Annotated in this window: 52 protein-coding genes, 1 other RNA gene and 1 pseudogene (1 of these 54 running past the window's edge); 23 read left to right on the top strand and 31 right to left on the bottom strand. The window is 60.4% G+C overall.

The window, feature by feature from the left end:
• Positions 1-523 carry the 3' portion of a TetR/AcrR family transcriptional regulator gene (locus AACY50_RS22225; RefSeq protein ID WP_339539180.1) on the top strand. 110 nt of this gene lie to the left of the window's left edge, so only the last 523 of its 633 coding nucleotides appear in the window; its start codon lies beyond the left edge, outside the window; its stop codon occupies positions 521-523.
• A gap of 51 nt (positions 524-574) precedes the next feature.
• Here AACY50_RS22225 and AACY50_RS22220 read toward each other — a convergent pair whose 3' ends face one another.
• From AACY50_RS22220 to argE, 11 genes are all read right to left on the bottom strand, one after another.
• Complete coding sequence (locus tag AACY50_RS22220) at positions 575-790, bottom strand: TOBE domain-containing protein (protein WP_003229256.1); 216 nt, start codon at positions 788-790, stop codon at positions 575-577.
• A 27-nt stretch (positions 791-817) separates the two neighbouring features.
• The gene (ssuB, locus tag AACY50_RS22215; protein ID WP_339430413.1) at positions 818-1,624 is read right to left on the bottom strand and encodes an aliphatic sulfonates ABC transporter ATP-binding protein; all 807 of its coding nucleotides are present in this window, start codon (positions 1,622-1,624) and stop codon (positions 818-820) included.
• Complete coding sequence (gene ssuC, locus AACY50_RS22210) at positions 1,621-2,403, bottom strand: aliphatic sulfonate ABC transporter permease SsuC (protein ID WP_339430414.1); 783 nt, start codon at positions 2,401-2,403, stop codon at positions 1,621-1,623. Before ssuC ends, ssuB begins: the two co-directional genes overlap by 4 nt.
• The gene (ssuD, locus tag AACY50_RS22205) at positions 2,400-3,560 is read right to left on the bottom strand and encodes an FMNH2-dependent alkanesulfonate monooxygenase (RefSeq protein ID WP_339430415.1); all 1,161 of its coding nucleotides are present in this window, start codon (positions 3,558-3,560) and stop codon (positions 2,400-2,402) included. The genes ssuC and ssuD overlap by 4 nt, the downstream gene beginning before the upstream one ends.
• A 25-nt stretch (positions 3,561-3,585) precedes the next feature.
• Positions 3,586-4,566: a sulfonate ABC transporter substrate-binding protein gene (locus tag AACY50_RS22200; protein WP_339464665.1), complete on the bottom strand. Its 981-nt coding sequence runs from the start codon at positions 4,564-4,566 to the stop codon at positions 3,586-3,588.
• Positions 4,567-4,667: 101 nt separating this feature from the next.
• Positions 4,668-5,261: an NADPH-dependent FMN reductase gene (ssuE, locus tag AACY50_RS22195; RefSeq protein ID WP_339430417.1), complete on the bottom strand. Its 594-nt coding sequence runs from the start codon at positions 5,259-5,261 to the stop codon at positions 4,668-4,670.
• 335 nt (positions 5,262-5,596) lie between these two features.
• Positions 5,597-6,235: a peroxiredoxin gene (locus AACY50_RS22190; protein WP_339430418.1), complete on the bottom strand. Its 639-nt coding sequence runs from the start codon at positions 6,233-6,235 to the stop codon at positions 5,597-5,599.
• A 297-nt stretch (positions 6,236-6,532) separates the two neighbouring features.
• Positions 6,533-7,879, bottom strand: coding sequence for an OprD family porin (locus AACY50_RS22185; protein WP_339464664.1), 1,347 nt, complete (start codon positions 7,877-7,879; stop codon positions 6,533-6,535).
• 411 nt (positions 7,880-8,290) lie between these two features.
• Positions 8,291-9,616 carry an OprD family porin gene (locus AACY50_RS22180; RefSeq protein WP_339430420.1) on the bottom strand — a complete coding sequence of 442 codons (1,326 nt, stop codon included), beginning with the start codon at positions 9,614-9,616 and terminating at the stop codon, positions 8,291-8,293.
• 562 nt (positions 9,617-10,178) lie between these two features.
• On the bottom strand, positions 10,179-11,480 hold the full coding sequence (gene argA, locus AACY50_RS22175; protein ID WP_339430421.1) for an amino-acid N-acetyltransferase: 1,302 nt from the start codon (positions 11,478-11,480) through the stop codon (positions 10,179-10,181).
• A 184-nt stretch (positions 11,481-11,664) separates the two neighbouring features.
• Positions 11,665-12,819, bottom strand: coding sequence for an acetylornithine deacetylase (gene argE, locus AACY50_RS22170; RefSeq protein ID WP_339539179.1), 1,155 nt, complete (start codon positions 12,817-12,819; stop codon positions 11,665-11,667).
• 156 nt (positions 12,820-12,975) lie between these two features.
• Here argE and AACY50_RS22165 point away from each other — a divergent pair, with 156 nt between their 5' ends.
• Positions 12,976-14,346 (top strand): CYTH domain-containing protein, encoded by a 1,371-nt coding sequence (locus tag AACY50_RS22165; RefSeq protein WP_339539178.1) that lies wholly within the window; start codon positions 12,976-12,978, stop codon positions 14,344-14,346.
• Positions 14,347-14,439: 93 nt separating this feature from the next.
• On the opposite strand, the gene AACY50_RS22160 is transcribed toward AACY50_RS22165, so the two are convergent.
• The gene (locus AACY50_RS22160) at positions 14,440-14,904 is read right to left on the bottom strand and encodes an Lrp/AsnC family transcriptional regulator (RefSeq protein ID WP_221734057.1); all 465 of its coding nucleotides are present in this window, start codon (positions 14,902-14,904) and stop codon (positions 14,440-14,442) included.
• 126 nt (positions 14,905-15,030) lie between these two features.
• Between AACY50_RS22160 and AACY50_RS22155 the strand changes: the two genes are divergently transcribed.
• The 5 genes from AACY50_RS22155 (at position 15,031) to AACY50_RS22135 (ending at position 19,092) form a co-directional block, all read left to right on the top strand.
• Positions 15,031-15,369: a hypothetical protein gene (locus AACY50_RS22155; protein ID WP_339430423.1), complete on the top strand. Its 339-nt coding sequence runs from the start codon at positions 15,031-15,033 to the stop codon at positions 15,367-15,369.
• Positions 15,370-15,461: 92 nt separating this feature from the next.
• The gene (locus AACY50_RS22150; protein ID WP_339430424.1) at positions 15,462-17,246 is read left to right on the top strand and encodes a GspE/PulE family protein; all 1,785 of its coding nucleotides are present in this window, start codon (positions 15,462-15,464) and stop codon (positions 17,244-17,246) included.
• A 91-nt stretch (positions 17,247-17,337) separates the two neighbouring features.
• The gene (locus tag AACY50_RS22145; RefSeq protein ID WP_339430425.1) at positions 17,338-18,258 is read left to right on the top strand and encodes an SPFH domain-containing protein; all 921 of its coding nucleotides are present in this window, start codon (positions 17,338-17,340) and stop codon (positions 18,256-18,258) included.
• Between the two features lie 3 nt (positions 18,259-18,261).
• Complete coding sequence (locus AACY50_RS22140; protein ID WP_339430426.1) at positions 18,262-18,705, top strand: NfeD family protein; 444 nt, start codon at positions 18,262-18,264, stop codon at positions 18,703-18,705.
• 66 nt (positions 18,706-18,771) lie between these two features.
• A complete protein-coding gene (locus AACY50_RS22135; protein ID WP_339539187.1) occupies positions 18,772-19,092 on the top strand; it encodes a DUF2388 domain-containing protein in 321 nt (106 codons plus the stop codon).
• 182 nt (positions 19,093-19,274) lie between these two features.
• On the opposite strand, the gene gcvP is transcribed toward AACY50_RS22135, so the two are convergent.
• Entirely contained in the window at positions 19,275-22,148 is a 2,874-nt protein-coding gene (gcvP, locus tag AACY50_RS22130) for an aminomethyl-transferring glycine dehydrogenase (protein WP_339539177.1), read from the bottom strand.
• A 158-nt stretch (positions 22,149-22,306) separates the two neighbouring features.
• Between gcvP and AACY50_RS22125 the strand changes: the two genes are divergently transcribed.
• Entirely contained in the window at positions 22,307-23,449 is a 1,143-nt protein-coding gene (locus AACY50_RS22125) for a DegT/DnrJ/EryC1/StrS family aminotransferase (protein ID WP_339539176.1), read from the top strand.
• A 54-nt stretch (positions 23,450-23,503) separates the two neighbouring features.
• On the opposite strand, the gene gcvH is transcribed toward AACY50_RS22125, so the two are convergent.
• From gcvH to AACY50_RS22085, 8 genes are all read right to left on the bottom strand, one after another.
• Positions 23,504-23,887, bottom strand: a complete 384-nt coding sequence (gene gcvH, locus AACY50_RS22120) for a glycine cleavage system protein GcvH (protein WP_339430429.1) — start codon at positions 23,885-23,887, stop codon at positions 23,504-23,506.
• Between the two features lie 48 nt (positions 23,888-23,935).
• Complete coding sequence (gene gcvT / locus AACY50_RS22115; RefSeq protein ID WP_339464659.1) at positions 23,936-25,018, bottom strand: glycine cleavage system aminomethyltransferase GcvT; 1,083 nt, start codon at positions 25,016-25,018, stop codon at positions 23,936-23,938.
• Between the two features lie 156 nt (positions 25,019-25,174).
• A complete protein-coding gene (locus AACY50_RS22110) occupies positions 25,175-26,791 on the bottom strand; it encodes an ABC transporter permease (protein WP_339430431.1) in 1,617 nt (538 codons plus the stop codon).
• Between the two features lie 157 nt (positions 26,792-26,948).
• A complete protein-coding gene (locus AACY50_RS22105; RefSeq protein WP_339464658.1) occupies positions 26,949-27,953 on the bottom strand; it encodes an extracellular solute-binding protein in 1,005 nt (334 codons plus the stop codon).
• 176 nt (positions 27,954-28,129) lie between these two features.
• Positions 28,130-29,347, bottom strand: a complete 1,218-nt coding sequence (locus AACY50_RS22100; protein WP_339430501.1) for a 2-octaprenyl-3-methyl-6-methoxy-1,4-benzoquinol hydroxylase — start codon at positions 29,345-29,347, stop codon at positions 28,130-28,132.
• A 109-nt stretch (positions 29,348-29,456) separates the two neighbouring features.
• Complete coding sequence (gene ubiH / locus AACY50_RS22095) at positions 29,457-30,644, bottom strand: 2-octaprenyl-6-methoxyphenyl hydroxylase (protein ID WP_339430433.1); 1,188 nt, start codon at positions 30,642-30,644, stop codon at positions 29,457-29,459.
• A complete protein-coding gene (gene pepP / locus AACY50_RS22090; protein ID WP_339430434.1) occupies positions 30,641-31,975 on the bottom strand; it encodes a Xaa-Pro aminopeptidase in 1,335 nt (444 codons plus the stop codon). Before pepP ends, ubiH begins: the two co-directional genes overlap by 4 nt.
• A gap of 27 nt (positions 31,976-32,002) precedes the next feature.
• Positions 32,003-32,563: a YecA/YgfB family protein gene (locus AACY50_RS22085; protein ID WP_221730787.1), complete on the bottom strand. Its 561-nt coding sequence runs from the start codon at positions 32,561-32,563 to the stop codon at positions 32,003-32,005.
• A gap of 129 nt (positions 32,564-32,692) precedes the next feature.
• Here AACY50_RS22085 and AACY50_RS22080 point away from each other — a divergent pair, with 129 nt between their 5' ends.
• The 4 genes from AACY50_RS22080 to AACY50_RS22065 all read left to right on the top strand — a co-directional run bounded on the left by AACY50_RS22080 (position 32,693) and on the right by AACY50_RS22065 (position 34,110).
• Positions 32,693-32,902 carry a TIGR02449 family protein gene (locus tag AACY50_RS22080; protein WP_221730788.1) on the top strand — a complete coding sequence of 70 codons (210 nt, stop codon included), beginning with the start codon at positions 32,693-32,695 and terminating at the stop codon, positions 32,900-32,902.
• Positions 32,899-33,216, top strand: coding sequence for a cell division protein ZapA (locus AACY50_RS22075; RefSeq protein WP_339430435.1), 318 nt, complete (start codon positions 32,899-32,901; stop codon positions 33,214-33,216). The genes AACY50_RS22080 and AACY50_RS22075 overlap by 4 nt, the downstream gene beginning before the upstream one ends.
• Positions 33,217-33,246: 30 nt before the next feature.
• A non-coding RNA gene (gene ssrS / locus AACY50_RS22070) (6S RNA) lies at positions 33,247-33,425 on the top strand.
• Between the two features lie 79 nt (positions 33,426-33,504).
• On the top strand, positions 33,505-34,110 hold the full coding sequence (locus AACY50_RS22065; protein WP_339430436.1) for a 5-formyltetrahydrofolate cyclo-ligase: 606 nt from the start codon (positions 33,505-33,507) through the stop codon (positions 34,108-34,110).
• A gap of 34 nt (positions 34,111-34,144) precedes the next feature.
• Here AACY50_RS22065 and AACY50_RS22060 read toward each other — a convergent pair whose 3' ends face one another.
• Positions 34,145-34,300, bottom strand: a complete 156-nt coding sequence (locus tag AACY50_RS22060) for a hypothetical protein (protein ID WP_339430437.1) — start codon at positions 34,298-34,300, stop codon at positions 34,145-34,147.
• Between the two features lie 197 nt (positions 34,301-34,497).
• Between AACY50_RS22060 and AACY50_RS22055 the strand changes: the two genes are divergently transcribed.
• From AACY50_RS22055 to AACY50_RS22040, 4 genes are all read left to right on the top strand, one after another.
• Entirely contained in the window at positions 34,498-34,947 is a 450-nt protein-coding gene (locus tag AACY50_RS22055) for an EVE domain-containing protein (RefSeq protein ID WP_339464657.1), read from the top strand.
• Positions 34,948-35,069: 122 nt separating this feature from the next.
• Complete coding sequence (locus AACY50_RS22050) at positions 35,070-36,035, top strand: HlyD family secretion protein (protein ID WP_339539175.1); 966 nt, start codon at positions 35,070-35,072, stop codon at positions 36,033-36,035.
• On the top strand, positions 36,032-38,755 hold the full coding sequence (gene rbbA, locus AACY50_RS22045) for a ribosome-associated ATPase/putative transporter RbbA (RefSeq protein WP_339430440.1): 2,724 nt from the start codon (positions 36,032-36,034) through the stop codon (positions 38,753-38,755). The genes AACY50_RS22050 and rbbA overlap by 4 nt, the downstream gene beginning before the upstream one ends.
• Positions 38,755-39,873 (top strand): ABC transporter permease, encoded by a 1,119-nt coding sequence (locus AACY50_RS22040; protein ID WP_339430441.1) that lies wholly within the window; start codon positions 38,755-38,757, stop codon positions 39,871-39,873. The genes rbbA and AACY50_RS22040 overlap by 1 nt, the downstream gene beginning before the upstream one ends.
• Before the next feature lie 19 nt (positions 39,874-39,892).
• Here the strand turns inward: AACY50_RS22040 and AACY50_RS22035 are convergent, their stop codons facing one another.
• Positions 39,893-40,300: a flagellar basal body-associated protein FliL gene (locus AACY50_RS22035; RefSeq protein ID WP_221730796.1), complete on the bottom strand. Its 408-nt coding sequence runs from the start codon at positions 40,298-40,300 to the stop codon at positions 39,893-39,895.
• Positions 40,301-40,450: 150 nt separating this feature from the next.
• Here AACY50_RS22035 and AACY50_RS22030 point away from each other — a divergent pair, with 150 nt between their 5' ends.
• Positions 40,451-41,428 (top strand): NADPH:quinone oxidoreductase family protein, encoded by a 978-nt coding sequence (locus tag AACY50_RS22030; protein ID WP_221730797.1) that lies wholly within the window; start codon positions 40,451-40,453, stop codon positions 41,426-41,428.
• 17 nt (positions 41,429-41,445) lie between these two features.
• Here AACY50_RS22030 and AACY50_RS22025 read toward each other — a convergent pair.
• A pseudogene (locus AACY50_RS22025) lies at positions 41,446-41,977 on the bottom strand (flagellar basal body-associated protein FliL).
• 226 nt (positions 41,978-42,203) lie between these two features.
• On the opposite strand from AACY50_RS22025, the gene glpT reads away from it, so the two are divergent.
• Positions 42,204-43,553 carry a glycerol-3-phosphate transporter gene (glpT, locus tag AACY50_RS22020; protein WP_339539174.1) on the top strand — a complete coding sequence of 450 codons (1,350 nt, stop codon included), beginning with the start codon at positions 42,204-42,206 and terminating at the stop codon, positions 43,551-43,553.
• On the opposite strand, the gene AACY50_RS22015 is transcribed toward glpT, so the two are convergent.
• The 7 genes from AACY50_RS22015 to AACY50_RS21985 all read right to left on the bottom strand — a co-directional run bounded on the left by AACY50_RS22015 (position 43,529) and on the right by AACY50_RS21985 (position 51,669).
• Positions 43,529-44,197, bottom strand: coding sequence for a gamma-glutamylcyclotransferase (locus AACY50_RS22015; RefSeq protein ID WP_339430443.1), 669 nt, complete (start codon positions 44,195-44,197; stop codon positions 43,529-43,531). The genes glpT and AACY50_RS22015 overlap by 25 nt on opposite strands.
• A 196-nt stretch (positions 44,198-44,393) precedes the next feature.
• Positions 44,394-45,362: a CDP-6-deoxy-delta-3,4-glucoseen reductase gene (locus tag AACY50_RS22010; protein ID WP_339539173.1), complete on the bottom strand. Its 969-nt coding sequence runs from the start codon at positions 45,360-45,362 to the stop codon at positions 44,394-44,396.
• Entirely contained in the window at positions 45,362-46,828 is a 1,467-nt protein-coding gene (gene ubiD, locus AACY50_RS22005; RefSeq protein WP_339430445.1) for a 4-hydroxy-3-polyprenylbenzoate decarboxylase, read from the bottom strand. Before ubiD ends, AACY50_RS22010 begins: the two co-directional genes overlap by 1 nt.
• A gap of 80 nt (positions 46,829-46,908) precedes the next feature.
• Positions 46,909-48,864, bottom strand: a complete 1,956-nt coding sequence (locus AACY50_RS22000) for an acyltransferase family protein (protein WP_339539172.1) — start codon at positions 48,862-48,864, stop codon at positions 46,909-46,911.
• Between the two features lie 140 nt (positions 48,865-49,004).
• Complete coding sequence (gene rho, locus AACY50_RS21995; RefSeq protein WP_042561678.1) at positions 49,005-50,264, bottom strand: transcription termination factor Rho; 1,260 nt, start codon at positions 50,262-50,264, stop codon at positions 49,005-49,007.
• Between the two features lie 247 nt (positions 50,265-50,511).
• Positions 50,512-50,841, bottom strand: coding sequence for a thioredoxin TrxA (gene trxA, locus AACY50_RS21990; RefSeq protein ID WP_003206727.1), 330 nt, complete (start codon positions 50,839-50,841; stop codon positions 50,512-50,514).
• A gap of 120 nt (positions 50,842-50,961) precedes the next feature.
• Positions 50,962-51,669 (bottom strand): FadR/GntR family transcriptional regulator, encoded by a 708-nt coding sequence (locus AACY50_RS21985; protein WP_339430447.1) that lies wholly within the window; start codon positions 51,667-51,669, stop codon positions 50,962-50,964.
• Positions 51,670-51,925: 256 nt separating this feature from the next.
• Here AACY50_RS21985 and AACY50_RS21980 point away from each other — a divergent pair, with 256 nt between their 5' ends.
• The 5 genes from AACY50_RS21980 (at position 51,926) to ppx (ending at position 56,483) form a co-directional block, all read left to right on the top strand.
• Positions 51,926-52,711 carry a transporter substrate-binding domain-containing protein gene (locus AACY50_RS21980; protein WP_339464653.1) on the top strand — a complete coding sequence of 262 codons (786 nt, stop codon included), beginning with the start codon at positions 51,926-51,928 and terminating at the stop codon, positions 52,709-52,711.
• A 21-nt stretch (positions 52,712-52,732) separates the two neighbouring features.
• Positions 52,733-53,401 (top strand): amino acid ABC transporter permease, encoded by a 669-nt coding sequence (locus AACY50_RS21975; protein WP_339539171.1) that lies wholly within the window; start codon positions 52,733-52,735, stop codon positions 53,399-53,401.
• The gene (locus tag AACY50_RS21970) at positions 53,398-54,048 is read left to right on the top strand and encodes an amino acid ABC transporter permease (protein WP_221730806.1); all 651 of its coding nucleotides are present in this window, start codon (positions 53,398-53,400) and stop codon (positions 54,046-54,048) included. Before AACY50_RS21975 ends, AACY50_RS21970 begins: the two co-directional genes overlap by 4 nt.
• Positions 54,035-54,772, top strand: a complete 738-nt coding sequence (locus AACY50_RS21965; protein WP_095186877.1) for an amino acid ABC transporter ATP-binding protein — start codon at positions 54,035-54,037, stop codon at positions 54,770-54,772. The genes AACY50_RS21970 and AACY50_RS21965 overlap by 14 nt, the downstream gene beginning before the upstream one ends.
• 208 nt (positions 54,773-54,980) lie before the next feature.
• The gene (ppx, locus tag AACY50_RS21960; protein ID WP_339430450.1) at positions 54,981-56,483 is read left to right on the top strand and encodes an exopolyphosphatase; all 1,503 of its coding nucleotides are present in this window, start codon (positions 54,981-54,983) and stop codon (positions 56,481-56,483) included.
• The last annotated feature ends 138 nt before the right edge of the window (positions 56,484-56,621 follow it).

Genomic DNA, 56,621 nt, shown 5'->3' with positions numbered 1-56,621 from the left:
GTCGATCTACAGCGTGGCCGAGCGCGCACAGATTCCGCCCTCCTCCGTTTACCACTTTTTCGCCAGCGTCCCGGCGCTGCTCGAAGCACTGACAGCCGATGTTCACGCAGCCTTTCGCGCCTGCCTGCAAGCGCCAATCGACCATGAAACCCTGCGCGACTGGCGCGACCTGTCACGACTGGTCGAACAACGGATGCTGGAGATCTACGACGAGGACGCCGCGGCGCGCCAACTGATCCTCGCCCAGCACGGTCTTACCGAAGTCACCCAGGCCGACCGGCAACACGACCTCGAACTGGGCGACCTGATGCACAAGCTGTTCGAGCATCATTTCGAACTGCCGAGACTGCCGGAGGATGTCGACGTGTTTGCCCTGGCGATGGAACTGGGTGACCGCGTCTATGCACGCTCGGTGCAGCAACACGGACAAATCACACCGCGCATGGCTGAAGAAGGGATGCGGGTGTTCGATGCCTATATCGGGCTGTATCTCCCCCCCTATCTGCCCAAGAGAATTCGCTAGCGCCCTCTTCGCGAGCACGCCGCAGACTTCAAGCCAGGTACAAACAGCGGCTTACAACTTGGCGATCGACACCTCGGTGGATTTCACAAAGGCAATCACCTCGCTGCCGACCACCAGTTCCAGCTCCTTGACCGAGCGGGTGGTGATCACCGAAGTGACGATGCCCGAGGCGGTCTGCACGTCGATTTCCGACAGCACGTCGCCAAGGACAATTTCCTTGATCGAGCCTTTGAACTGGTTACGCACGTTGATGGCTTTGATAGTCATGGCAATGATTCCTGTCGTTTGCTTGAGTTATTGCGCCCAACGCAGTTGCGCAGGCAGTGGTGAAACAGGTTCCGGCGCCGGCGGTTCGCCAGGCAGGGAAAGAACGCGGTTGAGCACTTCGGTTTCCAGTGCGGCCAGCCTGTGCGAACCGCGCACGCGAGGGCGTGGCAGTTCCACAGGCAGATCGAGACCGACTTCGCCGTCCTCGATCAGAATCACACGGTCGGCAATCGCCACCGCTTCGCTGGCATCGTGGGTCACCAGCAACACGGTGAAGCCGTGTTGCTGCCAGAGGCGTTCGATCAGTTGCTGCATCTCGATCCGGGTCAGCGCATCCAGCGCGCCGAGTGGCTCGTCGAGCAATAACAGTCGCGGTTGGTGGATCAGCGCCCGGGCCAGAGCAACACGCTGCTTTTGCCCTCCGGACAAAGCTGCCGGCCATTCGTTGGCACGATCCGCCAGCCCGACCGCGTCGAGTGCTTCGAGCGCCTTGGGACGCCAGTTGCCCGCGAGACCGAGGCCAACGTTGTCGATGATCTTTTTCCACGGCAGCAACCGTGCTTCCTGGAACATCAGCCGGGTGTCTTCCCGCACATCGCCGAGCGGCGCGCAGCCCGCAAGCAGGTCGCCGCCAGTCGGTTGATCGAGCCCGGCGAGCAGGCGCAGCAAGGTACTTTTGCCGCAACCACTGCGCCCGACCACCGCGACAAACTGCCCCGCCGGAATGTGCAGATCGATGTCACGCAAAACCTGGCGTGAACCGAAGGTCTTTTGCAGGTTGCGCACCGCCAGCGGTATACCGCGCAGCAGGCGTGGAGGTTGTTGAGCCGTCATGCCGCACCTCCCCTGGCAACCTGATAGGCCGGATGCCAACGCAGCCACACACGTTCAAGTCCACGGGCGGCGAGGTCGGCGAGTTTGCCGAGCACCGCGTAAAGCAGGATTGCCAGCACCACCACGTCGGTTTGCAAGAACTCCCGGGCGTTCATCGCCAGATAGCCGATGCCGGAACTGGCCGAAATGGTTTCAGCGACGATCAGCGTCAACCACATAAAGCCCAGCGCGAAGCGCACCCCGACCAGAATCGAAGGCAACGCGCCCGGCAGAATCACCTGCCGGAACAGGCTGAAACCGGACAAGCCATAACTGCGCGCCATCTCCACCAGCGCCGGGTCGACATTGCGAATGCCGTGGTAGGTGTTGAGGTAGATCGGAAACAGCGTGCCCAGCGCCACCAGAAAAATCTTCGCCGACTCATCGATGCCGAACCACAGGATCACCAGCGGAATCAGCGCCAGATGCGGCACGTTGCGGATCATCTGCACCGAGCTGTCGAGCAGGCGCTCGCCCCATGTCGACAGCCCGGTGATGAACCCCAGCACCAGACCGATGCTGCCCCCGAGGGTGAAACCGAGTGCCGCGCGCCAACCACTGATCGCCAGGTGCGTCCAGATTTCACCGCTGCGCACCAGGCGCACGCCGGCCTCGATCACCGCCACCGGTGCCGGCAGAATCCGTGTCGACAACCCACCGGCCGACACCGACAACTGCCACACCGCCAGCAACAACACCGGCAACGCCCAGGGCGCGAGGCTGTGGATAATTTTCTTCATGGCGCGCCCACGCTTTGCGACGCGGTTTTGGGAAGAATGTCGTTGGCAACCATCTCGCCGAACGGGCTGACATACCCGGTGCTTTTCGGCCGTTCCGGGCGCTCGATGTCCAGGTGCGGGAACAGCAGTTCCGCCACGCGATACGACTCTTCGAGGTGTGGATAACCGGAGAAGATAAAGGTGTCGATGCCCAGATCCGCGTATTCCTTCACCCGCGCCGCCACGGTCGGGCCATCGCCGACCAGCGCCGTCCCGGCACCGCCACGCACCAGACCGACACCGGCCCACAGGTTCGGGCTGACTTCGAGGTTGTCGCGACTGCCGCCATGCAATGCCGCCATGCGTTGCTGACCGACCGAATCGAAACGCGCCAGCGAAGCTTGAGCACGGGCGATGGTGTCGTCGTCCAGATGCGAGATCAAGCGATCCGCCGCTTGCCACGCTTCGGCGTTGCTTTCACGGACGATCACATGCAGACGAATGCCGAAGCGCACGGTACGTCCGAGCTTGGCCGCTTTGGCGCGCACTTGTTCAATCTTCTCGGCCACTGCCGCTGGCGGCTCGCCCCAGGTCAGCACCATTTCAACCTGCTCGGCAGCCAGGTCCTGCGCTGCTTCCGACGAGCCGCCGAAGTAAAGCGGCGGACGCGGTTGCTGGATCGGCGGATAGAGCAACTTGGCGCCCTTCACACTGATGTGCTGTCCGTCGTAGTCCACGGTTTCGCCTTCCAGCACACGGCGCCAGATGCGGGTGAATTCCACCGAGGCCTGATAGCGCTCTTCGTGACTGAGGAACAAACCGTCACCGGCCAATTCTTCCGGGTCACCGCCGGTCACCAGGTTAAACAACGCGCGGCCGCCAGAGAGGCGATCCAGCGTCGCGGCCTGGCGCGCCGCCACCGTAGGGGAAACGATCCCGGGGCGCAGGGCGACGAGGAACTTCAGACGCTGGGTCACCGGGATCAGCGACGCCGCCACCAGCCAGGAGTCTTCGCAGGAACGCCCGGTGGGAATCAGCACACCGCCAAAACCCAGGCGATCCGCCGCTTGCGCGACCTGTTGCAGATAACCGTGGTCGACGGCGCGGGCGCCTTCGGCGGTGCCCAGGTAATGGCCGTCGCCGTGGGTAGGCAAGAACCAGAAGATATTGAGGCTCATGGAGTGGTCTCCTTGGGAATTGGAATTACTGGGCTTGGCTGACTGAGCGTTGGGCCACGGCGGGCGCAGGGGTCCAGATCACGTCCTTGACGCTTAACGGCTTGGGAATCAGCTTGAGCTGGAAGAACGTGTCGGCGATTTTCTGTTGTGCGGCGACCACGTCCGGGGTCAGGAACAGCGCCCCAAAACCCTGGCGCTTCATCGACGTCAGGGTGATATCCGCCGGCAGCCCGAGCAGCGGCGCAACCTGTTGGGTCACCGCTTCAGGGTTGGCCTTGGACCATTGACCCACGGCACGCACTTCCTCGATGAGGGCTTTGATCACCTCGGGATGTTTGTGCGCGTAAGGCTTGGTCGCGAGATAGAACTGGTGGTTGTCGACAATGCCTTGGCCGTCACGCAGGGTGTGCGCCTGCAGTTGTTTTTCGGCGGCGGCCTGGTACGGATCCCAGATGACCCAAGCGTCGACACTGCCACGCTCGAACGCCGCACGCGCATCGGCTGGCGGCAGGAATACGGTCTGGATGTCGGTGTATTTGAGGCCGGCGTCTTCCAGAGCGCGCACCAGCAGGTAGTGAACGTTGGAGCCTTTGTTCAGGACGACTTTCTTGCCCTTGAGATCGGCCACCGAGGTGATCGGCGAGTCTTTCGGCACCAGGATCGCCTCGCTGTTCGGCGCCGGCGGTTCATAGGCGACATAGAGCAGATCGGCGCCGGCGGCTTGAGCGAAGACCGGTGGGGTTTCGCCCGTGACGCCAAAGTCGATCGAGCCGACGTTCAGGCCTTCCAGCAGTTGTGGGCCACCGGGGAATTCAGTCCATTGCACGTCCACGCCTTGGCCGGCGAGGCGTTTTTCCAGGGTTCCTTTGGCTTTGAGCAGCACCAGCGTGCCGTACTTCTGATAACCGATCCGCAACGTCTCGGCTTGAGCTTGAGTGATAGCGCCGAAGGTGACAGCCGCAGCAAACAGAGCGACCAGACCACGACGCAAAAATACAGTGCGCATAGCGCTCTCCTTTTTGCTGTTGGGTTTTGGCTGCACCTGCTTGCCCGTTGGCGGGCGAGTAAGGCGAGTACTTCATGTTTCGATGTATCTGGACAATCGGCTCAAATGCTCCAGCGAGCACTCAACAAACGTTCATTCAACAGGCCCGGCTCCAGCGGCTTCGGTCGGCGGGCGATGGCGCTGACAAACTGCTCCAGCGCCTCATGCAGACGCTGCTCCAGCGCCGGCGCCAGTTGCGCCACGGCACTGCCTTGGCCGTAAGCGATCTGGCTGTCCTCGGCAAAAATCCCTTGCAGCATTTCCTGGGCTTTCAATGCCGACAGCACAGGCTTGAGCGCGTAATCGACCACCAGCATGTGGGCGATGCTACCGCCCGTGGCCATCGGCAAAACAACCTTGTGGTGCAAGGCGCGCTCGGGCAGCAGGTCCAGCACGGTCTTCAGGGCACCGGAAAACGAAGCCTTGTAAACGGGCGTGGCGATCAGCAGGCCATCGGCGTTTTCAATCTGCGCCAGCAGGTCGAGTACCTTCGGGCTGTCGAAACGGGCGTGAAGCAAATCTTCGGCGGGAAAGTCCCGCACCTGATAACTCACCACTTCCACCCCTTGCGCCTGCAACCAGCGTTGCGAGCGCTCCAGCAGCACCCCGGAGCGGGAGCGCAGGCTGGGACTGCCACCGAGAGAGACGACCAGCATTGAGACCATTCCTTAAGCGTTACAGGCGATTCGCAGGATGCGATCTCGCGTCGATGTGAGTGACCTTACCAGTTGATTTATATATCCATAAATCATATTTATTTATTTGGTTATGCACTTTAGAGCTATGCGATTGACGTTCCCCCAGGCAAAAAAACAGGCCGTCAAACGGCCTGAAATCCCCTGCTGTTGGGTGCTGAAAATGCTGAACCCTGTGCTGATTGAACTGACGCCTTCGCGAGCAAGCCCGCTCCCACAGGGGGGGGAACGCATTTCAAAATGTGTGTGGGCTTGCTCGCGAAAGCGGTGGTGGCTACACCGCAAACTTCATTGATTCACTTGTTCGGCTGCGGCGTCAGGCGCAGGTAGGGTTTCACTGTGCGGTAGCCCTTCGGAAAGCGCCGCTTGATCTCGTCTTCATCCTTGAGCGACGGCACGATCACCACCTCATCACCGTCCTGCCAGTTGGCCGGTGTGGCCACTTTGTAGTTGTCGGTGAGTTGCAGCGAATCGATCACCCGCAAAATCTCGTGGAAGTTGCGCCCGGTGCTCGCCGGGTAGGTGATGGTCAGACGAATCTTCTTGTTCGGATCGATCACGAACAGCGAACGCACGGTCAAGGTGTCGCTGGCGTTCGGGTGGATCAGGTCGTACAAATCCGACACCTTGCGATCGGCATCGGCCAGGATCGGGAAGTTGACGAGAGTGTTCTGGGTTTCGTTGATGTCTTCGATCCATTTTTGGTGCGAATCCACCGGGTCGACCGACAGTGCGATGGCTTTGACGCCACGTTTGCTGAACTCGTCCTTGAGCTTGGCGGTAAAGCCCAGCTCCGTGGTGCACACCGGGGTGAAGTCCGCCGGGTGAGAGAACAGCACGCCCCAGCTATCGCCGAGCCATTCGTGGAAACGAATCTTGCCGGCGCTGGAGTCTTGTTCGAAATCGGGGGCGATGTCGCCGAGTCTGAGGCTCATGATGCTGCTCCTGATCAATGTTTGGAGACCTAAACTGTAGCTCGGCTTTCGTCCTTTAATAAAAGAATAAATAAGAAGACATCAATACCAAAAAAGAATATTAAACATCGTTCACTGGACGCTCGAGGGCATCGCGCCGAACATCGCTCGCAAGGTTCGAGAAGGCCTTGAGTAGCTGCAAAAGAGTGGAACTTCGGGGAGGGCTTACGGGGGTGAGTCTGACTCGAAAACGCAAAAGCCCCGTCCGGCGCGATGCCGGACGGGGCTTTTTTTACTTCAGCGAATCGAGACGCGCGATTACAGCAGCGGGATCGAGTAGCTGACGATCAGGCGGTTTTCATCCTGGTCACGCTGACCTGGGATGTCGTTGCGCCACATAGCGTTTTTCCACATCACGCCAACGTTCTTCAGCGGGCCTTCTGGTACGACGTAACCGATGGTCAGGTCGCGTTCCCACTCGGAGTTGCCATGGCCGTTTTCACGGCCATTTTTACCCACGGTGTCGATATTATCGCCACGCAGGTAAACCACACCCGCGGTCAGGCCAGGCACGCCAACCTTGGCGAAGTCATAGGAGTAGCGAGCCTGCCACGTACGTTCGCCAGCACGGGCAAACTTGGCGATCTGCATGTCGGTGGTGATGTAAGCCGAGGACCCATCACCCTGGTTCAGCCAAGGGAAGTCACTGCTGCCGTTGCTGACCTGGTAGCCGCCGCCGAAGGTATGACCTTCAACGCTATACAGGAACAAGCCGCTGTAAAGGTTGTTGTCGACTTTGCCCTTACCCGCATTGAAACCGGTGTAGTTACCGTTACTGAAATAAGCCGAGTCGTGGCCGTTCAAGCCGTCATCGGAGCTGTTGAAATAACGCAAGTCCGATTTCAACACGCCAGGGCCGATTGCCCAGTTGTGAACCAGGCCCAGGAAGTGCTGTTTGTAGAAGTCTTCCAGATTGCCGTAGTAGTACTGGGCAGTCAGGTCTTTGGTGATTTTGTAATCACCACCGGCGTAGATGAACTTGTTGCTGTTAGCCGTACGAGCACTTGCACCGCCAATGGCCAGGTTCTCGTTATTGCTGGAGTTACGCCCCTTCACAGCTTCGATCTGACCGCCAATCAGCGTCAGGTCTTTGATCTCGTTGGACGTGATCTGGCCACCTTGAAAGGTTTGCGGCAGCAGACGGCCATCGTTGGTCACGATGACTGGCAGCTTTGGCTGCAGGGTGCCGAGCTTGAGTTCAGTCTGGGAGATCTTGGCTTTGGCAGTCAGGCCCAGGCTGGAGAAGTTGTTAACCGCTTTGCCATTGGACTCACTTGGGAAAACCGTGCCGCCGTACGACGTGCTGCTGGTTGCCCCATTGGTGCCGCCACCCGAATCCAGACGCACGCCCAACAGGCCGATGGCATCGATACCGAAACCGACGGTGCCTTGGGTGTAACCGGAGATGAAGCGCAGATCGAAGCCTTGGCCCCATTCTTCAGCTTTGCTCTGGGTGGAGTGAGCACCCGAGTCACGGTTATCGTTATTGATGTAGAAGTTACGCAGCCCCAAGGTAGCTTTGCTGTCTTCGATGAAACCGGCGGCGCCTGCCTGCTGCGCCAAAACCCCTACGGCCACAGCCAGGGCCAAGGTGGACTTGTTCATGTATCGCTCCTATCGTTTCTAGTTCTTTTGTTGGCGGTTGCGGATCGATTGCCCGCAATCCTCAACGTGTCATTCGCGGCTGGCCGTTTACCCCCCAGCCAAAGCCGCGGAAGAATACCCCGGCATAATCCCAAAAAGAATTATCCAGCTCTTTTTCATAGCGTTAGGGTATATACAAACGCACCACCGATCCGAGGTATCGGCTGAAGCGCCGATTCCTGAATGCCAGGATTGTCGAGGGACAAAATGGCCAAAACACCGGGCAGATCACCGGCTCCGGACGGGCTCACTTTAGCCCCCCGCATAAAAAGCAAAAAAGAATAAAAAACAATTAGAAGCTCTAATTAAGGAATATCAAAAAAAACGCAAAAAAAACCTCGCCAAAGGGCGAGGTTCTTTTTCGAGAACTTTTTACATGAAGCTATAGGTGTAGTTGAAGATCAGACGCGTTTGATCCTGGCTGGCGATGCCGGTACCGCTGCCACGGTAAGTACCATGACGCACCGTCGTGCCAAACCCTTTCAGAGCACCTTGCTGAATGGTGTAGTCCACACGCAGGTCACGTTCCCACTCGGACTGATCGGCGCCACCGTTCTTGGCTTTGATGTCATCACCGTACAAGTAGGCAACCGAGGCTTTCAGGCCAGGCACGCCCAGCGCAGCGAAGTCATAGCTGTATTGACCGAACGTGGTGTTTTCACCAGCACGAATGAAGCTGTTGACCATCGCATCAGTGAACAGGTAGAAGCTCGCGCCCCCCGCACCTTCGTTACGACCATTGCCATCGACCACGTTGCCTTGGTTCAGGAAGACGAAACCACCGTCATCGTTGACGCGCTGATGACCCACCAGGAAGGCACTGCCACCCAAGGTGTAGGTGAACATCGCACTCCAGGTTTTGTTGTCAACTTCACCGGCGTTCTTGGCATAGCCGTTGTTGTTGTTGAACTGATAGCCGGCTTCGCCGTTCTTGCCGTCGGAGCTGCTGTCGAAATAACGGATATCGGTCTTGAACGACTGGTTGGTGCTGATCGGAAGAACGTGCACCAGACCGAAGAAATTCTGCTTGTAATAGTCTTTCAGGTTCGAGTGGTAGTACTGCAGGGTCAGGTCTTTGGTGACCTTCCAGTCAGCACCGGCATAACGGAACTGATTGCTGTCCTGCGTACCACCGGCCACGGCCAGGCCGGTACTGTTTGACGAGGCGCGACCCACCGCGTGCTCGAGCTGACCGGCGTTGAAGGTGACGTTGTCGATTTCCTTGGAGGTGATCGTGCCACCCTCGAAGGTTTGAGGCAGCAGACGGCTATCGTTCGCAACCAGAATCGGCAAGCTAGGTTGCAGCGCGCCACCCAAGTGAGCTTCGGTCTTGGACAGACGTGCCTTGACGTTACCTGCGATGCGGCTCCACGACTGCGTGGCCGAGCCGTCGGAATCACTTGGATTGAACGAATTATTGTTTGGGTGATGACCACGGCCACCGTCCAGGTGAATACCGCTGAGCGCCTGGACATCAAGACCAAAACCGACCGTGCCTTGAGTGAAACCGGACAGGTAATCGAACTTGAAGCCCTGCGCGGCTTCTTTCTGATCCGATCCGCCGTCACGATTGTCGGCATTGAAGTACATGGTGCGAGAACTGATGGACGCCTTGCTGTCTTCGATGAAACCCGCGGCGCCTGCCTGCTGCGCCAAAACCCCTACGGCCACAGCCACGGCCAAAGTGGACTTATTCATTGTTAAGCTCCTCTCGTTTCTAATTCTTGTTTTCCTGGCCCGGATCGATGCCCGAGTCCGAAGGTTCGCGATTAGCGCCAGAGCGTGACCCACAAGTCAATCGTAACTTTGTGTGTCTACGACCATGGTCTAATCTCCGGTTTTTTGGTCCATGCAGGTTCATGAATTCGTCATGAACCTGAAAAGAATGGATACCTTCTTTTCTAATACCCTTTAGGAATTTGAACCCCGCATTTGCGCGCTATGGTGCTCCCCACGACAACGCGCCAGTCAATTCCTGAAGGGTATTAAGAGCATCCTGTTTAGTCCGTTTTGCACTGAAGCAATCCAGACACAATTCCGTCACCCCAACAGCCAACCCAGCGCACTATCCGGGTCAATTGTTACAGTTTGTGTATCGGAAGATTTTTTCCGCTCACAGCGCAGCCGCCGTCCTTGCCGGCATGACCCGGCTCGATTCAGACGTCGTTTTCAGTGGTGGGAAATCAGGAGGAGAGTGTCAGAAGAAACACGATGGGATGGGGAGCTTGCAGCCTGTACCGGCTCCCCACCCCCTGATGAATCAAAGCGTCTTTTCGAAGATCTTCGAATTGCGCTGAAAGTTGTACAACGAGGCCCGCGCTGCCGGCAGACGCTCAACGCTGCTTGGCTCAAACCCACGCTCACGGAACCAGTGCGCAGTACGCGTGGTGAGGACGAACAATGTCTTCAAGCCTTGGGCCCGGGCACGAGTCTCGATGCGCTCCAGCAGTTCATCACCGCGACCGCCGTGGCGGTACTCCGGGTTTACTGCCAGGCAGGCCAGTTCGCCGGCATCCGATTCGGCAATCTGATACAGCGCCGCACAGGCGATGATCATGCCTTCACGCTCAACCACGCTGAACTGCTCGATTTCGCGCTCCAGCACTTCGCGCGAACGACGCACCAGAATGCCTTGCTCTTCCAGCGGGCTGATCAGGTCGAGCAAGCCGCCGACGTCTTCAATCGCCGCCTCGCGTACCAGCTCGAATTGCTCCTGGGCCACCAACGTACCGCCACCGTCACGGGTGAACAGTTCGGTCAGCAGCGCGCCGTTCTCGACGTAACTGACGATATGGCTTCGCGCCACGCCGCCACGGCAGGCTTCAGCGGCGGCATCGAGCAACTCCGCCTGATAATTGCTGCTGCCCAGACGCTGCAAATGCGCCGGTACTTGCTGCGGGCGCAGCTCACGCACCAGTTTGCCGTTCTCGTCGATCAGGCCAAGGTCAGCGCCGAACAGCAGTAACTTGTCGGCGCCCAGGTCAATGGCGGCGCGAGTAGCGACGTCTTCGCAAGCCAGGTTGAAAATCTCGCCGGTCGGCGAATACCCCAGCGGCGACAGCAACACAATCGAACGCTCGTCCAGCAAACGGTTGATGCCCTTGCGGTCGACCCGGCGCACTTCGCCGGTGTGGTGATAGTCGACCCCTTCCAGCACACCGATCGGCCGCGCGGTAACAAGATTGCCGCTGGCCACGCGCAGACGCGAGCCCTGCATGGGCGAGGAAGCCATGTCCATCGACAGGCGCGCTTCGATGGCGATCCGCAGTTGGCCAACGGCGTCGATCACACATTCCAGCGTCGCCGCATCGGTGATGCGCATGCCGTGGTGGTAATGCGGAGTCAGGCCGCGAGCGGCGAGGCGGGTTTCAATCTGCGGACGCGAACCGTGCACCAGCACCAAACGCACGCCGAGGCTGTGCAGCAGCACGATGTCGTGGACGATGTTGCCGAAATTCGGATGCTCAACGCCGTCGCCGGGCAGCATGACGACGAAGGTGCAATCGCGGTGGGCATTGATATAAGGGGACGCGTGACGAAGCCAATTAACGTATTCGGGCATGAACCTGGGCCTGTAATAAATAGCAGCCGGAAAAAAGGGCGAAACGGAAAACGCACAGCGGGCTGGTGGTTATCGTCGGAACAGGCTTGGCGACACGCGCGCTCTCCTCATGAATACGGGTTGGGATGTTGGCAATTTACAGCGTTTGATCGGACAAAACACAGCCCGCTCCCGCAAGGAGACATCAGGGTTTGTCCGGGCTCAGGCAGTAATGTTCAATCAACTGTCGCAATAGATGCACGGTAGGCTGCAAACGTGACATTTCAAGGTACTCGCCGGGCTGATGCGCACAAGCGATGTCGCCAGGGCCGAGCACGATGGTTTCGCAGCCCAGGCGCTGAAGATAAGGCGCTTCGGTGCCAAACGCTACTGCTTCGGCACGGTGACCGGTGAGCTTTTCGGCAATACGCACCAATTCGACATCTTCAGCCTGCTCGAACGGCGGCACCTCCGGGAACAACGGTTTGTAGTCGATCTTCACCTGATGCCGTTCGGCGACCGGGTTGAGCTTGCGCAGAATCTCGGCGCGCAGCACGTTCGGGTCCATGCCCGGCAACGGGCGCAGGTCGAATTCCAGGGAACACTGGCCGCAGATACGGTTGGGGTTGTCGCCGCCATGGATGCAACCGAAGTTCATCGTCGGTTGCGGCACGCTGAACTGTGGGTTGTTGAATTCACGCTGCCACAGCAGGCGCAGGCCACGCAGTTCGCCGATGGCATCGTGCATCGCTTCGAGGGCGCTGTGGCCCAGGCGCGGATCCGACGAATGGCCGCTCTGCCCGAGAATGTCGATGCGCTCCATCATGATGCCTTTGTGCATGCGGATCGGCTTGAGCCCGGTCGGCTCGCCGATCACGGCAGCACGGCCCAGCGGCCGCCCAGCCTCGGCCAGCGCACGGGCGCCGGACATCGAGCTCTCTTCATCGCAAGTGGCGAGGATCAGCAGCGGTTGCTTGAACGGTTGGTCGAGCAGCGGGCGCACGGCTTCGATGATCAGGGCGAAGAAGCCCTTCATGTCACAACTGCCCAGACCGACCCAGCGGCCATCGACTTCGGTGAGAGTCAGCGGATCGGTCTGCCACAACGCATCGTCGTACGGCACCGTGTCGCTGTGCCCGGCCAGCACCAGCCCGCCGGGGCCGCTGCCGAAACTGGCGAGCAGGTTGAATTTGCCGGGAGTGACCTGCTGGATATCACAGCTGAAACCCAGATCACCCAGCCAGCCGGCAAGCAGATCGATGACCGCCCGGTTGGACTGATCCAGGCTCGGTTGGGTGCAGCTGACCGACGGCGCGGCAATCAGCGCAGCGAACTGGTCTTTCATGGACGGCAAAGGCATCGCTGACTCCAACTCCCGAATTGAAGTCCATCATAGAACCATCCGGCGCCAGGAATAAACCGCCGCAGGGCGTAGGACGAATCAGTCCTGTACACTGCACGGCCTTGGCAGCCACACATTCCCCCGGCTGCGCTCCCGATCCTGGATTTTCCGGCCATGCAGAAAGAAACCGAAATCAAACTCCGCGTCAGCCGCGAAACCCTCGCTGCCCTGCGCGAGCACCCGCTACTGAAAAAACGTAACAAAAATGGCTGGGAACGCCGTGAGTTGATGAACCAGTACTTCGACACCCCCGAGCGCGACCTGGCCCAGGCCAAAGTTGCCCTGCGCCTGCGCAAGGATGGCGATGAGGTGATTCAGACCCTCAAGACCCGTGGCCAGAGCGTCGCTGGTCTGTCCGAGCGCAATGAATACGACTGGAACCTGCCGAAAGCCAAGCTCGACGTGAAGAAACTCGACGGCGAATGCTGGCCCGAGGAACTGGCCGAACTGGACAAGAAAACCCTGAAGCCGATCTTCACCACCGATTTCGTTCGCGAGCGCGCCGAAATCGCCTGGGGCCGTGGCAAGAGCAAAGTGGTCATCGAAGCCGCGCTGGATCTGGGCCACGTCGTGGTCGGCAAACAGAAAGAAGAAATCTGCGAGCTGGAGCTGGAACTGCGCGAAGGCGAGCCTGCCGCGCTGCTGGAACTGGCCGCCGAACTGGCCGAAACCCTGGCTCTGATGCCGTGCGACATCAGCAAGGCCGAGCGTGGCTACCGTCTATATGACGCCAACAGCTACTCGCTGAGCCTGCCGGCGCCGCAACTGACAACCGAAACGCCACTGGACGACGCCTTCGCCGCGCTGTGCTGGCACTTGCTCGGCAGCAGCCAGCGTCTGGCTGAACAGTACCGTTTCAACGGTCACTGGCGCCTGTTGCTGGACTGGGTCGAAAACCTGGCGGAAATACGCGCCCTGCTCAGCAGCCTCGGTCAGGCTGCGCCGCGTCCATCGACCCACGACCTGCGCGTCGCGCTGGATGCATTGCTGGAAGACTGGCGTCCGCTGGTTCAGGCCGGTATCGAAGACGAAGACGTGCGCAAAGCCGCGCCGGAGCAGTTCCTCGAAGAACTCCAAGACCCACGCTGGGGCCTGTTCTCGCTGAACACCTCGCGCTGGTTGCTGGCCCGCACCTGGACCGCCGAGCGCAACACGCGTGGCAATCGTCAGGGTGGCGCGCAGTTGCACAGTTGGTTGCCGCGCCTGTTGGGCGAAGAAGCCACGTCCCTGCAATTGCAGCGCTATCAGCAACAGCCGGAAGATCTGGCCGAGCAACTGCCGCGTATCGAGCGCATTCAGGTCTGGCTGCACCACGCGCGCAACGTGCTGGAGATCCCGGAAATGGATCGCCTGTACGGCGAGCTGAACAAACTGGCGCAACTGGCCAACGAGCCGACCATCACTGACGAATTGCTCGATGCGCGCAAGCAGCAGGCGATTGCGGTTTATCAGAATCGCGCGTGGAAAATGCTGCTGCGCATGTAACACCGCTTTCGCGAGCAGGGTCGCACACAGGGAAACTCATTCCAAATGTGTGCGAGCCCGCTCGCGAAGAGGCCATTACAGACGCCTGAAAACTCAAACCGGCAGGCTCGTTGTGGACTTGATCTCTGACAACGCCACAATCGAGTTCACTTCCTGAATCCCCGGCACCAGCGACAGCTTCTCGAAGAAGAACCGCTCATAGGCCTCGATGTCCGCCGCAACAATGCGCAGCAGAAAGTCGACCGCGCCCATCAGCACATAACACTCCAGCACTTGCGGAAAACCACGAATCGCTTCGGTGAATTCGGTGAAGTTCGAACGCCCGTGCGCATTGAGTTTGATCTCGGCAAAGATCTGCGTGTTCAGGCCGATTTTCTTGCGATCCAGCAACGTCACCTGTCCGCGAATGATCCCTTCCTCCTTCATCCGCTGAATCCGCCGCCAGCACGGTGATTGCGACAGCCCCACCTGTTCGGCGATCTGCGCACTGGACAGCGAAGCGTCCTCTTGCAGCAGGGCGAGAATCTTGCGGTCGTAGCCGTCCAGTTCGCTATGCATAAAAAAACCTCAAATAGACAACTTTGCGAATTGATCTTCCCGATCAACCGCCATTAACGCTAATCATAGATAAGAAATACCCGGCACCGAATGTAAAAATTCCTCCAGCGATTTTGGAGACTCGTCATGCCGCACCTCGAAGCCGTAACCCCCCCACCCACCCGCGCCGACGTCTGGAACGTCAGCAACGCCCATTGCCTGGCGCACTATCAGATCCTCGCCGAGGCCGAGCCGGATTTGCTGGTGCGAGTGCTGAACCTGTTCGCACTGCAATTGCTCACGCCCGAGCAGGTCAACGTGCAGCGGCTGGACGATCTGCTGTCGATCGACCTGATCATGGGCGGCCTGAGCTGGCATCGCGCTCAGGTCATCGCGCAAAAGCTTCGTAACCTGATCAGCGTCTGCTCGGTGAATCTGCAAAACGCCGACAGCGCGTGGGAGGCGCCAGCGCAGGCTGCCGGCTGACAAATCCGGCAACGGCTTCGTCGGGTAGTGGCCCAACGGTCTGCCGGGCCGCGACTATCCTTTGGCGCAACGTCGCTTAAAAGGAAGCCCGCATGTCCGTTCAACTCGCTATTCAGGACCGCTGGCTGGAACTCAACGATGTGCTGCGCGAACTGGTCGCCCAAGGCTTCATCAGCCAGGACTCGGCGGAGCAGGCGCTGATTGCGCGCCGCCGTCATGCCGCCCACGGTCAGATACACCCGCTGGAGTTCATCGCCAGCCAACAACTGGACGACCTCAGCCGTCCGGGCAAGCACCTCGATCTTGAAAGCCTGACCCTGTGGCTGGCGCAGCAGGCCGGCCAGCCGTACCTGCGCATCGATCCGCTGAAGATCAACGTCGCCGCCATCACCCCGCTGATGTCCTACGCCTTTGCCCAACGGCACAAGATCCTCGCGGTTGGAGTCGACCGCGACTCGGTGACCGTGGCCAGCGCCCAGCCCTATGTGAACGGCTGGGAAGCCGACCTGACTCACGTACTGAAGCTGCCGATCAGACGGGTGGTCGCCAACCCGGTAGATATCCAGCGCTTCAGCGTCGAGTTCTTTCGCCTGGCCAAATCGGTCAGCGGCGCGAGCAGCGGCGATCAGCAGAACGGTAACCTGGGCAACTTCGAGCAACTGCTCAACCTCGGTGCCAGCGATCAGGAGCCGGACGCCAACGACGCGCACATCGTCAACATCGTCGACTGGCTGTTCCAGTACGCCTTTCAACAGCGCGCCAGTGATATCCACATCGAACCGCGCCGCGAGCAAGGCACGGTGCGTTTTCGCATTGATGGGGTGCTGCACAACGTCTATCAATTCCCGCCACAGGTGACGATGGCGATTGTCAGCCGCCTGAAAAGCCTCGGCCGGATGAACGTCGCCGAAAAGCGCAAACCCCAGGACGGCCGGGTCAAGACCAAGACCCCGGACGGCGGTGAAGTCGAGTTGCGGTTATCAACGCTGCCCACCGCGTTTGGCGAAAAAATGGTCATGCGCATCTTCGACCCGCAAGTGCTGCTCAAGAACTTCGATCAGTTGGGTTTTTCCGCCGACGACCTGCGCCGCTGGCAGGACATGACCCGACAGCCCAACGGCATCATTCTGGTCACCGGGCCGACCGGTTCGGGCAAGACCACCACGCTGTACACCACGCTGAAGAAGCTGGCGACGCCGGAGGTCAACCTCTGCACCATCGAAGACCCCATCGAAATGGTCGAGCCGGCATTCAACCAGATGCAGGTGCAGCACAACATCGATCTGAGTTTCGCCGCCGGGGTGCGCGCGCTGATGCGGCAAGACCCGGACATCATCATGATCGGCGAGATCCGCGACCTCGAAACCGCCGAAATGGCGATTCAGGCTGCACTGACCGGGCACCTGGTGCTGTCGACCTTGCACACCAACGACGCACCGAGTGCGATCAGCCGTTTACTCGAACTGGGCGTACCGCATTACCTGATCAAAGCCACCGTACTCGGGGTCATGGCGCAACGACTGGTGCGCACCTTGTGCCCTCATTGCAAGGCGCCGCTGACACTCGAAGATGAGGACTGGCAAACCCTGACCCGCCCCTGGCAGGCGCCGCTGCCGGGCAGTGCCCATCGCGCCATCGGTTGCCTGGAGTGCCGCGACACCGGTTATCGCGGCCGCGCGGGGGTCTACGAAATCATGCAACTGAGCGACAGCCTCAAAGCCTTCATCACCCCGGACACCGACCTCACTGCGATCCGCCGCCAGGCGTTCAAGGAAGGCATGCGCAGCTTGCGCCTGTCCGGCGCACAGAAAGTGGCGGCAGGGTTGACGACGATTGAGGAGGTGCTGCGGGTGACGCCGCAGAGCGAGCACAAATAATCAGATTGCCATCAAGCTGTTCTTAAGCCCGGGCCACGCCGTTACACTGGCGCCATCGCAACCCCATTGATCCATCCAACAAGGAATCGTTATGCAGACCGGAAGTGTGCTTTTACTGTTTGTGGCCCTGGCAATCGCCATTCTGTTCATGGGTTTCAAAGTCGTGCCCCAGGGTTTCGAGTGGACGGTCGAGCGCTTCGGGCGCTACACCAACACCCTCAAACCTGGCCTGAACATCATCATTCCGGTGATGGATCGTATCGGTCGCAAGATCAACGTGATGGAAAGCGTGCTGGACATCCCTCCTCAGGAAGTCATCACCTCCGACAACGCCACGGTGCAGATCGACGCCGTGTGTTTCTTCCAGGTGGTCAACACGGCCCAGGCCGCCTACGAGGTGAACAACCTCGAACACGCCATTCGCAATTTGCTGCAGACCAACATCCGCACTGTGCTCGGTTCCATGGAGCTGGACGCCATGCTCAGCCAGCGTGACAACATCAACGAACGGCTGCTGCGCACCGTCGACGAAGCCACCGCCCCCTGGGGCATCAAAATCACCCGGATCGAAATAAAGGACATCAGCCCGCCCGCTGACCTGATGGCTGCCATGTCCGGACAAATGAAAGCCGAACGTATCAAACGTGCGCAGATCCTCGAAGCCGAGGGCCTGCGAGCCTCGGCGATCCTCACCGCAGAGGGCAAGAAGCAGGCACAGATTCTGGAAGCCGAAGGTAGCCGTCAGGCCGCGTTTCTTGAATCCGAAGCCCGCGAGCGCCAGGCCGAAGCCGAAGCCCAGGCGACCAAAGTGGTGTCCGAAGCCATCGCCGGCGGCAACGTACAAGCGGTCAACTATTTCGTCGCGCAAAAATACATCGACGCACTGGGCAAACTGGCCTCGGCCAACAACAGCAAAGTCATCCTCATGCCACTGGAAGCCAGTTCGATGATCGGCGCGGTGGGTGGGATTACCGAAATTGTCAAAGCGACTTTTGACGGCAAGAAGGTCTGAGTCATGCCGACCGAACTGTTCACCTTCTGGAGTTGGCTGGGGCTGGGCACGGTGTTCCTGATCCTCGAAGTGTTCGGGGCTGGCGGCTATCTGTTGTGGATCGGCATGGCGGCTGCCGCTGTCGGGGTCACAACGTTTGTCTTGCCGACGCTGCCGTGGGAAATCCAGCTGGTGCTGTTTGCGCTGTTTTCGATCCTGACCGCGCTGTATTGGTGGCGACGCCAACGCACCGCGGTGCGTCGCAGTGATCAACCACTCCTGAACCTGCGGGGGCAGGAATTGATCGGCAACGTGTTCGTGGTCAGCGAAGCGATTGCCGACGGTCACGGCAAGATCAAGGTTGCTGATGGCGTGTGGATCGCCAGAGGGCCTGATACACCGGTTGGCGAGCGTGTTCGCGTGACCGGGCAACAAGGCGCGATTTTGTTGGTTGAGCATGCCGAATGATTGCGTACGGAACCGGATCGGGAAAATGACGATCCAACGCCGTAGTTAACCCCCAGGAGTCACCTCATCATGCGTCTCAAACTTGCTGTCGCCACGCTGGCCTTGCTGTCCCTTCCCGTTGGTTCGGCCATGGCGGACAGCTTTTGGCGTAACGTCGTTTCGTCCGGTGCTACCACCGGTTCGACTTACCTGACCTTCAAGGATCACAAATTGATCGTCGCGGCACAGGACGATGCCGGCAGTTTCGTTGCCAGTGACGGCGGCATTCGCGGTCCGTATCTGGAAGCAGCGATGCAGAAAGTCCGCGCCGACAACCCGGGCCTGCAAGCGACGGACATGGAATTGGCGAATGCGATTCTGGCGAAGAACGCCGTGGCTTCCGAATAAGCCTTTCGCCCACAAAAATGCCGCTCGATTGGGCGGCATTTTTTTGCTCGCTATTTCACATTCACCATAGAACCCTGTGGGAGCAGGCTGGCTCGCGAAGGCGTCAACCCAGCCAATATCTCTACTGACTGACACAGCGCTTTCGCGAGCCAGCCCACAGTGGATCCGGTTCAACCGTCAGTTCAGCGGTAGTCGTCCACCGGTACGCAGGCACAAAACAGGTTGCGATCCCCGTAAACGTTGTCCACCCGATTCACCGCCGGCCAATACTTGTGCGCTTTGGTATGGGCATCCGGGGTGATGCCCTGCTCGATGCTATAGGGCCGTTCCCACACCCCGGTGACATCCGCCAACGTGTGCGGCGCATGCTTGAGCGGATTGTCTTCGGCCGGCCAGTTGCCATTTTGCACTTCGTTGATTTCGGCGCGGATGCTCAGCATCGCGCCGATGAAGCGGTCCAGTTCAGCCTTGGATTCACTCTCGGTCGGTTCAACCATCAACGTACCCGGCACCGGGAACGACATGGTCGGCGCATGGAAGCCGTAGTCCATCAAACGCTTGGCGACGTCTTCCTCGCTGATACCGGTCTGCGCTTTGAGTGGCCGCAGATCGAGAATGCATTCATGGGCTACCCGACCGTTGCGTCCGGTGTACAGCACCGGAAAAGCACCGGATAAATGCTGGGCCAGATAATTCGCCGCCAGAATCGCCACCTCGCTGGCGTCCGCCAGTTGCGGCCCCATCATCGCGATGTACATCCAACTGATGGGCAGAATGCTCGCACTGCCCCACGGCGCCGCGCTCACGGCGCCGTTCTGCGCCATTGGCCCGTCAATCGGCACCACCGGATGATTGGCGACGAACGGCGCCAAGTGCGCGCGAATGCCGATCGGCCCCATACCCGGCCCGCCACCGCCATGGGGAATGCAAAAGGTCTTGTGCAAGTTCATGTGCGAGACATCGGCGCCGATGTCTGCTGGCCGCGTCAGTCCAACCTGCGCATTCAGGTTGGCGCCATCCATGTACACCTGACCGCCGTGCTGGTGGATAACCTCGCAAATCTCGCTGATGCCCTCCTCGTACACGCCGTGGGTCGACGGATAGGTCGCCATCAGGCACGACAGCTTATTCCCCGCCTCGGCGGCTTTGGCCTTCAAGTCCTCCAGATCAACGTTACCCGCGTCATCACACTCGACGATCACCACGCGCATTCCGGCCATCTGCGCCGAGGCCGGGTTAGTGCCGTGGGCCGAGGACGGAATCAGGCAGATATCCCGCGCGCCCTGTTGACGACTCTCGTGATACTTGCGGATCGCCAGCAGCCCGGCGTACTCGCCCTGAGCCCCGGAGTTGGGCTGCATGCAGATTGCATCGAACCCGGTGATCGCGCACAACCAGCGCTCCAGCTCCTCGATCATCAAGGTGTAACCGACCGCCTGTTCTCGCGGCGCAAACGGATGCAGGTGGGCGAACTGTGACCAGGTGATCGGGATCATCTCGCTGGTGGCGTTGAGCTTCATGGTGCAGGAGCCCAGCGGGATCATCGACTGGTTGAGCGCCAGATCCTTGTTCTCCAATTGCTTGAGGTAACGCAGCATCTCGGTTTCGCTGTGATGGGCGTTGAACACCGGATGACGCAGGTAAGGCGTGTTGCGCTGGAGCGGAACGGGTATGCCGGAAAGCAGCACTTCAGCGTCAAGATCGTCAACGATCAGCCCATGATCGGCACCCAGCAGCACATCAAAAAGTTTGGCGACGGTGCGTTCGTCACAGGTTTCATCGAGGCTCAGACCGACTCGGCCACGGCCAAGAATCCTCAGGTTGATCTGCGCCGCCTGAGCACTTTCGATGATCGCGGTTTGCGCGCCGCCCACCTCCAGCGTCAGCGTGTCGAAAAACTGTGTGTTGACCCGGTTGATGCCGTGACGCTCAAGACCGGCGGCAAGAATGCAGGTCAGCCGATGCACGCGCTGGGCGATCCGTTTCAAACCTTCCTGCCCGTGATAGACCGCATAGAAACTGGCGATGTTGGCCAGGAGAACCTGCGCGGTGCAGATATTCGAGTTGGCCTTCTCGCGGCGGATATGTTGTTCGCGGGTTTGCAGGGCCATGCGCAACGCCACGTTGCCCCGGGCGTCTTTCGACACCCCGATGATCCGCCCGGGAATCGCCCGTTTGTATGCCTCGCGACTGGCAAAAAACGCGGCGTGCGGGCCGCCGTACCCCATAGGCACGCCAAAGCGCTGGGATGAGCCGAACACCACATCCGCGCCCAGTTCACCCGGCGGCGTCAGCAACAGCAAACTCAGTAAATCGGTGGCGACACAGGCCAGTGCCTGTTGCGCATGCAGGTGATCGATCAACGGCCGCAGATCACGGATCTCGCCGTGCGTGTCGGGGTATTGCAGCAGCGCACCAAACACTTGGTGCTGCTTCAAGTTATCCACAGCGTCGACGATCACTTCAAAACCGAAGCCCTCGGCGCGGGTCTGCACAACGGAAAGGGTTTGTGGATGACAGTTTTCGTCGACGAAAAACAGATTGCTCTTGGACTTCGCCACGCGCTTGGCCAACGCCATGGCTTCCGCTGCCGCCGTGGCTTCGTCGAGCAGCGAGGCATTGGCCAGTTCGAGGCCGGTGAGGTCGATGGTCAGTTGCTGGAAATTCAGCAGCGCTTCGAGCCGGCCTTGGGCGATCTCCGGTTGATAGGGCGTGTACGCGGTGTACCAGCCGGGATTTTCCAGCACGTTGCGCAGGATGACGGTCGGCGTGAGGGTGCCGTGGTAGCCCATGCCGATCAGGCTGGTCCAGACCTGATTTTGCTCGGCATAACCGTGCAACCTGGCCAGCGCCGCTTGCTCATCGAGGGCTGGCGGCAAATCCAGCGCACGATTGAGGCGGATACTCGGCGGCACGGTTTGCTCGATCAGTTCGATCCGACTGCCGAGCCCCAGGCTGTCGAGCATCGCCTGCTGCTCGGCGGCATCGGGGCCCAAGTGACGGCGCAGGAAGGCATCTGGATCACGTAACTGGCTCAGGGACGGCAATTGGGACATGACGGGCTCTCTCTTGGCTGGCGCTCGGCGTCAATGCAACACGGTCAAACCAGCATAGCAGTCGATATCGACGCGCACGGCTTGGCGCCGACGGCGGTTTCGGGCCATGCTGTGGCGCGCCTGCCTCAGGCATCCAACCAGCGGATGATCGACGCCCCATGAGCCAACTGCCATTCCTGCCGTTTTCCAAACCCGTTATCGATGAAGCAACGATTGCCGCTGTAGGCGACGTGCTGCGCTCCGGCTGGATTACCAGCGGGCCGAAAGTTCAGGCCTTTGAAGCGCAGCTCTCGCAATACTTTGGCGGGCGCCCGGTGCGCACGTTCAACTCCGGCACCTGCACCATGGAAATCGCCTTGCGCATTGCCGGCATCGGCCCGGGCGACGAGGTGATCACCACACCGATTTCCTGGGTGGCCACGGCCAATGTAATCCTTGAAGTCGGCGCCACGCCTGTGTTTGCCGACATCGACCCGATAACCCGCAACATCGACCTGGATCAACTCGAAGCCGCCATTACACCGCGTACCAAAGCGGTGATTGCGGTGTATCTGGCCGGTTTGCCAGTGGACATGGATCGCCTGTACGCCATCGCCGCCAAACACAATCTGCGCATTGTCGAAGACGCGGCTCAGGCCCTGGGTTCGAGCTGGAATGGCCAGCGCATTGGCGCAACCGGCGACTTCGTGTCGTTCAGCTTTCAGGCGAACAAGAACGTGACCTGCTCCGAGGGCGGTTGCCTGGTGCTGAACACGCCCGAGGAAGCACGGCTGGCGCAGAAGTACCGCTTGCAGGGCGTGACCCGCCATGGTTTCGACGGTCTGGACGTCGACGTGCTCGGTGGCAAATTCAACATGACCGACATCGCCGCCGCCATCGGCCTTGGTCAATTCGCCCATATCAAGGCGTTGACCGCCCATCGACGTGAACTGGCCCGACACTATTTCAAATGCTTCGGCGAGGATTTCGAAACCACCTATGGCGCGCAATTACCGCCCGCGGATTTCGAGAACAGCAACTGGCACCTGTTTCAGTTGGTATTGCCGGAGCGCCAGGATGGCTTGCCGGCGCGGGCCACGTTCATGGAGCAGATGCAGGCGCGTGGCATTGGCATCGGCTATCACTACCCGCCGATCCACTTGCTGAGCCTGTACCGCGAGCGCGGCTTCAAGGAAGGAACGCTACCTGTGGCCGAGCGGGTCGGGCGACTGATTGTGTCGCTGCCGATGTTCACCACCATGACCATGGAAGATGTCGAGCGCTCGGTGGCGGCAGTGAAAGCCGTGTTGGGCGGCGCCTGACGATCGCCCACCAAAAAGCCCCGACGGATCGGGGCTTTGGGTATTGCGTTTGGTTTACTCGCCGATGACAGCCTTGTAGGCCGCTGCATCGAGCAGTTTTTCCAGATCAGCGGTGTCGCTTGGCTTGAGCTTGAAGATCCACGCGCCATACGGATCGGAGTTGAGCAGTTCCGGCGAGCCGCTCAGCTCTTCGTTGACGGCAATCACTTCACCGCTGATCGGGGCGTAGATGTCGGAAGCCGCTTTCACCGATTCGACCACACCGGCCTGATCTTCAGCCGCAAACACTTTGCCCACGTCGGTCAGCTCAACGAACACCACGTCGCCCAGCGCTTCCTGCGCGTGATCGCTGATGCCCACGGTAACGGTGCCGTCAGCTTCCAGACGCGCCCACTCATGACTTTCGGCAAAACGCAGTTCAGCGGGGATATTGCTCATGCTCGGTGTCCTCAGGAAATTGTCAGCGGTCGTGCCCGCCGGAAAAGGTTAGATCAAAGTTTTGCCATGGCGCACGAAGGTCGGTTTGACCACGCGAACCGGATACCACTTGCCACGGATTTCCACTTCGGCGCGATCGGCGGTGGCCATCGGAACACGCGCCAGGGCAATCGATTTGCTTAGCGTAGGAGAGAAACTACCACTGGTGATCTCCCCTTCGCCAACATCGGCGATACGAACCACTTGATGAGCGCGCAAAACACCGCGTTCTTCCAGCACCAGGCCGACCAGTTTTTGCGCAATGCCAGCGGCTTTTTCCGCCTCAAGCGCCGCGCGGCCAATGAACTGACGCGATGCCGGTTCCCAGGCAATGCTCCAGGCCATGTTCGAGGCCAGTGGCGAAACGTCTTGGTGAATGTCCTGACCGTAGAGGTTCATCCCGGCTTCAACACGCAAAGTGTCGCGGGCGCCCAGGCCGATCGGAGAAATGCCGGCGCCGACCAGATCGTTGAAAAACGCTGGCGCCTGATCCGCTGGCAGGGCGATTTCCAGACCGTCCTCACCGGTGTAACCGGTGCGCGCAATGAACCAGTCGCCGTCAGCGTAAGCTTCGAAAGGTTTGAGGTGCTGGATCAGCGTGGCGCGGGACTGGGTCACCAGTTCGGCAATCTTGTGTCGGGCTTGCGGGCCTTGAATGGCGAGCATCGCCAGCTCTGAACGTTCGTGCAATTGCACGTCGAACCCGTCCAGTTGCGCCTGCATCCAGGCCAGATCCTGATCGCGGGTGGAGGCGTTGACCACCAGGCGATAACCGTCGTCGAGGCGATAGACGATCATGTCGTCGACGATGCCGCCACGCTCGTTGAGCATGGTGCTGTACAACGCACGGCCGGGGCGGTGCAGGCGTTCGACATCGTTGGCCAGCAAATGCTGGAGCCAGGCCTTGGCCTGAGGACCATCAACGTCGATAACGGTCATGTGGGACACATCGAACACCCCGCAATCGCGGCGCACTTCGTGATGCTCCTCGACCTGCGAGCCGTAATGCAGTGGCATGTCCCAACCGCCAAAATCGACCATCTTCGCGCCGAGGGCGAGATGCAGGTCATACAGAGGCGTACGCTGTCCCATGGGTTTCTCCTTCCGGGCGTGGCGAAGGTGCGGACAGCCGCTGCACGGCGCTCAAGCCTTGAAATAGAAGGCTTTCAGCCGAGTTCAGCGAACGGGTCTGTCAGACGATCCGCACCGAATGCCGCGCATTGTAGCCGCATGATTCAGGACTGACGACTAAGTGTTTCTGTGTGCAGAACGTCTGATCAGGCCAATGACCGGCAACAACCCGACCAGAACCAGGGTCAACGCCGGTAATGACGCCCTCGCCCACTCCCCTTCACTGGTCATCTCGAAGATCCGCACAGCCAGCGTATCCCAGCCAAACGGGCGCATCAGCAGGGTCGCGGGCATTTCCTTGAGCACATCGACGAACACCAGCAACGCCGCGCTCAGCGTCCCGGGCAACAACAACGGCAGATACACTTTGAAAAACAGTCGTGGCCCACTGACACCCAGGCTACGTGCCGCTTCGGGCAAAGAGGGCCGTATACGCGCCAGGCTGTTTTCCAACGGGCCATAGGCCACAGCGATAAACCGCACCAGATACGCCATCAGCAACGCTGCCAGACTGCCGAGCAACAATGGTTTGCCTGCGCCACCGAGCCAGCCGGAGAGCGGAATCACCATTTCCCGGTCCAGATAACTGAACGCCAACATGATCGATACCGCCAGCACCGACCCCGGCAAGGCGTAACCGAGATTGGCCAGACTCACCCCGGAACGAATCGCCCGAGTGGGTGCCAGACGCCGGGCGAAGGCCAGCAGCAACGCAACGCTGACGGTCATCAACGCCGCCATCCCCCCCAGGTACAGGGTGTGAATGATCAGTCCGACGTAGCGCTCATCCAGATCGAAGCGTCCGCGCTGCCAGAACCAGACGATCAGTTGCAACAGCGGAATGACGAACGCGCAGGCGAAAACCAGTCCACACCAACTCATTGCCGCGAACGCCTTCAACCCACGCAAGTGATACAACGCCTTGACCCGCGGCCGCTCGTTGCCCGCCCGGTTGGCCCCTCGCGCGCGGCGCTCGCCATACAGCACCAGCATCACCACCAACAACAACAGGCTGGCCAGTTGCGCAGCGCTCGACAGGCTGAAGAAGCCGTACCAGGTTTTGTAAATGGCGGTGGTGAAGGTGTCGAAGTTGAACACCGACACCGCGCCAAAATCGGCGAGGGTTTCCATCAGCGCCAGTGCCACGCCGGCACCGATGGCCGGACGCGCCATCGGCAACGCCACGCGCCAGAACGCTTGCCACGGTGATTGGCCAAGCACCCGCGCCGCTTCCATCAGCCCTTTGCCCTGCGCGAGGAACGCAGTGCGCGCCAACAGGTAAACGTAGGGATAGAAAACCAGCACCAGCACCACAATCACCCCGCCGGTGGAACGCACCCGCGGAAGCCGCAGGCCCGAACCGAACCACTCGCGCAGCAGGGTTTGCACGGGGCCGGCGAAATCAAGCAGGCCGACAAAGACAAACGCCAGCACGTAGGCCGGGATGGCGAACGGCAACATCAGCGCCCAGTCCAGCCAGCGTCGCCCTGGGAATTCGCACAGGCTGGTGAGCCAGGCGAGGCTGACGCCGAGCAGCGTCACCCCGACACCGACGCCCAGCACCAGCGTCAGGGTGTTGCCCAGCAGGCGCGGCATCTGGGTTTGCCACAGGTGCGACCAGATCTGCTGGTCGATGCTCTGCCATGAGAGCAGCAACACGCTCAGGGGCAACAGCACCAGCGCAGCAATGGCGAAGACGATGGGATACCAGCGGCGTTGGACGGGGTGGGCCACTTTTGGCTCTCTGAGGGCTAAATGATTGTGCCCACGCTCTGCGTGGGCACACATCTTATGAGGTTCCGCGTCAGGGTTTCAGCAAATCGACGCGCAGCGTCGGGGGCTGCGTTCCACCCGGAGCGTGGGCACGATCAACGGTGAGCAAGCAACAGACTCAGTTCCAGCCGGCACGATCCATCAACCGAATCGCTTCAGCCTGGCGCTTGCCTGCCACTTCCACCGGCAAGGTGTCAGCCACGAACTTGCCCCAGGCTGCCACTTCTTCGGACGGCGCCACCGCCGGGTTGGCCGGGAACTCCTGGTTCACGTCGGCAAAGATCTTCTGAGCCTCAGGGGTGGTCATCCACTCGACCAGCGCCTTGGCCGCCTCAGGGTGCGGCGCATGCTGGGTCAGACCGATGCCCGACAGGTTGACGTGTACGCCGCGATCGGCCTGATTCGGCCAGAACAGTTTTACCGCCAGATCCGGCTTCTGCTTGTGCAGACGGCCGTAGTAGTAAGTGTTGACGATGCCAGCATCGCATTGCCCGGCGTTGATCGCTTCGAGCACCGCGACGTCGTCGGAGAAGACGTCGGTGGACAGGTTGTTGACCCAGCCCTTGAGGATTTCTTCGGTCTTCGCTGCGCCATGGACTTCGATCATGGTGGCGGTCAGCGACTGGTTATAGACCTTCTTCGCGGTGCGCAGGCACAGGCGGCCTTCCCAGTTTTTGTCGGCCAGCGCTTCGTAGGTGGTCAGTTCGCCCGGTTTCACCCGTTTGGTGGAATAGGCGATGGTCCGCGCACGCAGGCTCAGGCCGGTCCAGGCATGGGTGGACGAGCGGTATTGGGCGGGAATGTTGGCATCGATGGCTTTGGAAGTGAACGGCTGGAGAATGCCCATTTGCTCGGCCTGCCAGAGGTTGCCGGCATCGACGGTCAGCAACAGGTCGGCGGTGGCGTTTTCGCCTTCGGCCTTGATGCGCTGCATCAGCGGCGCTTCCTTGTCGGTGATGAACTTGATCTTCACCCCGGTCTTGGCGGTGTAGGCATCGAATACCGGTTTGATCAGTTCATCGATACGCGAGGAGTAAACCACTACCTCGTCGGCGGCCTGGGCGGTGGCGGTGCCGATCAGGGTCAAGGCCAGTGCGGTCAGAAGACGCTTGGGTGCCAACATGGGAGTGATCTCTCGGTCGGAAAAGGTGGGCCAAATGATAAGGACTCACATTTAGGTTCTCAATCGAACACTTTCCCAAGGAGTTACCAGATGTTGCGCAGCCTGTAACTTGTGCTGTCGGTTCTGCCCCCTTCGCGAGCAAGCTCGCGAAGGGGGCAGTAGCCTCAATGAAAATCTCAGGGCTTGGCGAGGGCCGGAAGATCACCGGTCAGGCCGAGGGCCTCACGTACAAACAGCGCCTTGGCCTCCGGCATCTGTTCAACCAGCTTCAACCCGGCATTGCGCAACCAGCGCACCGGCAACGGATCGGCCTGGAACAACCGTTCAAAGCCTTCCATCGCCGCCATCAGCGCCAGATTGTGTGGCATGCGCCGACGCTCGTAACGGCTCAGCACTTTCACATCGGCCAGACGCTCGCCGCGCTCCGCCGCTTGCAACAGGACTTCAGCCAGCACCGCCGCATCAAGAAAGCCCAGGTTCACGCCTTGCCCGGCCAACGGGTGAATGGTGTGTGCGGCATCGCCGATCAGCGCCAGGCCTTCGGCCACATAACGCTTGGCGTGACGCTGACGCAGCGGCACGCACAAGCGTGGATCAGCACTGATCACGTCGCCAAGTCGACCTTCAAAGGCGCGTTCCAGCTCGCGGCAGAAATCTGTCTGATCCAACGCCATCAGACGCTCGGCCTCACTTGGCGTGGTCGACCACACGATCGAGCACCAATCCTGCTGCCCGTCACGCTCCAGCGGCAGAAACGCCAGCGGCCCGTGATCGGTAAAGCGCTGCCATGCGGTCATCTGATGCGGTTGGCTGCTGCGCACGCTGGTGACGATGGCGTGATGCAGGTAATCCCACTCGCGAGTGGCCACGCCTGTCAGGCGGCGCACCGCCGAGTTGGCACCATCGGCCGCGATCACCAACGGCGCGCGCAATTGACGGCCATCGGCCAGGGTCAGCAACCAATCGTCACCCGAGCGGCGCATCTGCTCCAGTCGGGCGTTGGCCAACATGCCCAGGTCGCAGTCATGCAAGCGGTCGAGCAAGGCATCCTGCACTACGCGGTTTTCGACGATATGGCCAAGCACATCGGCATGCACGCTGCTCGCCGAAAAATGGATCTGCCCGGTGCCGCTGCCGTCCCAGACATGCATGTCGGTGTAAGGGCTGCTGCGTCGTTTGGCGATGCCGTCCCACACGCCAAGGCGTTCGAGAATTCGCTGGCTGGCGGCCGATAGCGCACTCACCCGCGGTTCAAATGCCGCGTCGGCATCGAAGGGTTTGACGCTCAGCGGGCTGCCGTCGAGCAGCAGGACTTCCAGCCCGCTGTCCTGCAACGCCAGCGCCAAAGCGCTGCCGACCATTCCGGCTCCGACAATCAGCAGATCTGCGCGCATTTCCATGCTTTAAGCCTGTCTCGCTTGCGGCTTGAGCCGCACGTAAAGGGTTTTACCGACCACGCCAGTTGGCGGCGCGATCCTGAAAGTGAAAGTGCCGGCCAGCCGCTCAAGCATCCGGACGCGTTCCCAAACCCATAGCCTGACGGGCAAACCAGCGCTTGGCCGGGGGCAGCAGATCAAGGCCGAGCAAACCGATGTTGCGGCCTAACGACACCAAAGGCTGGGAACTGCCGAACAAACGCGTGACCTGATCGGAGAAACCCACCGTCAGGTCTTGATCCAGACGCTGGCGCTCGCGGTACGCCTGTAACGTGGCGAAGTCGCCCAGCGGTTGGTCACTGCCGAGCAAGGCGCAAGCCAGGGCATCGGCATCACGCAATGACAGGTTGAAGCCTTGCCCGGCAATGGGATGCAGGCTGTGCGCAGCGTTGCCAAGCACGGCCAGATGCGAGCGCACCTGCTCTTCGGCCTCCACCAGCGACAGCGGATACAAATGTCGTGCACCGACCTGCTTCAAGGTGCCGAGGCGATAGCCGAACACGCCCTGCAACTCACTGAGGAAGTCGCGCTCGCTCAGGTCGGCCAGCCGTTGCGCATCCATGCCCAGACGAGTCCAGACCAGTGCGCAGCGGTTTTCCGGCAGCGGCAGCAGTGCCATAGGGCCTTCGTCGGTGAAGCGCTCGAAGGCCATGCCGTTATGCGCTTCGCTCGGAGTGATGTTGGCGATCAGCGCGCTCTGGTTGTACGGACGCTTGCGCACGTTGATGCCCAATTGCTCGCGCAGGCCCGAGCGACCGCCATCGGCCAACACCGCGAGGTCGCATTCAAGGGTGGTTTCATCGTTGAGGGTCAGGCGATAGCCGTCGGGCAGCGGCTCCATCCGCGTGACTTCAGCCGGGCAGCGCCAACTGATCACTTCTTTATCTATGTGCTGCCACAGGCACTGGCCGAGCCAGGCGTTTTCCACCACGTACCCGAGCGCTGGCACGCCCTCTTCCATCGCCGACAAACGCGCGGTGGAGAAGCGCCCACGGTCAGACACATGAATCTGTTTGATCGGCTCGGCGCGGCGGGAGATTTCCTGCCAAACGCCCAGCCGTTGATAAATCTGTCTTGAGCCGAAGGACAGCGCCGACGAGCGCGCGTCATAGCTTGGCTGCCAACTGTCGCCGGGGGCGAACGGCTCGATCAGGACAATTTTCCAGCCGCGGGCCTTGGCTCCGGCCTGCAGGGCCAATGCCAGACTGGCACCGACCAGGCCGCCACCGATGATTGCCAGATTGACTCGACTCATGCTGCGTGTGTCCGTGCTTGCGCCATCAGCGCTTCGATGTCGGCGACGGTTTTCGGTACGCCGCGGGTCAGGATTTCACAGCCACTCTTGGTCACTACCACGTCGTCCTCGATGCGTACGCCAATGCCACGCCATTTCTTCGCTACGTTCTGATTGTCCGGGGCGATGTAGATGCCCGGCTCCACGGTCAGCGCCATGCCGACTTCCAGCACGCGCCATTCACCGCCGACCTTGTACTCGCCAACGTCGTGCACATCCATGCCCAGCCAGTGGCCGGCGCGGTGCATGTAAAAGGCTTTATAGGCTTGGCTGGCGATCAACTCGTCAACCTCGCCCTGCAGCAAACCCAGTTTCACCAGACCTGTAGTGATCACCCGAACCGTGGCTTCGTGTGCCTGATTCCAGTGCTTGTTCGGGGCGATTTCGGCGAAGGCGGCTTCCTGGGAGGCCAGCACCAGTTCGTAAATCGCTTTCTGCTCGGGCGAAAACTTGCCGTTGACCGGCCAGGTGCGGGTGATGTCGCTGGCATAGCAGTCGATCTCGCAACCGGCGTCGATCAGCACCAGATCGCCATCCTTGAGCAACGCGTCATTCTGCTGGTAATGCAGGATGCAGCTGTTGCGTCCGGCGGCGACGATCGAACCGTAGGCCGGCATCTTCGCCCCGCCCTTGCGAAATTCGTAATCCAGTTCGGCTTCGAGGCTGTACTCGTAGAGCCCGGCGCGGCTGGCCTGCATCGCGCGAATGTGCGCCTGGGCCGAGATTCGTGCCGCTTCGCGCATCACCTTCACTTCTGCCGCCGATTTATACAGGCGCATGTCGTGCAGTAGATGATCCAAAGCAACGAATTCGTTCGGCGGCTGGGCGCCGAGGTGCGCCTTGGAGCGGATCACGTTGATCCAGTCCATCAGGTGCCGATCGAATTCAGGGTTGCTGCCCATCGCCGAATACACCCGGTCGCGGCCTTCGATCAGGCCCGGCAGGATGTCGTCGATGTCGGTGATCGGGAAAGCGTCGTCGGCACCGAAGTCGCGGATCGCGCCTTCCTGACCGGCGCGCAAGCCGTCCCACAATTCGCGTTCGGCGTTGCGCTCACGGCAGAACAGCAGGTATTCGCCATGCTCGCGGCCGGGCATCAGGACGATCACGGCCTGAGGTTCGGGAAACCCGCTGAGGTATTGGAAATCGCTGTCCTGACGGTAGACGTGCTCGACGTCGCGGTTGCGGATGGCAACTGCGGCGGCGGGCAGGATCGCGATGCTGTTGGGTTCCATCTGCGCCATCAGGGCCTTGCGGCGACGGCTGTATTCCGCTTTCGGGATATGGGTCATGGGCAGATGGTCTTCCCTGGATCGCGATTAATGCAGCGACGGCTTGGCGGCTGGCGGCACATCGGCTTTCTTGGTTTCCGAGAACAGCAGCAGCGGCGCGACGCGCAGATACTCCATGACTTCCATGTAGTCGGTCTCGCCGTCTTCGGATTCTTCCAGGGCATCTTGCACCTGGGAAATCGCTGCCAGATCCTGCAGCACTTCGGTGGCTTCAGTGCTGAGCATGCTGCTGTCGCGGCAGTTGAGGCCGAAACCGCTGAGGAAACCCTGGCACCATTGGCCCAGTGCAGCAGCGCGGTCAGCGAGTGGGGCATCGTCGGTTGGCAGCAGCAGAACGACCGTCACGTCGTCGCCGGTCAACTCACCCTTGACCATCTCTTGCAGGCCGATCAGGGCGTTGCGGACGTTGTCCTGGGGCTCGCTTTCCAGCAGTTCGGCGGCATCGATCAGCCACTCTTCGGCATTGAAGCCGGCACCGGCGCAACTGCGTCCGAGCAGCAGGCCATGCAGTTCGGCAGGCGAGACGTTGTGGCCGCTGGCAGTCAGCAGGGTGGCAAAAGCTTGGTACGGGGAATTGGCAATGGTCATGGGCAGCTAGGCGCCAGACGGCGCTATGTCTAGAATGAAGGCCTTGTATCCTACATCGACAGACTCGCCAAGACTATTAAAGGCTGTCCGGCTGTCACCTCCCGTCAGACACGAACTCAGTGAACCCCAATGGAAGACACCGACCTGCAAGCGCTGATGGCCAGACTCGAAAGACTGATTACCCGAGTCGAGCAACTAAAGAGTCAAAATACACTCTTACTTGCTCAGGAAAAGACCTGGCGCGAGGAACGCGCTCACCTCATTGAAAAAAACGAAATCGCCCGGCGTAAGGTCGAATCGATGATTTCGCGCCTCAAGGCCCTGGAGCAAGACTCATGAGTTCAAGCAATAGCGTTACCGTGCAGATCCTCGACAAAGAGTATTCGATCATCTGCCCGCAGGAAGAACGCAGCAATCTGGTCAGTGCCGCACGCTACCTGGACGGCAAAATGCGCGAGATCCGCAGCAGCGGCAAAGTCATCGGTGCCGACCGCATTGCCGTGATGGCTGCGCTGAACATCACCCACGATCTCTTGCACAAAGAAGAGCGCCCGGATATTCAGGCCAGCGGCTCGACCCGTGAACAGGTACGCGACTTGCTCGATCGTGTCGATCTGGTGCTGGCCGAAGATCCGGACGTCAGCAAAGGCTGATTCGCCAGGCCGCTTGAGGTATACTCGCCGCACTCCCTGGGGTGCTTGCCAGTTGACGATGTCCCTGAGCCGATTCGCACTACCCTGGAAGTTGCACGTTGGGCTGGTGTGCATGTCCGCCAGACGGAAAGCCTTAAAGTCTACTGCATCTTCCACCTTGAACTTTCGGGTTCAAGGGCTAAGTTGACAGCGGTTCATCCGGGGAGCCTGATTCGAATCCGATGTCGGTGAATGCCGACATCGGATTTTTTATGCGTACGTTTTCGTCCAACCTGCCGAAGCCGAACCATGACCGAACCCGCGCTACTGCCCCGCCCGCAACTCCGCCGCCTGCTGCGCAAGGCACGCCGTTCACTGACACCGGGCGAACAACGCCAGGCCGCCAAGGGGCTGTTCCGGCAACTGGCGCAAGACCCGCATTTTCGCCGGGCAAAACACATTTCCCTGTACCTGCCCACCGACGGTGAAATCGACCCACGCATGCTGCTACGTGAAGCGCAGCGCCGGGGCAAGGCTACCTACCTGCCGGTGCTCAGCGCCTGGCCACGCACCAAAATGGTTTTCCAGCGCATCCGTCCCGGCGAAAAACTCAAACCCAATCGCTTCCGCATTCTCGAGCCGCGCGCCAATCTGGCTCGCCAGCGCAAGATCTGGACACTGGATCTGGTGTTATTGCCGCTGGTGGGATTCGACGACGTCGGTGGTCGACTGGGAATGGGCGGCGGCTTCTATGATCGCAGCCTCGCGTATCTGGCGCGGCGCAAGAACTGGCGCAAGCCGACGCTGCTGGGGCTTGCCCATGAATGTCAGAAAGTCGAACGATTGGCGCAGGCGAGCTGGGATGTACCGTTGCAAGGCACGGTCACCGATAAGGCGTGGTATTTCGCGCGATAGACGCCGCGCAGATCAGCGGCGTCGAAAAGACAGTTCAGCGTTTGAACGCGGTCGACTGTTGAACCTGTTGCGCGACTTCGATTGGTGCGTCGGTCTTGTTGGTCCACAGGCTCTGCGCGTAACCGGTGGTCACGACGCCCAAGCCAAACAAAATAACCAAAGTCCATAGCAAATCCGGTTTGCGTTTCATCGATTGCCCCCCTCAAGGCACCTCATCACGATGACAGCAGCGGTTTCCGTTCGTAGGCCGTGCAGCAGCGTCAAGCTTTAAAGGCCGGCATTTTGCGGCAACGTGAACCTGTGCGCAAACGCTGACGTCAACCGACCGTCGGTTTGTCATAAAATTGCCCGACAACTTGCCCACCCATTCCGCCAGGAGAAAAACACATGGCCTATTGGCTGATGAAATCCGAGCCCGACGAACTCTCAATCAAAGGCCTGGAGACACTCGGCAAAGCGCGCTGGGACGGGGTGCGCAACTATCAGGCGCGCAACTTCCTGCGGGCGATGGCGGTGGGCGATGAGTTCTTTTTCTACCATTCCAGTTGCCCTGAGCCGGGCATTGCCGGGATTGGCAAAATCATTCAAGCGGCCTACCCCGATCCGACGGCTCTGGAGCCGCAGAGTCATTACTTCGACGCGAAGGCCACACCAGAGAAAAACGCCTGGAGCGCGATTGATGTCGCCCATGTCGAAACATTTGCCCGGGTCTTGAAGCTGGACTACCTCAAGCAGCAGACCGCGCTGGCCGAAATGCCACTCGTGCAAAAAGGCAGTCGCCTTTCAGTCATGCCCGTCACACCCCAGCAATGGGCAGCGGTACTCGGATTACGCTGATAACTCTTCGGTCACCGTTTTTTACCTGCAAAAAGGGCTAGGCTTGGCGCTCATTTGATTGACATCAAGCGACGCCGTCGCTTGAACCGTCAGACTGGACGCAATAGCCGCAGGATGCCCTCATGTCAACGCACAGCCGATCTTCACTCATATACGCCGGGGCTCTCCTGGTTCTGCTGGCGGGAGCGGGTGGCTTCGGTTACTGGCTTTCGGTGAGCAACCGCCTGCCCGAAGGCCTTTCGCTGGGCAATGGACGACTGGAAGCCACCGAGGTGCAGATCGCCAGCAAGACGCCCGGCCGCCTGGCCGAGGTGCTGGTCGATGAAGGCGACAAGGTCAGCAAAGGGCAATTGCTCGCCCGCATGGACACCCGCACCCTCGAGGCCGAGCGCAACCAGGCCGAAGCCGAAGTCTTGCGCGCCCGGGAAAACCTCAACGCCGCGCAGGCCAATGTGCACTTGCGCCAGAGTGAGTTGCTGCTGGCCCAGCAAGAGATTGGCCGATCCCAATCGCTGTTCAAGCACGGTTACGTCAGCGCCCAGGTCATCGATCAGTTGCAATCACGCATCGGCACCGGTAACGCCGCCGTCAACGCAGCCCGGGCCCAAGTGTCTGCGGTGGGGGCGGCGATCGGGGCGGCGCAGGCGCAAGTGGCGCAACTGACCAGTGAGATCGATGACAGCAGCTTGCGCGCACCCATCGACGGAGTGATCCAGTTGCGCATGGCCGAGCCCGGCGAGGTGCTGGGGGCTGGCGGTCGGGTGTTGTTGTTGATCGACCCTAACGACCAATACATGAATCTTTACCTGTCAGCCTCCGTGGCTGGGCGCCTGGCGGTGGGCGATGAAGCGCGCGTCCTGCTCGATGCCCTGCCAGACAAGCCGTTGCCCGCGACAATCAGCTTCGTTGCCGCCAAATCGCAGTTCACCCCAAAAGAGGTCGAGACCCGCGACGAGCGGCAAAAACTGGTGTTCCGCGTCAAGCTGCAACTGGTGCAACCCAGCGCCGTGCCGCAGGCCAAACCCGGCATGCCCGGTGCCGGCTATGTGCGCACCGCGCCGATTGCCTGGCCGGCCAATTTGCAATGAGCAACTGCGCGGTTCAGGCGACCGGTATCGTCCACCGCTACGGTAAACAGCAGGCGTTGAGCGACATTGCCTTCAGCCTGCCGGTCGGCACCCGTTGCGGGCTGATCGGCCCTGATGGCGCGGGCAAATCCAGTCTGCTGGGACTGATCGCCGGCGTGAAAGCCCTGCAACAAGGCCAACTGGACGTCCTGGGCGGCCCGATTCAGGATCGCCACCATCGCAACACGCTCTATGCCCGCATCGCCTTCATGCCTCAGGGGCTGGGCGGCAACTTGTATCCCGAACTGTCGATCACCGAGAACATTCAGTTCTTTGCCACACTCTTTGGCCTGTCGAATGCCGAAAGCGAGCAACGCATGCACAACCTGCTGCTCGCCACGGATCTGCTGAAATTCGCCGATCGCCCGGCCGGCAAGTTGTCCGGCGGCATGAAGCAGAAGCTGGGGCTGTGCTGCGCGCTGATTCATGAACCGGATCTGCTGATCCTCGATGAGCCGACCACCGGCGTCGATCCACTCTCGCGCCGGCGCTTTTGGGAACTGATCGACGATGTGCGACGCCAGCGCCCGCAATTGACCCTGCTGGTGGCCACGGCCTACATGGAGGAAGCCGAACAGTTCGAACAGTGCCTGATGCTCGATGGCGGCAAGTTGATCGCCACCGGGCTGAGCCATGAACTGGCAGCCGTGACCCCGAGTGGCAAACTCGATGACGCCTTTACGCATTTTCAGGGTGACAGCGATCACGATGCTCAGCCGCTGGTGATTGCGCCCCGCGCCGAGGGCAACACCGACATCGCCATCGAAGCCCATGACCTGACCCTGCGTTTCGGCGACTTCACGGCAGTGGATCACGTCAGCTTCGCCATCGGTCGCGGCGAGATTTTCGGCTTTCTCGGCTCCAACGGCTGCGGCAAGACCACCACCATGAAAGTCCTGACCGGGCTGATGCCGGCGAGCGAAGGCAGCGCGACGCTGCTGGGCAACCCGGTGAACGCCAAGGATCTGGGCACGCGCAAGCGGGTCGGGTTCATGTCCCAGAGCTTTTCGCTGTACGGCGAACTCAGTGTGCGGCAGAACCTCGACCTGCACGCCCGGTTGTTCGACTTGCCCAAAACCGAGAGTGCGCAGCGCATTGACGGGCTGATCCAGCGCTTCAATCTGCTCGACGTCGCTGACCAGCCGTCCGGCGCGTTGCCTCTGGGGCTGCGGCAACGCCTTTCGCTGGCGGTGGCGGTGTTGCATCACCCGGAAGTGCTGATCCTCGATGAGCCGACCTCAGGCGTCGACCCCGCAGCACGCGACGACTTCTGGCGTTTGCTGATCGAGTTGTCCCGCGATCAAGGCGTGACGATTTTCCTGTCGACCCACTTCATGAACGAAGCCCAGCGCTGCGACCGCATCTCACTGATGCACGCGGGCAAAGTATTGGCTTGCGACACGCCGGCCGCGCTGCAACGTCAGTTCGCCGGCGACACGCTGGAAGCGGCCTTCGTGACCTGCCTGGAACAGGCCCAGGGCAAGGCCGAATCGCACCCCGCAGCCGAACCGCCAATGGCGCCAGCGGCCGCGACTGAGCCGGTCAAGCAGCAAGGTTTGAGCCTCGGTCGCTTGTTGGCGGTGGCCCGTCGCGAAGGCAAGGAATTGCTGCGCGACAAGGTACGCATGGTGTTTGCGCTGGCGGGGGCGATTTTCATGATGGTGATTTTCGGCTACGGGATCTCCCTGGACGTCGAAAACCTCGCGTTCGCCGTTTACGACCAGGATCAAACGCCGCAGAGCCGGGCCTATCTGGAAGCCTTTCGCGGCTCGCGCTACTTCAAGGAACAGCCGGCCATTCAAGACGCTCAAGCGCTGCATCGACGATTGCAACGCTCGGAAATCAAACTGGCGCTGGAGATCCCGCCCGGCTTCGGCCGTGATCTCTACGCCGGACGCCAGCCCGAAGTGGCGGCGTGGCTGGATGGCGGCATGCCGTTTCGCGCCGAAACCAGCCGCAACTACGTCGAAGCCGTGCATCTGGCCAATCTTCAACAACTGGCCGAACAGAGCAGTCCGGCGTTGAGCCGCCCGCCGGCCGCCAGCCTGCAAACCCGCTTTCGCTATAACCAGGATGTAGTCAGCGTCAATGCCATCGGCCCCGGGGTCATGGCGCTGATCCTGGCGTTCATTCCGGCCATGCTGACCGCGCTGGGTATCGTGCGTGAGAAAGAGCTGGGGTCGATCACCAACTTCTACGCCACGCCCCTGACCCGTCTGGAATTTCTGTTGGGCAAACAGGCACCGTATCTGCTGATCAGTCTGGTCAACCTCGCCGTGCTGGTGGCGATGAACCGCTGGCTGTTCGGCGTGCCGTTCAAGGGCAGCCTGCTGACCCTGGCGTTCGGTGGTTTGCTGTACGTGTTGGCGACCACCAGCATGGGCCTGCTGATCTCGGCCTTCACTCGCACGCAAATCGCCGCGATCCTCGGCACCATGATCATCACCAGCCTGCCGACCATCCAGTTTTCCGGGCTGATCGTGCCGCGCTCTTCGCTCGAAGGGGCGGCGGCGGTCATGGGCATGCTGTTTCCGGCCGGCCATTTCCTCGACATCGCGGTGGGCACGTTTACCAAAGCGCTGAATCTGCGCCAGCTCTGGCCGCAATGCCTGGCCTTGTTCGGATTCTTTGTCGGGTTCACCGGCCTGAGCCTGGTCATGCTGAAGAAGCAGGAGGTTTGATGCACAAGTTTGCGCACATCCTGCGCCTGGGGCTCAAAGAGCTGACCAGTCTGCGCCACGACAGCGTGTTGCTGCTGTTCCTGTTCTACGCCTTCACCGTGGCGATCTACATGCCCGCCGCCGGCTCGGTGATCGGCGTACACAACGCCAGCGTGGCCATCGTCGACGAAGACCACAGCGCCCTTTCGCGCCAACTGGCTCAGGCGTTGCAACCGCCGGAGTTCCAGACACCGGAGCTGCTGCCCTATGCGCAACTGGACCCGGTCATGGACAGCGGCCAGTACACGTTCGTCATCAACATCCCGGCGCGCTTTCAGACCGATCTGCTCGCCGGACGCCAACCGGCCATTCAAGTCAATGTCGACGCCACGGCCATGAGCCAGGCGTTCATGGGCGCCGGCTACATCAGCCGGATATTCCAGCGTGAACTGCAGGCCTATGGCGGGCAGAGCGAGGCCGCGGCCAAAGCCCCGGTGAAACTGGTCAGTCGCGCCCTGTTCAACACCAATCTTGAGGGTGGCTGGTTTCTGGCGGTGATCCAGATCGTCAACAACATCACCATTCTGGCCATCATCCTGACCGGCACGGCACTGCTGCGCGAACGCGAACACGGCACCCTCGACCACTTGCTGGTGCTGCCGCTGACGGCGATGGAAATCATGCTGGCGAAAATATGGAGCAACCTGCTGGTGGTGGTGCTGTGCACCTGGCTGTCGCTGGAGGTGGTCGTCAAAGGGGCACTGGGCGTGCCTTTGTCGGGCTCGATGAGCCTGTTTTTGCTGGTGACCGCGGTTTATCTGTTTGCCAGTACCGCGCTGGGCATCTTCCTGGCAACGCTGGCGCGCTCGACGCCACAGTTCGGCCTGTTGGCCATTCCGGTGATTATCCCGATGTTGCTGCTGTCGGGCGGCAGCACGCCGCTGGACAGCATGCCGCAGTGGTTGCAGTGGGTCATGCAGGGCTCGCCGTCCACGCATTTTGTCAGCCTCAGCGCCGCGATACTGTTTCGCGACGCCGGGCTGAGCGTGGTCTGGCCGGACTTGCTGGCGCTGACGGCCATCGGCCTGCTGTTCTTCGTCATTGCCCTGCTGCGATTCCGCAAGAGCCTGGCGTCTTGAACAGCGGCGAGGCGATGGTTTACTGAATGATCAGGTTATTGAACAACAGATCCTCAACCACCGGTTTACCGGTCTCGTCATTCATCACTTGCTGAGTCTGCTTCAGCGCTTCCTGACGCAGTTTTTCCTTGCCATCGATGCTGCCCATCGCCTCGGTGGTTTGCTGGGCGAACAGCGCCACCAGTTGATTGCGGATCAGCGGCTCATTGGCCTTGACCAGTTTGGTCGCCTCTTCACCCGTTACGCGCAGCGCCACGTCGGCCTTGTAGACCTTCAGTTTTGGCGTGCCGTCCAACCCGTAGTTGCCCACGAACGGCGGGCTCAGGGTGATGTAATTGACCTTCGGCGCCTCGCCTTCTTTGGCTTCTTCGGCCAGCGCTGCCACAGGCAGAGACAGGGCCAGCAACAACATGATCCACGCTTTCACAATTCGCTCCTTATCCGGTTTGCGGCCTAGCATAACGGCCCGCCGCGCAAGCACAAGCTTATGGCTGACTATCAGGGCCGGGTATGCTCGTTGACCCGTTGACTGACACACCTACACTTATCGGCCATCACTCCCAAAGGAATAGCCCTGATGAAAGCCGTGCTGTGCAAAGCCTTCGGCCCTGCCGAGTCGCTGGTGCTGGAAGACGTCGCCAGTCCTGTCGCCAAGAAGAACGAAATCCTGCTGGAGGTGCATGCCGCCGGGGTCAACTTTCCGGACACGCTGATCATCGAGGGCAAATACCAATTCAAGCCGCCCTTCCCGTTCTCCCCGGGCGGTGAAGCGGCCGGCGTGGTCAGCGCCGTCGGCGAAAAGGTCAGTCATCTGAAGGTTGGCGACCGGGTCATGGCCCTGACCGGATGGGGCAGTTTCGCCGAGCAAGTCGCGGTGCCGGGCTACAACGTACTGCCGATTCCGCCGTCGATGGACTTCAACACTGCCGCCGCATTCAGCATGACCTACGGCACCTCGATGCACGCGCTCAAGCAACGCGCCAACCTGCAACCGGGCGAAACCCTGCTGGTGCTCGGTGCATCCGGCGGTGTCGGTCTGGCTGCCGTGGAAATCGGCAAAGCCATGGGCGCCCGCGTCATCGCCGCTGCCAGCAGCGCGGAAAAACTCGCGGTGGCCAAGGCGGCCGGCGCCGACGAACTGATCAACTACAGCGAAACCAGCCTCAAGGACGAAATCAAACGCCTCACCGACGGCCAAGGCGCTGATGTGATCTATGACCCGGTCGGCGGCGATCTTTTTGATCAAGCCGTGCGCGCCATCGCCTGGAACGGCCGCCTCTTGGTCGTCGGCTTCGCCAGCGGCCGCATTCCCGAACTGCCAGTCAACCTCGCCCTGCTCAAGGGCGCAGCGGTGGTCGGCGTGTTCTGGGGCTCCTTCGCCCAGCGCCAGCCGCAAGACAACGCAGCGAACTTCCAGCAGTTGTTCGGCTGGTTTGCCGAAGGCAAGTTAAAACCGTTGGTGTCGCAGGTGTATCCGCTGAGCAATGCGGCGCAGGCGATCAATGATCTTGGCCAGCGAAAAGCGGTGGGCAAGGTGGTGGTGCAGGTGCGCTAAACGCTGTTGCGCAGACGTCAGCCGCCGGACGCGCCTTGGAGGTCGCCCGGCAGCAGATGCTCCTGAATTTTCTGACTTTGCGACTGGATCAGACGCCCCTTGTCATCGAAGCTCAGCACGATAAGCCAGTCGTAGACGTTATCCGGCCACTTTGGCCGGCCAGTGAGTGCCGGGCCATCGCCGCCGAACTCCGCGATCAGCTTATTGATGTGACCGTGATGCCAGGCGCTCGGCCAGCGGGGTCAGGGTCAAGCGCGAGCGGGCACTCTCAGCGGTATCGCCGGCCGCGATCAGGCGCTGGGGCGTAAGTATTTCGCCCGCCAGTTTCAGCGGGGTGAAATAGTCGGCATAGGCAACCGCGCGTTGCTCGCCTCGAGCATTGAGTCCTCTGCCTACATCAGGCTTTTCCGCATGACGAACGATCAACACGGTGACATTGCGCAATCCCGGCGCAACGGGGTACTGCGCGAAACTCAGCGCCAGCACCGAAACAGTGAGCGCTATCGCGACTAACAATCGGGGCACCAACCTGCGAATTTTCAGGGCCATCATTCAACTCTGCTGAAGCAGTGGGGGTTACTGACGGCGAGTCTAAGACACAACGTATTGGACGCGACAAAAACGCCCTGTTTTTACAGCAGAGCGACAGGTTCGTAAAAGAACATGCGACTTCCAACATTTTCCGCTGTTTTGCCAATGCGAACCGGTGCTATTTTCGGTAACGAAACTGTAACATTCGCATCCGCAGTCAAAACAAGAAATCTGGAGCTCTTGAATGTTTGCTTTCTTTCGTCCTGCCGCACATCAGGCTCCATTGCCTGAAGAAAAAATAGACAGTACCTACCGACGCCTGCGCTGGCAGATCTTTGCCGGTATTTTCATCGGCTACGCGGGTTATTACCTGCTGCGCAAAAACTTCTCCCTGGCCATGCCGTACCTGATCGACGAAGGCTACAGCCGTGGCGATCTGGGTCTGGCGATGTCGGCGATTGCCATTGCGTATGGCTTGTCGAAGTTCCTCATGGGCCTGGTGTCCGACCGTTCCAACCCGCGCTTCTTCCTGCCGTTCGGCCTGCTGGTGTCGGCGGGGGTGATGTTCGTTTTCGGTTTCGCGCCTTGGGCGACGTCCAGCGTGACCATGATGTTCATTCTTCTGTTCATCAACGGCTGGGCCCAGGGCATGGGCTGGCCGCCGAGCGGACGCACCATGGTGCACTGGTGGTCGCAGAAGGAACGCGGCGGCGTGGTCTCGGTGTGGAACGTGGCGCACAACGTCGGCGGTGGCCTGATCGGCCCGCTGTTCCTGATCGGCATGGGCCTGTTCAACGACTGGCACGCAGCGTTCTATGTACCGGCAGCGGTAGCGCTGGGCGTGGCGGTGTTTGCCTTCATTACCATGCGCGACACCCCGCAATCGGTCGGCCTGCCGCCGATCGAGAAGTACAAGAACGATTACCCGGAAGGCTACGATTCCAGCCACGAAGACGAATTCAGCGCCAAGGAAATCTTCGTCAAATACGTGCTGCGCAACAAAATGCTCTGGTACATCGCCATGGCCAACGTCTTCGTCTACCTGCTGCGCTACGGCGTACTCGACTGGGCACCGACCTACCTCAAGGAAGCCAAGGGTTTCTCCGTGGATAAAACCTCGTGGGCCTATTTCTTCTACGAGTGGGCGGGTATTCCGGGCACGTTGCTGTGCGGCTGGATGTCGGACAAGATCTTCCGTGGCAACCGCGGCCTGACCGGCATGGTGTTCATGGCGATGGTGACTGTCGCGACGCTGGTTTACTGGCTCAACCCGGCCGGCAACCCGACCGTCGACATGATCGCCCTGTTCTCGATCGGCTTCCTGATCTACGGCCCGGTGATGCTGATCGGCTTACAGGCGCTGGAACTGGCGCCGAAGAAAGCTGCCGGTACCGCTGCGGGCTTCACCGGTCTGTTCGGTTATCTGGGGGGGTCGGTCGCGGCCAGTGCCGCGATGGGCTACACCGTGGACCACTTCGGCTGGGACGGCGGTTTCGTCCTGCTGGTCGGCGCTTGCCTGTTGGCGATGGCCTTCCTGGCCCCAACGCTCTGGCACAAGCAAGTCGCCAGTCAGAGCCGCGAAGCCATCGCCTGATCGGCTTTTAATCGACAGCGCTTGAGCCGCGCCTCCAGATTCCGGTCTGGCATGGCGTGGCTGCGCAGGGCGTGGGCGGTCTGCTCGACATAATCGCGAGTCGTGCCGTAACGTCCGCAAGCGCTTTCAAACACCTGGCTCAGCACATGATCCGGCAAGTTGCCGGCATAGCTGGGCAGGTGTCGCTCCAGAACAAATCCCAACGCCTGAACCTGGCTGCCATCTTCGAGCCGGCAGTTGAGCCAGTGTGGCCGATAAGACGGGAACGGCATCTCGCGTTTCCACAGCGCATACAGCGCCGCGTCGAGATTGTCTTCCGGCAGCCGATAGGCGAAGCCGCTGCACGAGCCGCCACGATCCAGACCAAAGACCAATCCGGGCATTTCCGGCGTACCCCGGTGTTCGTGCGACCACAGGTACAAGCCACGATGGTAGCCATGCACACGCCCGCGCACGCGCTCCACCGCTGTGCATTCCGGCCGCCAGATCAACGATCCGTAGGCGAACAGCCACACCGGCCCACCCTTGTGGCGCGCCATGGTCGATTGCATGGAGGCGAGAAGTTGTTCGTGCGTCAGCGGCGGCCCAAGATCGAGCCGCGGAGGGTAAGCCAGGTTCAGAAAAGCGTTTTCAATGGCGCTCATGGCGAATAGCGTTCAGCTCCCCGCGGGTGATGAATTACTTAATAGAACGCACCGCTGAAACAATAAGGCACATATGTTTAAAGGCAATTTAAGTGCCATGGCACGGTTCTTAATTAATTGCCTGGTGGATATATAACCTACCGGTATTTATGTAATTGCATAAATACCGATCAGCTATATAGCGAGTTATAACGACTCAGGCACGTGGGGCGTAGGCAAACACATCAGCGCGCATCTGATGGGCATCCATCCCCGCCTCGACCAAAGCGTCGAGCGTGCCGTAGACCATGGCAGGTGAGCCGCTGGCGTAGACGTGCAGAGGCTTGAGATCCGGAAAGTCTTCACAGACCGCCTCGTGCAGCATCCCGCAGCGCCCTTCCCAGCCGCATTGGTCGCTGACGACTTTGTGCAGAAACAGATTGGGCAGCTTCAGCCATTCGTCCCAATGTTCGATGTCATAAAAATCTTCCGGACGGCGCACGCCCCAGTACAGATGCACGGGATGCTTGAAGCCATTGGCGCGGCAATGTTCGATCAAGCTGTGAATCTGGCCCATGCCGGTACCGGCGGCGATCAACACCAGCGGCCCGTCGGGCAGTTCGGCGAGGTGGGTGTCGCCCATTGGCAGCTCGACGCGCACCATCGCGTTGCGTTGCAGTTGCTCGATCAGGCTCAACGCACTGGCTTCGCGCGCCAGCACGTGGATTTCCAGATCACGTCCGCCGTGCGGTGCCGAGGCCATGGAGAACGCCGATTTTTCGCCGTTCTCGCGCTCGATCATCAAATATTGTCCGGCGTGATAGCGCGGCGGTTTACCGGCCGGCGCGCGCAGGCGCACACGCCAGGTGTCGCCACCGACGTCCCGGCATTCGATGACCTGACACGACAGGCTGCGCATCGGCAACTCTCCCAGCGCGAGCACGCCATCCCACAACAGGACGCAGTCTTCCAGCGGCTCGGCTATGCAAGTGTAGAACTCGCCATGATCGTGCACCTTGCCGGCCTGTTCGACACGGCCTTCCACCAGCAGCGCCGCACATACGTGGCAATTACCATTGCGGCAGCTTTGCGGGCAGTCGTAGCCCAGGCGCCGCGCTCCATCGAGAATCCGCTCACCGGGCTGTATCTCAAGCACCGCTCCGGAGGGCTGCAGGGTTACACGCATCAATCTATTCCTAACTGATTCCAGATGGCATCGATCCGCTGAGTGACGGCGTCGTCCTTGACGATCACGCGGCCCCACTCACGAGTGGTTTCGCCCGGCCACTTGTGGGTGGCATCCAGGCCCATTTTTGAACCCAGGCCGGAGACCGGCGAGGCGAAGTCCAGGTAGTCGATCGGCGTGTTATCGATCATCACCGTGTCGCGCTTGGGGTCCATGCGCGTGGTGATGGCCCAGATCACGTCGTTCCAGTCCCGGGCGTTGATATCGTCGTCGGTGACGATAACGAACTTGGTGTACATGAACTGTCGCAAAAACGACCAGACACCGAGCATCACGCGCTTGGCATGCCCCGGATACGACTTCTTCATCGTCACCACGGCCATGCGGTACGAACAGCCTTCGGGCGGCAGGTAGAAGTCGGTGATCTCCGGGAACTGCTTCTGCAGGATCGGTACGAACACTTCATTCAGCGCCACGCCGAGAATGGCCGGCTCATCCGGCGGCCGGCCGGTGTAGGTGCTGTGGTAGATCGGCTTGATCCGGTGGGTGATGCGCTCGACGGTGAACACCGGGAAGCTGTCGACTTCGTTGTAGTAGCCGGTATGGTCGCCATACGGACCTTCGTCGGCCATCTCGCCGGGATGGATCACGCCTTCAAGGATGATCTCGGCACTGGCCGGCACTTGCAGGTCGTTGCCGCGGCACTTCACCAACTCAGTGCGGTTGCCACGCAGCAGACCGGCGAAAGCGTATTCGGAGAGGCTGTCCGGCACGGGGGTCACGGCGCCGAGAATGGTCGCCGGATCAGCGCCAAGGGCCACGGACACCGGGAACGGCTGGCCCGGGTGTTTCTCGCACCATTCGCGGTAATCCAGCGCGCCGCCACGGTGGCTGAGCCAACGCATGATGACCTTGTTGCGGCCGATCACTTGTTGGCGGTAGATGCCGAGGTTCTGGCGGTCCTTGTTCGGGCCTTTGGTGACGGTCAGGCCCCAGGTGATCAGCGGGCCGACATCGCCGGGCCAGCAGGTTTGCACGGGCAGCATGGCCAGGTCGACGTCGTCGCCTTCGATGACCACTTCCTGGCACACCGCGTCTTTGACGACTTTCGGCGCCATCGAGATGATCTTGCGGAAGATCGGCAGTTTCGACCATGCGTCTTTCAAGCCCTTCGGTGGCTCCGGCTCCTTGAGGAACGCCAGCAGCTTGCCGATTTCGCGCAGCTCGCTGACCGACTCGGCGCCCATGCCCATCGCCACCCGCTCAGGGGTGCCGAACAGGTTGCCGAGCACCGGAATATCGTAGCCGGTGGGTTTCTCGAACAGCAGCGCCGGGCCCTTGGCCCGTAGCGTACGGTCGCACACCTCGGTCATTTCCAGCACCGGCGAGACGGGAATCTGGATGCGTTTCAACTCTCCGCGCTGCTCAAGCTGCTGCACGAAATCCCGAAGATCCTTGAATTTCATTGACGATGGCACCCTCAAAATAGGCGTACATCCTACCTGCTCTGACGGGCAAACAGCAGCCCGTCAGCGTCTGGCATCGCTCAATTGTGGCTCGTACCCAGCAGCAATGGCGCAAACAGGGGACTCAGTCTGGCGCTGCCCACATCAGACAGGTGATCCTCATCCTTGTACTGGGAGTGGCCGTTGACCTCAATGCTGCAGATGCCGCTGGCGCACATCAGCGGCGTTGGATCGATCACATGCACCCCTGGGTCGGCGGCACTCATGGCGTTGAACAAGGCACCGATGAAATGCTGGCGCGCCAGATGCTCCTCCAGCGGACGACCAAGCCCCTCGGTCGAACGCCCAATCCGCGCCAGGCTGGTCAGTCGATTGATGCTGCCTTTGCGCTGCAGCGGCACTTCCTTGAACAACCAGACTTGCGCCCCCGCCTCTCGCAGCGCAGCCACGCGCGCCTTCAGCGCAGCGGCCATGCGTTGCTCGGCCTGGGCAGTATCGTCGTGTGAATTGAGCAGCACCTTCTTGTCACCGTCTTCGCGGCCGTACACATAAAGGCTCCAGTTGGAAGCCAGTACCACATCCTTGATGCCAAGGCTGCGCACCCGCTCCATGGTCTGTTCGTTGAAATCCTTGCAGCGCTGACGCGGGTCATCACTGAGAATCGGCGGACAGGCGCTCATGCTGTACAGCCATACCGGACGCCCCTCGCGACGGGCATTGCTCTCGATGGCCGGCAGCAAGGCGGCGGCATGGCTGTCACCCCAGAACAACTGAGTGGCCGGGACATTCGCCTTGCCACCCACCAGGCAGGCCTTGTCCAGCGACTTGTCCTGTGTGACCAACATGCATTTCATCTGCCCTGCATGCCACTCACGGGACTGCGCGTACTCCAGCGCCTTACCGGTCAGGCGCTGAGGAACACCATCGGCCGAACGGATCGCCGATCCCGTTGCCACGAGCACAACGATGGCCGCAAAACCTCCCGCCAGCACCGCATTGCGAGAGACAAGCAGGCGTTTTTCCCGCAAAGGCAACTCGACATAGCGCAAACTCAGCCACGCAAGGCCCAGCGCCAAGGCTATCCAGGCAATCGCCTCCAATGGCTGAATGCCGTCGATCGAAATAGCGTTGGCGTAGACATACACCGGCCAGTGCCACAGATACAGGGAATAAGAGAGCAACCCGACCCAAACCAATGCTGGCAGGCTCAACAACCGTGCGGTCCAACCAGCCCCTTGCGCGCCCGACCAGATCAACGCCGTTGTGCCCAGCACCGGCAACAACGCCGCCCAGCCCGGGAAAACCGTGGCCTTGTCAAAGGTGAACACCGCGCCCAAAACCGCTGCCAGACCGGCGAGACCCACTGTCTGATACAGCCAGGGACGCACAGCATGTTTGGGCGCTGGCATCACCGCGAGCATCGCGCCGCACAACAACTCCCAAGCGCGAGTCGGCAGTGAGAAGAACGCGAAGTCCGGCTTTTGTTCGATGTAGGTGATGTTCAAGCCAAACGACACCAACAGCACCGCGAACAACATCCAGCGCCAATGCCGGACATAACGGATCAGCGCAGCCATCAGCAGTGGAAAGAAGATGTAGTACTGCTCTTCCACCGCCAGCGACCAGGTATGCAGCAGCGGTTTGAGATCAGAGGCGGGCTGGAAGTAGCCGTCCTCGCGCATGAACAGAATGTTGGAGATGAACAGAGACTGATAGCGCACCGTTCGGCCCAGCTCGGAGAAGTCCTTGGCCGTCAGCAGCAACCAGCCCAGCGCCAGCGTCACCAGCATGACCACGGTCAGGGCAGGAATGATGCGGCGGGCACGGCGCGCCCAGAAATCGATGAAGCTGAAGCGCTGAGCGCTGATTTCGCGGAACAGGATAGTCGTGATCAGGAACCCGGAAATGACGAAAAACACATCAACACCGACAAAGCCGCCGCTGAATGTATTGAATCCGAAATGAAACAGTACGACGGGAATAACCGCCAGAGCCCGTAATCCGTCGATATCACGGCGATTGCCAAACGTATGCATGAAAGCCCTTTCTTTGTTTTGGATACAAACCCAGAAAGGGAGACCGTTATCAGCCGCGTAAAATTCAATCCCGTACACCGATAATCCAGCGCAAAAAAAAACGCCCCCTTCCGGGAGCGCTCTTTTTAAACAGCTTCGTCTTACTTGCGCTTCATCGACAAGAAGAACTCGTCGTTGGTCTTGGTCGTTTTCAGCTTGTCGATCAGGAACTCGATGGCAGCCACTTCGTCCATCGGGTGCAGCAGTTTGCGCAGGATCCACATACGCTGCAGTTCGTCGTCGGCGGTCAGCAACTCTTCGCGGCGGGTGCCGGAGCGGTTGATGTTGATCGCAGGGAACACGCGCTTTTCCGCAATCTTGCGATCCAGCGGCAGTTCCATGTTGCCGGTACCTTTGAACTCTTCGTAGATCACTTCGTCCATCTTCGAACCGGTTTCAACCAGTGCGGTGGCGATAATGGTCAGCGAGCCGCCTTCTTCGATGTTGCGCGCAGCACCGAAGAAACGCTTCGGTTTCTCCAGGGCGTGGGCGTCAACACCACCGGTCAGCACCTTGCCGGAGCTCGGGATCACGGTGTTGTAGGCGCGGGCCAGACGGGTGATGGAGTCGAGCAGGATCACCACGTCTTTCTTGTGCTCGACCAGGCGTTTGGCCTTCTCGATCACCATTTCGGCCACCTGGACGTGACGGGTCGGCGGCTCGTCGAAGGTCGAGGCAACCACTTCGCCGCGCACGGTGCGCTGCATTTCGGTCACTTCTTCCGGACGTTCGTCGATCAGCAATACGATCAGGTGAACTTCAGGGTTGTTACGGGCGATGTTCGCTGCGATGTTTTGCAGCATGATCGTCTTGCCGGCTTTCGGCGGTGCCACGATCAGACCACGCTGGCCTTTGCCGATCGGCGCACACAGGTCGATCACACGACCGGTCAGGTCTTCGGTGGAACCGTTACCGGCTTCCATCTTCATGCGCACGGTCGGGAACAGCGGGGTCAGGTTCTCGAAGAGAATCTTGTTTTTCGCGTTCTCTGGACGATCGAAGTTGATCGTGTCGACCTTGAGCAGAGCGAAATACCGCTCGCCTTCTTTCGGAGGGCGGATCTTGCCAACGATGGTGTCACCGGTGCGCAAGTTGAAGCGGCGGATCTGGCTCGGCGAGACGTAAATATCGTCTGGGCCGGCGAGATAGGAGGCGTCAGCGGAGCGCAGGAAGCCGAAGCCGTCCTGGAGAATCTCCAGCACGCCATCACCGGAGATTTCCTCGCCGCTTTTCGCGTGCTTTTTGAGCAGGGAGAAAATCACGTCCTGCTTGCGCGAACGGGCCATATTTTCTATGCCCATCTGTTCGGCCAATTCGAGCAGTTCGGTAATCGGCTTTTGCTTGAGTTCAGTCAGATTCATATAGGAATGACGTAATCATTTATGGAGGGGGGGAAATTAAGCTTTTGGCTTAATGAGGCCGCGCCGCGGAGAAGGCGACAGGATCGCGTACTTATTCGAAAAGGAGTGCGTCGGCGACGGCTAGCAGGGGGCAGTGGAGAAACCATTGCGGGGCCGAATGTACCACCTGAGTTTCGGAGCGTCTAGCCCTGAATACGCAAAAAGCCCCGCAAAATGCGAGGCTTTTTTTGGCCTTTTACGGCGACGCTTAAATGTTGGCGTCGAGGAAAGCAGCCAGTTGCGACTTCGACAGGGCGCCGACTTTGGTCGCTTCAACGTTGCCGTTCTTGAACAGCATCAGCGTCGGGATACCACGCACGCCGTGCTTGGCCGGGGTTTCCTGGTTTTCGTCGATGTTCAGTTTGGCAACGGTCAGCTTGCCTTTGTAAGTCTCGGCAATCTCGTCCAGAACCGGAGCGATCATTTTGCATGGGCCGCACCATTCAGCCCAGTAGTCGACCAATACAGCGCCTTCGGCCTTGAGTACGTCGGCTTCGAAGCTAGCGTCGCTAACGTGTTTGATAAGATCGCTGCTCATGGAATTCTCCAGGTTGTAAGCAAAAAAACGTGGCCCATCATATCCGCCCTTCCTCCGTTCAGGAAGCCGCAGATGATTGAGTCTTGCTATGGTGCCCCATGAGTTTGGGTATAGCTCAAGTCACGCCGTGGCGGGGGCGATGAAGGCGATTCCAGTACGCAGCGCGGCATTGCGCACATGTTCCTGCATGGCTTTTTGCGCCGCACCAGAAGCCCGACGGGCAAGCGCACGAAGGATCTTGCGGTGTTCCTGCCAGGTTTCCATGGCACGTTCTGCGCGGATGAACGGTAGCTTCTGGCTTTCCAGAAAGATCTCCGCACTGGCCGTGAGGATGCTCAGCATCGCCTGATTACCGCTGGCCAGCAGGATCCGCCGGTGAAATTCGAAATCCAGCTTCGCCGCCGCTTCAAAGTCGCCGGCACGCAGTTGTTCACGCATCGCCGCGACATTGTCCTCCAGCGCATCCAGATCGAACGTGCTCAACGTCACCGCCGCCAGCCCTGCCGCAAATCCCTCCAGCGCGTAGCGCAACTGGAAGATATCCAGTGGCGAAGCCTGCGCGGCGAACGACCAGCCCGGTGCATGCTCACCACGCGACAGCTCTACCGGCGACTGCACGAAGACGCCCTTGCCCGGCTGAATAGTGACCACGCCCAGCGCGCTCAGTGACGACAGCGCTTCACGCAACGACGCCCGACTGACGCCCAGTTGCAATGCCAGATCCCGTTGCGACGGCAGGGCATCGCCCGGGCCGAAGCCCTGCTCGGTGATCAGTTTGCGAATCGCTTGAAGCGCCACTTCAGGTACGGCGCGAGAGATCGAGTTCATGGTTTTTCAGACGAGCCAGGCCAATGTGCGGCTAGTTGTAAAGCTATTCACCGAGTCCGGCAAGTCGTGCCCCAGCAGGGTTCGGTGCTGAGCGCCGATGCGCCATCGGAGTGCGAAAAACATCCTGACTGTTCAGACCAGTAAGACCGAGCAAACCCACTGAAAATGCGGTCTTGCGGGACGAAACCTGCGTATTGGCATGGCCCGTGCTGTGGCAGATCGCAGAAATCACTTCCCGCCGATCCGGAGATTGTCCATGACCAAGCGTTACAGCGCCCTCCTCGCCGCCTTGTTTTCCAGCCTGCTGCTCAGCCAGGTCCCCGCCCACGCCGACGGTCTGGACGACGTAATCAAACGCGGCACACTGAAAGTCGCGGTGCCCCAGGACTTCCCGCCGTTCGGCTCGGTCGGCCCCGACATGAAGCCCCGCGGACTGGACATCGACACGGCAAAACTGCTGGCCGATCAGTTGAAGGTCAAACTTGAACTGACGCCGGTCAACAGCACCAACCGCATCCCGTTCCTGACCACCGGCAAGGTCGATCTGGTGATTTCCAGCCTGGGCAAGAACCCCGAGCGCGAAAAAGTCATCGACTTCTCCCGCGCCTACGCGCCGTTCTACCTCGCCGTATTCGGCCCACCGGACGCGGCGATCACCAACCTCGATGACCTCAAGGGCAAAACCATCAGCGTGACCCGTGGCTCCATCGAAGACATCGAGCTGACCAAGGTTGCCCCGGCAGGCGTGACCATCAAGCGCTTTGAAGACAACAACTCGACCATCGCCGCCTACCTGGCCGGGCAAGTTGACCTGATCGCCAGCGGCAACGTGGTGATGGTCGCCATCAGCGAGAAGAACCCGAAACGCGTTCCGGCCCTGAAAGTGAAGCTCAAGGATTCGCCGGTCTACGTCGGCGTGAACAAGAACGAAGCGGCGCTGCTGACCAAGGTCAACGACATCCTGACCACCGCCAAGGCTGACGGCGCGCTGGAAAAGAACTCAAAAACCTGGCTGAAAGAGCCGCTGCCGGCCGATCTCTGATCGACTGCGCGGGAGACCTTCATGGCTTATCAGTTCGATTTCATGCCGGTGGTGCAGAACACCGACCTGCTGTTGCGCGGGGCGCTGTTTACCCTTGAGCTGACAGCCATCGGCGCGGTACTCGGGGTGGGCGTGGGTATCGTAGGGGCGCTGGTGCGGGCGTGGAACATCCGCCCGTTCTCGGCGATCTTCGGCGTCTACGTCGAGTTGATCCGCAACACGCCCTTTCTGGTGCAACTGTTCTTCATCTTCTTCGGCCTGCCGTCGCTGGGCGTGCAGATTTGCGAGTGGCAAGCGGCGGTGCTGGCGATGGTGATCAATCTCGGGGCCTATTCGACCGAGATTATCCGCGCCGGCATCCAGGCAATCCCTCGCGGGCAACTGGAAGCGGCGGCGGCGCTGGCGATGAGTCGCTTCGAGGCGTTTCGTCATGTGGTGCTGCTGCCGGCGCTGGGCAAGGTCTGGCCGGCGCTGAGCAGCCAGATCATCATCGTCATGCTCGGCTCGGCCGTGTGCTCGCAGATCGCCACCGAAGAGTTGAGCTTTGCTGCCAACTTCATTCAGTCGCGCAACTTTCGCGCCTTTGAAACCTACGCGCTGACCACGCTGATCTACCTGTGCATGGCGCTGCTGATCCGCCAACTGCTGAACTGGATCGGTCGGCGCTACATTTCGAGGAGCAGCCAATGAGCGATTTCACGTTCTGGGACATCCTGCGCAACCTGCTCATCGGCCTGCAATGGACGCTGGCGCTTTCGCTGGTGGCATTTATTGGTGGCGGCATTGTCGGGCTGCTGATCCTGATCATGCGCATCTCGAAAAACACCTTGCCGAGCAGCATCGCCCGCACCTGGATCGAGTTGTTCCAGGGCACGCCGCTGCTGATGCAGCTATTTCTGGTGTTTTTCGGCGTGGCGCTGGCCGGGATTGAAATCTCGCCGTGGATGGCCGCCGCGATTGCCCTGACGCTGTTCACCAGCGCCTATCTGGCAGAGATCTGGCGCGGTTGTGTCGAGGCGATTCCCAGCGGTCAGTGGGAAGCTTCGTCGAGTCTGGCGCTCAATCCTCTGGAGCAACTGCGCTATGTGATCCTGCCGCAAGCGCTGCGCATCGCCGTGGCGCCGACCGTGGGTTTCTCGGTGCAAGTGGTCAAAGGCACCGCTGTAACCTCGATCATCGGTTTTACCGAGCTGACCAAAACCGGCGGCATGCTCGCCAATGCCACGTTCGAACCGTTCATGGTCTACGGCCTCGTCGCCCTCGGCTACTTCCTGCTTTGTTACCCCTTGTCCCTCAGTGCGCGCTACCTGGAAAGGAGACTGCATGCCTCTGCTTAGAATTTCCGCCCTGCATAAATACTACGGCGATCACCACGTCCTCAAAGGCATCGACCTCAGCGTCGAGGAAGGCCAGGTGGTGGCGATCATCGGTCGCAGCGGCTCGGGCAAATCCACTTTGCTGCGCACCCTCAATGGCCTGGAGTCGATCAACGACGGCGTGATCGAAGTCGACGGCGAATACCTCGACGCCGCCCGCGCCGACCTGCGCAGCTTGCGACAGAAAGTCGGCATGGTGTTTCAGCAATTCAACCTGTTCCCACACCTGACCGTCGGTGAGAACGTGATGCTTGCGCCACAAGTGGTGCAAAAAGTGCCGAAGGCCAAAGCAGCGGAACTGGCGCGCAAGATGCTCGAGCGCGTGGGTCTGGGCGAGAAGTTCGATGCGTTCCCCGATCGGCTGTCCGGCGGGCAACAGCAACGGGTGGCGATTGCCCGTGCTTTGGCGATGTCGCCGAAGGTGCTGCTGTGCGACGAAATCACCTCGGCGCTGGACCCGGAACTGGTCAACGAAGTGCTCAGCGTGGTGCGCCAACTGGCGAAAGAAGGCATGACGCTGATCATGGTCACCCATGAAATGCGTTTTGCCCGCGAGGTTGGGGATAAGTTGGTGTTCATGCACCACGGCAAGGTGCATGAGGTGGGCGATCCGAAGGTGTTGTTTGCCAATCCGCAGACGGCGGAGCTGGCGAATTTCATTGGTACCGTCGAAGCGACTGCCTGATGGATCCTCATTGCCTGTGATGCCCTGTTCGCGAGCAAGCCCGCTCCCACATTGGAACGCGGTCACCTGTGGGAACGGGCTTGCTCGCGAATGGCCACGCCGCGGTCTCAAGCTTTTATGCGCTGAATCAACGGTTTGTACCTTGCGCGTTGGCGTCAGCGTTTGATCGTGGCACGATGTCGGGGTTATCGACCGAGACCCCCTGACCATGCCGCAATCCCAAGCCAAGAATCTGTCCCTGATCGCCGCTATCGACCTGGGCTCCAACAGCTTTCACATGGTCGTGGCCAAGGCCCAGAACGGCGAGATCCGCATTCTCGAACGCCTCGGGGAGAAGGTGCAGTTGGCCGCTGGCATCAACGATGAACGCCAACTCAACGAAGAATCGATGCAGCGTGGCCTCGATTGCCTCAAGCGCTTTGCCCAACTGATCAACGGCATGCCACTGGGCGCCGTGCGCATCGTCGGTACCAACGCCCTGCGCGAAGCGCGTAACCGCCTGGAATTCATTCATCGCGCCGAAGAAATCCTCGGCCATCCGGTGGAAGTCATCTCCGGCCGTGAAGAAGCGCGCCTGATCTATCTGGGTGTGTCGCACACCCTCGCCGACACCCCGGGCAAGCGTCTGGTCGCCGACATCGGCGGCGGCAGTACCGAATTCATCATCGGGCAGCGCTTCGAACCGCTGCTGCGTGAAAGCCTGCAAATGGGCTGCGTCAGCTTCACCCAGCGCTATTTCAAGGACGGCAAGATCACCCCGGCCCGTTACGCTCAGGCGTACACGGCGGCGCGGCTGGAGATCATGAGCATCGAACACGCCCTGCATCGCCTGACCTGGGATGAAGCCATCGGCTCCTCGGGCACCATCCGCGCCATCGGCCTGGCGCTAAAGGCCGGCGGGCATGGTACTGGCGAGGTGAATGCCGAAGGCCTGGCCTGGCTCAAACGCCGACTGTTCAAGCTCGGCGATGTCGACAAGATCGATTTCGACGGCATCAAACCTGACCGTCGGGCGATTTTCCCGGCAGGTCTGGCGATTCTCGAAGCGATCTTCGACGCCCTCGAACTGCAACGCATGGATCATTGCGACGGCGCGCTGCGTGAAGGCGTGCTCTACGACCTGCTCGGCCGTCATCATCACGAAGACGTGCGCGAACGCACCCTGACCTCGCTGATGGAGCGCTATCACGTCGACCTGGAGCAAGCGGCACGGGTCGAACGCAAAGCCCTGCACGCCTTCGATCAGGTCGCTGTGGATTGGGAACTGGATGACGGTATCTGGCGCGAACTGCTCGGTTGGGCGGCGAAAGTGCACGAAGTCGGCCTGGACATCGCCCACTATCACTACCACAAGCACGGCGCCTACCTGATCGAGCACTCGGATCTGGCCGGGTTCTCCCGTGAAGACCAGCAAATGCTCGCACTGCTGGTTCGCGGCCACCGCCGCAACATTCCCAAGGACAAATTCGCCGAGTTCGGCGATGACGGTATCAAGCTGATCCGCCTGTGCGTGCTGCTGCGCTTTGCGATTCTGTTCCACCACATTCGTGGCACTCAGGCGATGCCGCAGGTGGTGCTGCATGCCAATGGCGACAGTCTGGAAGTGGAGTTCCCGGAACACTGGCTGGACGAGAACCAACTGACACAGGCGGATTTCGGGCTTGAGGCGGATTGGCTGGCCCGGGTCGGGATTGTCCTCACCGTGCACTGACACATTGAGCATGTCTAGTCCTGAAATAGGTTTACACCTATCTCACCCTAACGCCCGATGCACTGCATCGGGCGTTTTGTATTTTAAGGACAGGTGCGGGCGCTCTTGGTTGTAGATCAAGACCGCTTCCCGCACCAT

It is taken from the genome of Pseudomonas sp. RA_15y_Pfl2_54, assembly GCF_963971015.1.
Classification (GTDB): domain Bacteria; phylum Pseudomonadota; class Gammaproteobacteria; order Pseudomonadales; family Pseudomonadaceae; genus Aquipseudomonas; species Aquipseudomonas baetica_A.
The sequence above is the reverse complement of the archived record's forward strand: the minus strand, read 5'-3'. Positions and strand labels throughout refer to the sequence as shown.

What these genes read in the sequence shown, in the direction of transcription:
- ssuD (WP_339430415.1), bottom strand. Translation starts at nt 3,560, where the DNA reads ATGAGCCTCAATATCTTCTGGTTCTTGCCTACCCACGGCGACGGCCAT.
- AACY50_RS22150 (WP_339430424.1), top strand. Translation starts at nt 15,462, where the DNA reads ATGTCCGTTCAACTCGCTATTCAGGACCGCTGGCTGGAACTCAACGAT.
- rho (WP_042561678.1), bottom strand. Translation starts at nt 50,264, where the DNA reads ATGAATCTGACTGAACTCAAGCAAAAGCCGATTACCGAACTGCTCGAA.
- AACY50_RS22200 (WP_339464665.1), bottom strand. Translation starts at nt 4,566, where the DNA reads ATGCGCACTGTATTTTTGCGTCGTGGTCTGGTCGCTCTGTTTGCTGCG.
- AACY50_RS21970 (WP_221730806.1), top strand. Translation starts at nt 53,398, where the DNA reads ATGAGCGATTTCACGTTCTGGGACATCCTGCGCAACCTGCTCATCGGC.
- AACY50_RS21985 (WP_339430447.1), bottom strand. Translation starts at nt 51,669, where the DNA reads ATGAACTCGATCTCTCGCGCCGTACCTGAAGTGGCGCTTCAAGCGATT.
- AACY50_RS21975 (WP_339539171.1), top strand. Translation starts at nt 52,733, where the DNA reads ATGGCTTATCAGTTCGATTTCATGCCGGTGGTGCAGAACACCGACCTG.
- ssuE (WP_339430417.1), bottom strand. Translation starts at nt 5,261, where the DNA reads ATGCTGGTCGTCTCTCTCGGTGGCAGTCCCAGCCTGCGCTCCCGCTCC.
- ubiD (WP_339430445.1), bottom strand. Translation starts at nt 46,828, where the DNA reads ATGAAATTCAAGGATCTTCGGGATTTCGTGCAGCAGCTTGAGCAGCGC.
- AACY50_RS22085 (WP_221730787.1), bottom strand. Translation starts at nt 32,563, where the DNA reads ATGACCATTGCCAATTCCCCGTACCAAGCTTTTGCCACCCTGCTGACT.
- argE (WP_339539179.1), bottom strand. Translation starts at nt 12,819, where the DNA reads ATGCCTTTGCCGTCCATGAAAGACCAGTTCGCTGCGCTGATTGCCGCG.
- AACY50_RS22055 (WP_339464657.1), top strand. Translation starts at nt 34,498, where the DNA reads ATGGCCTATTGGCTGATGAAATCCGAGCCCGACGAACTCTCAATCAAA.
- AACY50_RS22075 (WP_339430435.1), top strand. Translation starts at nt 32,899, where the DNA reads ATGAGTTCAAGCAATAGCGTTACCGTGCAGATCCTCGACAAAGAGTAT.
- ubiH (WP_339430433.1), bottom strand. Translation starts at nt 30,644, where the DNA reads ATGAGTCGAGTCAATCTGGCAATCATCGGTGGCGGCCTGGTCGGTGCC.
- AACY50_RS22155 (WP_339430423.1), top strand. Translation starts at nt 15,031, where the DNA reads ATGCCGCACCTCGAAGCCGTAACCCCCCCACCCACCCGCGCCGACGTC.
- ssuB (WP_339430413.1), bottom strand. Translation starts at nt 1,624, where the DNA reads ATGACGGCTCAACAACCTCCACGCCTGCTGCGCGGTATACCGCTGGCG.
- AACY50_RS22065 (WP_339430436.1), top strand. Translation starts at nt 33,505, where the DNA reads ATGACCGAACCCGCGCTACTGCCCCGCCCGCAACTCCGCCGCCTGCTG.
- AACY50_RS22050 (WP_339539175.1), top strand. Translation starts at nt 35,070, where the DNA reads ATGTCAACGCACAGCCGATCTTCACTCATATACGCCGGGGCTCTCCTG.
- AACY50_RS22160 (WP_221734057.1), bottom strand. Translation starts at nt 14,904, where the DNA reads ATGCATAGCGAACTGGACGGCTACGACCGCAAGATTCTCGCCCTGCTG.
- AACY50_RS22220 (WP_003229256.1), bottom strand. Translation starts at nt 790, where the DNA reads ATGACTATCAAAGCCATCAACGTGCGTAACCAGTTCAAAGGCTCGATC.
- gcvP (WP_339539177.1), bottom strand. Translation starts at nt 22,148, where the DNA reads ATGTCCCAATTGCCGTCCCTGAGCCAGTTACGTGATCCAGATGCCTTC.
- AACY50_RS22060 (WP_339430437.1), bottom strand. Translation starts at nt 34,300, where the DNA reads ATGAAACGCAAACCGGATTTGCTATGGACTTTGGTTATTTTGTTTGGC.
- AACY50_RS22190 (WP_339430418.1), bottom strand. Translation starts at nt 6,235, where the DNA reads ATGAGCCTCAGACTCGGCGACATCGCCCCCGATTTCGAACAAGACTCC.
- ppx (WP_339430450.1), top strand. Translation starts at nt 54,981, where the DNA reads ATGCCGCAATCCCAAGCCAAGAATCTGTCCCTGATCGCCGCTATCGAC.
- AACY50_RS22185 (WP_339464664.1), bottom strand. Translation starts at nt 7,879, where the DNA reads ATGAACAAGTCCACCTTGGCCCTGGCTGTGGCCGTAGGGGTTTTGGCG.
- AACY50_RS22165 (WP_339539178.1), top strand. Translation starts at nt 12,976, where the DNA reads ATGCAGAAAGAAACCGAAATCAAACTCCGCGTCAGCCGCGAAACCCTC.
- AACY50_RS22000 (WP_339539172.1), bottom strand. Translation starts at nt 48,864, where the DNA reads ATGCATACGTTTGGCAATCGCCGTGATATCGACGGATTACGGGCTCTG.
- AACY50_RS22040 (WP_339430441.1), top strand. Translation starts at nt 38,755, where the DNA reads ATGCACAAGTTTGCGCACATCCTGCGCCTGGGGCTCAAAGAGCTGACC.
- AACY50_RS22100 (WP_339430501.1), bottom strand. Translation starts at nt 29,347, where the DNA reads ATGCGCGCAGATCTGCTGATTGTCGGAGCCGGAATGGTCGGCAGCGCT.
- argA (WP_339430421.1), bottom strand. Translation starts at nt 11,480, where the DNA reads ATGCCCGAATACGTTAATTGGCTTCGTCACGCGTCCCCTTATATCAAT.
- trxA (WP_003206727.1), bottom strand. Translation starts at nt 50,841, where the DNA reads ATGAGCAGCGATCTTATCAAACACGTTAGCGACGCTAGCTTCGAAGCC.
- glpT (WP_339539174.1), top strand. Translation starts at nt 42,204, where the DNA reads ATGTTTGCTTTCTTTCGTCCTGCCGCACATCAGGCTCCATTGCCTGAA.
- AACY50_RS22140 (WP_339430426.1), top strand. Translation starts at nt 18,262, where the DNA reads ATGCCGACCGAACTGTTCACCTTCTGGAGTTGGCTGGGGCTGGGCACG.
- AACY50_RS22010 (WP_339539173.1), bottom strand. Translation starts at nt 45,362, where the DNA reads ATGCGTGTAACCCTGCAGCCCTCCGGAGCGGTGCTTGAGATACAGCCC.
- AACY50_RS22030 (WP_221730797.1), top strand. Translation starts at nt 40,451, where the DNA reads ATGAAAGCCGTGCTGTGCAAAGCCTTCGGCCCTGCCGAGTCGCTGGTG.
- AACY50_RS22145 (WP_339430425.1), top strand. Translation starts at nt 17,338, where the DNA reads ATGCAGACCGGAAGTGTGCTTTTACTGTTTGTGGCCCTGGCAATCGCC.
- AACY50_RS22125 (WP_339539176.1), top strand. Translation starts at nt 22,307, where the DNA reads ATGAGCCAACTGCCATTCCTGCCGTTTTCCAAACCCGTTATCGATGAA.
- AACY50_RS22080 (WP_221730788.1), top strand. Translation starts at nt 32,693, where the DNA reads ATGGAAGACACCGACCTGCAAGCGCTGATGGCCAGACTCGAAAGACTG.
- AACY50_RS22015 (WP_339430443.1), bottom strand. Translation starts at nt 44,197, where the DNA reads ATGAGCGCCATTGAAAACGCTTTTCTGAACCTGGCTTACCCTCCGCGG.
- AACY50_RS22180 (WP_339430420.1), bottom strand. Translation starts at nt 9,616, where the DNA reads ATGAATAAGTCCACTTTGGCCGTGGCTGTGGCCGTAGGGGTTTTGGCG.
- AACY50_RS22105 (WP_339464658.1), bottom strand. Translation starts at nt 27,953, where the DNA reads ATGTTGGCACCCAAGCGTCTTCTGACCGCACTGGCCTTGACCCTGATC.
- gcvH (WP_339430429.1), bottom strand. Translation starts at nt 23,887, where the DNA reads ATGAGCAATATCCCCGCTGAACTGCGTTTTGCCGAAAGTCATGAGTGG.
- gcvT (WP_339464659.1), bottom strand. Translation starts at nt 25,018, where the DNA reads ATGGGACAGCGTACGCCTCTGTATGACCTGCATCTCGCCCTCGGCGCG.
- AACY50_RS21965 (WP_095186877.1), top strand. Translation starts at nt 54,035, where the DNA reads ATGCCTCTGCTTAGAATTTCCGCCCTGCATAAATACTACGGCGATCAC.
- rbbA (WP_339430440.1), top strand. Translation starts at nt 36,032, where the DNA reads ATGAGCAACTGCGCGGTTCAGGCGACCGGTATCGTCCACCGCTACGGT.
- AACY50_RS21980 (WP_339464653.1), top strand. Translation starts at nt 51,926, where the DNA reads ATGACCAAGCGTTACAGCGCCCTCCTCGCCGCCTTGTTTTCCAGCCTG.
- pepP (WP_339430434.1), bottom strand. Translation starts at nt 31,975, where the DNA reads ATGACCCATATCCCGAAAGCGGAATACAGCCGTCGCCGCAAGGCCCTG.
- ssuC (WP_339430414.1), bottom strand. Translation starts at nt 2,403, where the DNA reads ATGAAGAAAATTATCCACAGCCTCGCGCCCTGGGCGTTGCCGGTGTTG.